Source organism: Psychrobacter sp. JCM 18901 (assembly GCF_000586435.1).
GTDB lineage: Bacteria > Pseudomonadota > Gammaproteobacteria > Pseudomonadales > Moraxellaceae > Psychrobacter.
In genome coordinates this window covers 57,293-114,963 of record NZ_BAWH01000006.1, presented here as the reverse complement: position 1 = coordinate 114,963, position 57,671 = coordinate 57,293, and the positions used below count along the sequence as shown (strand labels likewise).

Here is a 57,671-nt window from a genome sequence, read left to right as displayed (position 1 = left end):
GAATCTCTGGCTTTTCTGGAGAGAGACGCTTGTAGCCTGCTGGCGGTTCAATCTCGTAATCACCTTGATCGATGTATAGCGTCTCGGTAAATGGAATCTCACGCTCACCCATATCCACGTTAGGATGGTTTGGCTGAGTCAACCAAAGCGTCTGAGTCGCATCGTCAAAACGTGCATTAACGCTATCGGCTTTTTGTGACTCCCAACTGCTGACCGCCTCGCTAAAGTTAGTGATCGTCACTTTCAATGGCTTTAAGACTGCCATACCGCGACCAGTAGTTGTCTCTAACGATTGACGAACACTAAACTCTAGTAAACGGAAATCAACCACACTATCCGCTTTGGTCACACCCACACGCTCACAAAAATCGCGCAAGCCCTCTGGCGTATAACCACGGCGGCGCATACCAGCGACGGTCGGCATACGGGGATCGTCCCAACCGCTTACGATACCTTCATCTACCAGTTGCTTTAGCTTACGCTTACTGGTCAATGTATGATCAACGTTTAAGCGGCTAAACTCGTACTGATGCGGCGGTACGTCAAAGCCGATTTTTTCGATGACCCAATCATAGAATGGACGATGATCTTCAAACTCAAGCGTACATAACGAATGGGTAATCCCTTCTAACGCATCGGAGAGTGGATGAGCAAAGTCATACATCGGATAGATGCACCATTTATCACCAGTCTGATGATGCGCTTGATGCATCACGCGATAGATAACAGGATCACGTAGGTTCATATTTGGGCTAGCCATATCAATCTTGGCGCGCAAAGTAGCCTTTCCTTCAGCGTATTTACCGTCTTTCATATCGTTGAAAAGCGCTAGGTTTTCTTCAACACTGGCATCACGATATGGTGAAAGTGTTCCCGCTTCATTAAATGAACCACGGTTTTCTTTGATTTGCTCAGGGGTTTGCAAATCAACATAAGCGTCGCCTTGCTCAATCAACTGAACTGCCCATGCATGCAACTGATCGAAATAACCTGAGGCATGATGCGCCTCGCCTGCCCACTCAAAACCTAACCACTGCACATCGTTCTTAATATTGTCGATGTAATCTTGCTTTTCAGCGGTTGGGTTGGTGTCATCAAACGTAGGTTGCACACACCGCCAAACTCTTTGGCCACACCAAAGTTTAAGCAGATAGATTTCACATGGCCTAAATGCAGGTAGCCATTTGGCTCAGGCGGAAAGCGCGTTACAATTTGCTGATATTTTTGCGCATTGACATCGTCACGAATGATATTACGAATAAAATCGTTTTTTTGGTTCATCTTTTTGTGCATTGTTGCTTGAGTGATCACTCATCGGGCATTGCTCCTAACGCAAATTGTCAGTTCATGGTGCGTGCCATCACGCATCACGAAACGTTTAAACTAAGGTGTTAAAATAAAGCGAGAATATTAAAACTTAGATAGTGCGACCGCATTATCAAAATTTGTCAAAAATGGGTAAAGTTGCGTTATTCTATCAGGTTTCGCAAACGCATTAACAGCCTGATACATGACACGGGATAAAAAAGCCGTTAGACTACCCGTAACTTTTTAACCACCACTCACAATAGTGCTATTTAAGGCGCTGCAATCAAAAAGGAATATCCCATGGTAGACATGCCACCAGTAGTAGAACTTGAAACCAATATGGGTGCGATCGTTATCGAACTCAACGAAGAAAAAGCACCAAAAACCGTAGAAAACTTTTTAAACTACGTAAAATCTGGTCATTATGACGGTACAATTTTCCATCGCATCATTGATGGTTTCATGATTCAAGGCGGCGGAATGGACGCTGAGATGAATGAAAAACCAACCAATGCGCCTATCGAAAACGAAGCGGACAACGGTCTAAAAAAATGACAAAGGTACTATCGCAATGGCGCGTACCCAAGATCCTCATTCAGCGACTAGCCAGTTCTTCATCAACGTAAAAGACAACGACTTCCTAAACCACTCTGGCAAAAACATGCAAGGTTGGGGTTACACCGTATTTGGTAAAGTAACAAGCGGTATGGACGTTATCGAAAAAAATGCGCAGCGTACCAACTGGTCGTTTCGGCATGCATGCTGATGTGCCAAAAGAGCCAGTTGTTATCAACTCAGCAACCATCATCACTCAGTAATAGTCATTCAATAGCAGCTATTCAGTAATAGTTACTTAGCGATAGCTGTGAATGAGCGAGCACTTTCTAGTAGAATTTACTAAGTAATGCTCGTCATACGATAAGTCACGAGGACCAAGATAAATGCAAAGTTTTGATCACTTAATCACGACCCGCCCTCATCAAGTGCGGCAAGTATTGATTAGCGATTTGCATTTATCGCCTCAGGAGCCTGCCTTAGTGCAGGCTTTTTTTTGGCGCTATTAGATGACTGTCTCGCCCTGCCTGCGCTCAAACGCCTTTTTATATTGGGTGATTGGTTTGAGGTGTGGCTGGGTGATGATACGTATTTGTCCCTATCGAAAGAGAAGGAGTCAGAAGATGAGCAGAAAAAAACATTGGCTAACTCCGCTCATAGCTAAACTCAAGCAGCTACGTATCAATGGCTGTGAAATATTGGTCATGCATGGCAATCGTGACTTCTTGTTGGGTCAGCCGTTTTGTAATCTGTTCGGTGGTGAGCTAATCAGCGAGCCATATACTTTGCCTATTGGTCAGCAGAATTACCGCTTAGAACACGGTGATGCGCTCTGTACTGATGATAAAAAAATATCAGTTCTTTCGTAGAATTATGCGCAACCGTTTAACTCAGTGGTATCTGCTCAATAAGTCATTAGAAAAACGCTTGGCAATTGCAGACAACATGCGTAAAAGAAGCCAACAGAATAATGCGAACAAAGCTGCGCATATCATGGACGTGAATGATAAAGCCGTACGTCAAGCCATCACTACTAGCGATGCCTTATTACATGGACATACTCATCGTCCAGACATTCATCAGGCGACTGCTGATAAAAAGCGCTACGTGCTTGGCGATTGGCGATTGTTAGATAAAGCTACGCGCCAGCCGAAAGTCAGTGCTGTGATTGGTGCAGTGACAGATGACGGTTTTAGTAGTAACGATTTAAGCAGTAATGATGCTGAGTTGGATTGTTTGAGTTTATAATGCTTGTTTGACTTGATCGTTGAACCTAGCTTAAAAACAAAAAGGGGTCTGTTGAAATATCAACAGACCCTTTTTATGTTTACTACAATTCTTTGCCTACACTTTTAAGTAGCTTATCTTTTGCTTGCTTTTTAAGGTATTAACTTAAAGAAATGCTGACGGTAGTGTTTTAACTCACGGATAGAATCACGAATATCGTCTAGGGCTAAGTGACTGCCACCTTTTTCGAAATTCTTTAAGATATCAGGCCGCCAGCGGAAACAAAGCTCTTTAATTGACGACACATCAAGATTGCGATAATGGAAAAACCGCTCAAGCTCTGGCATTTGGCGCGCCATAAAGCGACGATCTTGGCAAATAGAGTTACCACACATTGGCGACTTACCACTATCAACCCATTTGTTTAGGAACTTGATGGTCTCCGCTTCGGCTTCTGCCAATGTCACCGTACTACGACGTACACGATCGACCAATCCTGATTGACCGTGTTGCTTGGTATTCCAGTCATCCATTTTGTTTAAGACTTGATCCGATACCTTGATCGCAAATACAGGCCCTTCAGCAAGTACATTCAAATCTTCGTCAGTAACGACAGTAGCAATCTCGATAATCTCATCGTTTAAGGTATCAAGTCCGGTCATTTCTAAATCAATCCACACCAGCCCTTTTTTGCCTTGATTTTTGATTTTAATCTTATTGGGATGGTCACCGGTAGTCATACAATATCCTATGGTCATTAAATTTTGGGACAGTTTTAAACATAATTTAAAAAAAACGTATTGCGGTTGAATACTCATATTCAAGCAGGTTTTTCATGCACTGATTGATTCAAAAAAACCTAGCAATCAGCCAAAATATTACAAAACCACTGTCTGCCGCAGACGCTTTAGGCTGTATGTTAGCAAATTTTCACGCTACACTTAGCAATATTTTTATAATAGGTCAAAAACCCATGGCATTAATCCGGCAACGCAAACTGACTAAACAACAGATTCGTCGCATCGACAAGCAGCAACTGTCCAATCAAGATAGTATTGATGACAGTTTGATGGATGGCGTGGTCATGGCGCATTACGGTAAGCAACTAGAAGTACAAGTCACTAGCCTGCCAGCTGTCATACCTGAGCAGCCAGAGATTGCCCCTGATGATCCTGAGCCGTTTTGGCAAACGCTTGAATTGAATGATATCTGGCGCTGTCATGTGCGTACCAATCTACCGATGCTAGCTGCTGGCGATCAAGTACGCTGGAATGCCGATTCTAATACTGGCTTTGGACGTATCGAAGCGGTCAAACCACGTACATCGCTGGTTTCTCGTCCTGACCGCTATCATAAGCTCAAACCTGTTGCCGCCAATGTCGATATTTTGGCGATTGTTTTTGCGCCATTGCCTGCCGCCGCACCAACGCTGATCGATCGCTATCTTGTGGTATGCCATCATGCAGGTGTCAAACCACTATTGGTACTCAACAAAGCCGATTTATTGGCAGAAGAGAACGGCGTGGATACCAATGAGTTATTGGCGCAGTATGCCGCGCTTGGTTATGAAAGCGTTCTGACTTCGGTCGATTGCCCTGAAAATATCGCCGAGAGCGATGAGCAAGAAGGCCTTGATGAACTAAAACGCTATATAGATAAAAAGCTGGTCATCTTCGCGGGTCAATCTGGCGTCGGCAAAAGCAGCTTAATCAATGCCCTTCTGCCTGACTCTGGACAGAGCGTCAATATCATCTCACAAAACTCTAAGCTCGGTCAGCACACCACGACGACCAGTAGACTGCTGCCATTCAATCCAGAAGACCTCACCCAAGGCGGTATCGTTGATACACCAGGAATTCGTGAATATGGCATTTGGCACCTCACCCCTGATGATATTATTTCAGGCTTTGTTGAGCTAGCACCATTGGCCGGTGACTGCCAATTCCGTGACTGTCGCCATACTCACAACAGCAAAGGCTGCGCACTATGGCAAGCAGTAGCTGATGGTGAAGTATTGCAGCGCCGTGTTGAAAACCTCGTCACGCTACGAGAAGAGGCAGATACTAAGCCTTATTAATATTTGGCTTGTTAGTGTCCGTCTTAATTAAACACGGTCTTGTGAGTAGATATTTTTATTAGGCTAAGAAGATCCATAGATAAGTACAATAACCGCCCAATTATTGCCCATGTCATCGCCCGTTTACTATAGATGGCCTTATCGGTATAATAGCGCCTTGTTCACTATCATTGGGCTGTCTTCTCAGCTTAATAGAACACTTATTTTTTTGGAGGTATGGTTTGGATCGTGCGCTGGAATTTGTGGGCAACCACCCGTTTTTATTTGGTATATTAGCCGTACTTGCTATACTGTTTTTTTACGATTGAAAACAAACGTAGCGGTAGAAAAATATCGCCAAACACGCTTGGCATGATGGTCAATTCTCAAAACGCGCAACTTATCGATATTCGCGCTAAAAAGAAGTTTGAATCAGGCTATATTCAAGGCAGCCGCAACATACCGTTCACTGACCTCAAAGACCGTTTAGAAGAGATTCGCGCGATTGAGCAGCCAGTGATTATCATCTGTGACATGGGCGTCCAAGCAGGCGCTGCGATTCAGATGATTGGTAAAGATAGTGTCTATCGCTTAGAGGGCGGTATTGGCGGCTGGCAAGGCGCTGGCATGCCATTGGTTGGTATAAAAGACGCCAAAGCAAAGGCTAAAGGTAAAACAAAACCAAGTCTAAGCAAGTAATAGACCTGTATGGGCGCTTAAGTGAAGCGTTTATACACATCGCTTACCTGATGTTTATGCGACCTGACTAACATTATCAGCTCTATAAAAAGACACCTTTTTATCAGGTGTCTTTTTTTTGTGGTTTATTTTTTTATATTCTATTTATCATGTTTTATAGCACTAAAGGACGTTTTGAGCAAAAACGGCTTGAATTTGTCATGCCCATCCCCACTTTAGTAATGAGCATCACCGAATGCATTTGTACTTTACTCGTTGATAACAGACTATACCAACGCTTAGACTATGATAATTTATCATGCTCTTTATAATACGTTTGTTATCTCATAAATTTATAAATAAGGATTTATCATGACTGTATCTGTGAAAGTTTACACTACCCCTATCTGCCCATACTGCTCAAACGCCAAACAACTACTAAAAACCAAAGGCGTTGATTATGAAGAAATCGGCATGCACGATATGAGCAGTGAAGAGCGCCAAGCGTTGATGAAAAAAACCAATAACTACCGTACTGTGCCGCAAATCTTCGTTGGTGAAACCTTTGTTGGTGGTTTTGATGAGCTCAACCAAATGAACCAGCAAGGCAAACTTGACGAGCTATTGGCAGGTTAATCTGCTACCTTTCCTTACTGTCTGTCTTTTTTTATGTAAAGATAGACATTGTCAGGTTTTAATAGAGCAGTAAGAAGTAATGATAAAAATATCGAGACAATACCAAAAAATAGTCTCGATTTATATTACAATGAACTTTTATTAAAATGACGATTTGCCCAATCATTTGATTTAATTTTAGAGGATTTACCATGGCTGAAGAACAAGCACAACCACAATTGGCACTAGAACGCATCTACGTAAAAGACATGTCACTTGAAGTCCCAGGCGCTAGCGTATTCACCAAAGAGTGGAACCCAGAGCTTGATATCAATTTGTCTAGCAACGCTGAAAAACTAGATGACGATCATTATCAAATCATCCTAACTGTGAGCGTTACTGCCAAAAATGCGGAAGAAGCAGCATTTATCGCTGAAGTGCATCAAGCAGGTATCTTCTTACTAAAAGACATTCCAGAAGATCAAATCGGTCAAATCCTAGGCGCATACTGCCCTAATGTGTTGTTCCCATATGCTCGTGAAGTCATCAGTGATATCGTGACGCGTGGTAGCTTCCCACAATTGCTACTAGCACCTGTGAACTTTGATCAAGCGTATGCACAGAGCCAGCAGCAAGCACAAGTTGATGCTCAAGGTAATGCTTAAGCATTAATTAGAATATATGAGCTCTACCAGTCGTATATTTGATAAAGGGCCGTTTACTTATAATGAGTAAGCGGTCTTTTTGTGGGTATGTTTTATGAGGTATAAATTTATCAGCCATAAAAAAACCCTGCTATTAAACAGGGTCTTCAACGACTACATCGACTGGCTAAATCAATTAGCTAACCTCGATAATTAGCCTTTTAGTGCAGACAAAATTTGCTGCTTAACGTCATCGATACCTTGCGTACCATCAAACTTGTCATAGTTAGGCGCATCATCGCCTTCTTTAGCTTTGTCTTGGTAAAAACCAACCAATGCTGACGTTTGCTCATGATAAGTAGATAGACGGTCACGGATAGTCGCTTCTTGGTCATCTTCACGCTGGATAAGCGCTTCACCAGTGACGTCATCGATGCCTTCAACCTTTGGTGGATTGTGATCGACATGATAAACACGACCTGAACCTGGATGCTGACGACGGCCAGACAAACGGCTCACGATTTCATCATCAGGTACACTGATTTCGATAACATGATCGATAGCAACATCAGCGTCTGCAAGTGCTTGCGCTTGAGGAATAGTGCGCGGGAAACCATCTAGGATACAACCATTCACACAATCAGGCTTAGCGATACGCTCTTTCACTAGGTTGATAATGAGGTCATCAGAAACCAAACCACCAGCATTCATGATATCTTTGGCTTTTTTTGCCAAGCTCGCTACCTTCTTTAATTGCTGCACGTAGCATGTCGCCAGTTGAGATCTGTGGAATATCATATTCTTTAGAAATAAACTGGGCTTGGGTACCTTTACCGGCGCCTGGTGGTCCTAGTAAAATAATACGCATCATTACACGACTCTCCTTAATAGATAGGATTTTGGGATTAATAAAACTTTGGGATTAATTGTTTGCAAAGCTACCTTACCTTGTGGCCCTGCAAAGCTCAAGTATTTTCATTATTGATGTGATAAGTTGGCATGACTTATCTGTTCATACATGGTCAATTCAAGATAAAAAGTAGCAGCATTGACTGCGTTTGGAGCGCCCATTTATATATCTGGGTTACCTTTATATCTCTTTCAATCAAGTCAATCATAACACTGCTGCTCGCGTCCGTACTAAGCAACAGCGTCTGTATAATAAATACCATTAGCGTCCAGTATTTATATTACTACTATGGCTATGGAACTTGCTGATTGATTTCCACGTTGACCTGATTTTGTTCTGCGCTGATAACCACGGGATTGCCTGAGAGGTCGCCTGACTCTGCGGTAGCATTGCCACTATGACTGATACGAGCGATGACCGCTAGCTGTACTTTATCAGAACGAGCCGATCCTAAGGTACGCTCTGGCATCATAGCATCAAGATCACTTAGGCTAATAACCGCTTCGCCCTGTTTGATATTACTGATTGGTAGACGCTTAGCCGCAAATGGTGGCCCACCTTTCACGTCACGTATCGCCACAAACAGTGTATCGTCAGCTTTTACCAATGGTAACAGACTAGCATTTATTTTGACTGTTACTTCGACGCCTTCAGAGGCTTGCTGCTGCTGCATCACCACATTAGCACTAAGCTCGTCTAGACTTGATAGCGCTTGCATATGATCGCCTGGTTTGGCCGCGATACTGTCACGCAGACGTTTAATCCAGCCTTGCGCTTGATCGAAGTTACTAGCACGTGCCTCACCCATCGCCATAAGCATCTGTGCACCCTCATGCTCTGGGTTTGTGGCCAGTATGTTTTCTAACACTCGGCGGCTATTGGCATCTAACTGACCCTTATTAGCAAAGAAACTAATCTGTGCATAAGTGGTCGCAATCTCTTCGTTATCAGGTGATAGACGATAAGCGCGCGACAATGCCTCTAATGCCGAATCAGTCGCCTCTAATGACAAGAACAGCTCTGATAGGCGCATCCAGCGATTGTAGTCACTGGCATGACGATAGACGTTAGTCTGCATGGCACTGATGAGCTGATTACCATCTTCAATTGCCCAAGCAGGTGGCTGATCGATTCTACCTGTCAGTAAGTCATCTGCACTTGACCGACTTTGTCCTCAGCAGCCCACAGCTCAAAGACAGGTGTGCGATCACCGACCATCAGATATGCCATAGCAGTTAATACAGGTACCCAAACCATAATAATCAATCGGCTTTTGATACCTGGCGTGACCATCGGTGACACTTCACGCTGAGCATCCAAAAGCTGACGTTCAAGCTCAAGCTTCTGGTTTTGATAGTGATGGTCATCAATGATACCACTGTCTTTATCTGTTTTCAGCTCTGCTAGTCGCTCACGAAACACAGCAACGTTGATATCCAGCAGTTGATTGTCCACAGGCTTACTATGCGAACGAGGTGCTCTTAACCACGGCTTAATGGTGATAATGCCCAATAGTAGAGCGACAAGTAAACTTAGCGCAATAAATAAGCCAACAGTAGAAAATATGGTCATTTTTTTGCCCCCAAGGCTTGTAGTGTCGTCTTTGTCATCGTTATTGACTCGTGACAATAAGCGATCAAGTTCTGCTTTTTCAGCGGCAGACAACGCTTTGACATGGTTGTCTACTGCTACACCACTCTCGCCGCTGGCGACAAGCTGACGGCGTTTACTTTGCCAAAACCAACCGACCAATAAAACGATCAATAATAATGGTGGGAAAAACCATAAAATCCATGTTGAAGGACGTACTGGCGGCTTATAACTGATAAAATCACCATAACGCTCTTGCATATAGGCTCGAATCTCGCCATCACTACGACCATCTTTTATCAAGTCATAGGTTTTTTGCTTTAAGTCTTGCGCAATTGGCGCATCAGACCCTGCCAAATTTTGGTTTTGACATTTCGGGCAGCGCAGCTCTTCGATGAGACCGCGGTACTGGGCTTCTTGTTGCACAGAATCAAAATCGTAGACATCAATGGCAGCAAAGCTTGCCATACTCAATAGACAAGCGATAAACAAGCTTGCTAACTTTATGGTCGCATTTCTTATTTGGTAGGCTATCATTTGCACGCCTCCGCAACTTGGCTAGGATCTGGACTGACCCCATTATTACTAGCGTCATTGAGTACCATTAAGCAAGGCGTAATACGACTTTGCCAATTGCTCTCATTGATCTCACCGATGATATGCTGACGAATAATCCCATCACCATCGACGATGAAAGTCTCAGGCGCACCAGTCAGACCTAAGTCAAGAGCGAACTGTCCTGACAAGTCTTGAATAGACATAGAGAACGGGTCACCACCGCGATTCAGATACCCTAACGCATCACCAATATCATCTTTGTAGTTTACGCCCACCAAGTTAACACCGCGCTCTTCTAGTTTCATCAAAAAAGGATGCTCAATGATACAAGTTGGACACCAAGAGCCCCAAATATTCATGAGGAATGGCTTATCTGGCAAGTTGTCATTGGTCATGATACGACTGGTATCTGATAACAATGGCAACTCAAAGGCAGGTACTGGACGCTCAAGCGCCGTATTGGTCACGATATCAGTCGGTTTGCCCAGACGCATATAGAGCATAGCGACCAAACCAATAAAGATAACCAGCGGAATCAAAAACCCAATTTTTAGTTTTTTTCTTAGTTTTTACTTTATTGCTGCTTGCAACTTTAGAGTCTTTGACAGCCTCTTGCTGAGCTTTTCTATCAGCTTCATTGTTTGAGGTAGTCATATTAACGCTCCCCTATCTTTGTAGCTGACGTATCCAAATCTGCAACCGTCGCAAAGCCTGATTTTTTTGGCCGCGATTTGCGCAGGTGTTTTGGTTTTTTTTGATACGGTAACGATTGTCTAGCATACTGAGCAATGCGCCAAACGCCATGATAAGCGCACCCAACCATATCCAGCGGATAAGCGGTTTGACATAGATACGGAAAGCCCATTCATTGCTATCTTCAGCAATCGGCTCACCAAGTGCTACGTACACATCACGCATCAGATTGGCATCAATTGCAGCTTCTGTCATCGGCATCATACTGATAATATAGTTACGCTTTTCAGGATATAATGTGGTCACTTCTTGACCGTCTCTGCTGACTGTTACTTCTGCTTGGGTGGCGTCAAAGTTACTGCCTTTTACTTCACTAAAACCTTTTACCGTAAAGTCATAGCCTTGCACATTGACACTGTCGTTGGGCCCTAATGCCACATCGCGCTCAATGCTCAACGTAGTGGTAAATGCCACGCCGATAACTGCAATGATAACGCCAATATGAGCGGTTTGCTGACCCCAGTAGCTTAGACGCAACTGACGTAAGCCGTTTAAACGACTTGGTGCATTTTTGGTCTTATCTTTGAAATCGACAACCATCCATAACAATACCCAGAAGCTCACGGCCAGTGTGACACCGATATTTAGCATAGCTGATGGACTGGTAAAATAGGTGATAATGGCAGCCAATACCAAACTGCTCACCGCGATAACCATACCAGCACCCAATAACGGGCGGCTGTCTTGTTTCCAGCGGATATTAGAGCCCATACCCATCGCTACCAGTAGCAGCCATGTCAACGGCACAAATAGGGCGTTGAAGTATGGAGGGCCGACAGATACCTGACCTAAATTAAAGGCATCAGCAATAATAGGATAGAGCGTCCCAAGTAGTACCACTAAGGTTGAAATTAGAATAATAACGTTGTTAATTACCAAAAATGATTCACGTGAGATAAGTCGATACTGACTCTCGACCGTCAAACGCCAACCACGTACAGCAAACATCAGCAGACCACCACCGACGATGATACCGAGGATGACTAAAATCACTAGACCACGCGTTGGATCAGCGGCAAATGAATGCACTGAGGTGATGACACCTGAACGTACTAAGAACGTACCAAGCAAGCTAAGCGCAAAAGCAAAGATTGCGAGCATGATTGTCCATGCTTTAAATACACCGCGTTTTTCGGTGACAGCAAGTGAGTGCAGTAGCGCCGTTCCTGCCAACCATGGCATCAATGAGGCGTTCTCTACTGGATCCCAAAACCACCAACCGCCCCAGCCAAGCTCATAATAAGCCCACCACGAGCCAAGCGCGATACCAACTGTTAAGAAACCCCAAGCAGCCAATGCCCATGGACGCGACCAACGTGTCCATACCGCATCCAAACGCCCTTCCCACAGTGCTGCCATACAAAACGCAAATGGCACAACCATACCCACGTAACCCATATAAAGCATCGGTGGGTGAATAATCAAACCAAAATCTTGCAATACAGGGTTTAGATCCGCACCATCAACAGGCAGATTGGGTAATGTGCGATCAAATGGTGATGAGGTAAAGATAAGCATCGCTAACATCATCATCTGCACGCCTGCCAATATCACCAGCACTCGCGCACGCATAGACAACGGCAGTCCACGACTGAAGTAAGAGACCAGTGCACACCAAGTGGCCATGATGGTCATCCACAGTAGCAGCGAGCCTTCATGCCCGCCCCATGTCGCCGACAGCTTGTAGTACCAAGGCAGCAATGTATTGGAATGCTGAGTGACATAGACGAGACTAAAGTCGTTGTAATAAAAGCCTGCCATCAGCGCAGCAAATGAGGTAATCATTGCCGCAAATTGCGCCCATGCCAGACTTGGCGCCAAACGCTGCCAAGCGACGTGGTCACGCATGACGCCAATGGTTGGTAGTACCACCTGCAAAATCGCCAGTATAAAAGCGGCCAGCAAGGCAAAATAACCCAATTCTGTGATTAACATACGGTCTAACCTTGTTTACCTTGGATACAATTAAGGGTTCACCGATGGCATTGCTAGCCACTGGCAAACGCTAATAGTCCTTTATGCGGTCATAGTTTACGGTTAAAAACTGAGGTTTCAATTGCTGTAGAAGCACATAAAACCCGCTACTATCATTGTGACGTATCAATATGAATGATTGATACAAAATGCTTATCTATTGTTAACTTTACATTTTCTAGTTATTCAAAGCTTATTCAATACAGCCGTTCATGACTAATTAAAAATACTTATTGATGCATTACTGCATCGAGGGGAAAAATACTAACACTAAATGCAACCAACCTGCTAGAAAACCGGTCAAACCGCCCAAAACAATCAACGTCATCTCATCCTCACGGAAAGCTGGACGCAATAGATTCTGAAACTCATTTGGCGTAAGCGCACGTATTCTATCGCGAAACAGACCAAATATCTTACTGGCTCGGCTTTCATTTAGCTCAGGATCTCGCAGTGGCACCATCGTTGCGACAATAGATTTGTCGATAATGGTATTTTTAAGTTGTCCATAATCACGGCGACCCAATCCCACACGTAATGTCGTGCTAATCACTGGTGACTCTAGCACCGTATATAGATGCGATTTCATCAAATCACGCGTTTGCGCTGAGCGGTCACCATACATCATCTCATTCATGATGTTTTCCAGAGTGACCAAATCCTTTACCACAATTTCAGCAAAAACCTCAGAAACTTCCTCTTGGCGTTTCATAAAGCCGCCTTGCAAGCGATACTTTGCGATATGCGGTATAACGGGTTTGATAAATGGAAAGCGACTCTGCACCGAAAACAGCTTTAAATAAGGTATAAAATGTGGCTCCACTGGATTAAACACCATCCAAATGGCAATCCAATTGGTGAGAAAACCCCAAATCGCGGCAAAGAACGGTACGGTCCAATGCTGCGGCACTACCAAAAATATAAACATCTGGATAATACCAAATACCAGACCAATCAAAGCACTGATGTGCCAGATAAAGTCGATCTCTTTTTGTCCGACCTTTAGAAACATATTGACCATCAGGCGACGATCGTTTTCCATCGTGTTAACAATCATTTTGCGCATATCGACCAAGTCTTCGACATGATAAGTCAAATCTGTCACCAGCGACTGCATAATACTAGGTAGCTCTTTATGGGCTTGCGCATAGACACGGCGCTTTAGGGCGTAAGGCAGATTGCCCCACAATGCTGGCGAGTGATCCAGCATAATCTCATCAATCAATGGCTCAAGGTTTTTGTCCACCGTATCGGTGACAAATATCGCCATTTGCTCAGGCTCCATCGCCTTAAAAAAACTCATCAAGCGAACCGAGTTTTGAGAGCGTCTGGTCAACGATAACCCCTGATATCTTGCCCGCTTTGCGCGGAACAATACCTTGCCAACCGATACCTGGCAGCCCAAAAAATGGGAAGTTTGGAATACGAATACCCCAGAACTTAACCGGATAGAACAGCATCTTGAGCGCCATCCACACATGTACCCAAGTGACGAATGCCGTCACTGGTGGGATGGTCAGCATGGCAAAAAAACTCTGGATGTTCAGCTATCGTCTGCCATAATGAATTTACGTCCATGACTTATCTAGTCCCTGACAGGTTGATTGTCGTTGCTAATATTGTCGCTACTGATAACGAGACTTTAGCAAAATGAGAACGTTTCAAAAGACGCTCCGCCCATAATAACTACTATAAAATAAATCGTCTGATTTTAGCATACTTGCCATTTATTAGCACATATAGACCAGCGGCAAGTTGTGACTAAAGATGACATGGTTCGTATCGTCTGTTAACCAATAAAAAAACTAAATATAAGCCAGTGCTTAGTCAGTAGATAATCAAGACAAAATATATGACTGAGTACTGCGCCTGCTCATTTGTTCTGTTATAATTTGTAGTGCAATAACAAAGACTACCTGCGTATAAATGACTGCATAACGATTTCACCCCATACCCTTCTATGTGATTGAAACCATTTGCATTATCTTTTAGACTCACCGCACTTTGGTTCACCAACCTGCCCTCTTATTTTTCTTTTATTGACTCACTGACCGTTTGGGCTCTGATCTTCTATGAATAAACCGATAACTCCCAATACTGAACAGGTCAACAGTACCTTTACCAATCGTATTATCATCTTTGGGATTATAATATTGATTGGTTTGGGCGGTTTGATAACACGTTATGGGTATTTGCAAGTTTACGCTCATGATCAATACACAACGCAAGCCGATAACAACCGTATCAAACTGATATCTGCGCCGCCTAGTCGTGGGTATATCTATGATCGTAACGGAGTAATACTGGCAGACAATCAGCCAGTCTTTACAGCGATGCTCAGCCTGATGAGGTCGAAAATCCTGAGCGCACGTTGCATCTACTCGCGCCGATTTTTGATTTAACCGATACAGATATCACTGATATCTTGGCGCGTCTAAGTAAAAATAAAAACGACCCTGTGACGATTAAGATTGATTTAACAGAAGCACAGTTGGCTCAGTTTAGTGAGCGTAAGCCGTTCTTTCGCGGGGTCTCTATCCAAAGCAAGCTTACGCGCTCTTATCCTTATGATGAGCTGTTTGCCCATGTCATCGGCTATGTCGGACGTATCAATGACAAAGAGTCAAAGCGTATTGATAAAGACCGTTACGCTGGTACTGACTTGATTGGTAAAATCGGTATCGAAGACTACTACGAAGATATTTTGCTTGGTCAACCGGGTTATCAATCGGTAGAGACAGACGCACATGGGAATATCTTACGTCAACTGGATACCAAGCCGCCAATAGCGGGTAACGATATTACGTTGAGCTTGGATTATGGTTTGCAAACCATCGCCCAACAGCAACTCGATGGACGCCGCGGTGCAATCGTCGCGATAGATCCCAAAAACGGTGATGTATTGGCATTTGTTAGTAATCCAAGCTACGACCCTAACCCTTTCATATCGGGTATTTCTTTCAAAGACTACGACGATCTACGCGAAGATTTAGATCAGCCACTGTATAACCGCGCACTTCAAGGTACCTACCCACCTGGCTCTACTATCAAGCCATTTGAGGGTCTAGGCGGTATTCATTATGGTCTACGCGATTGGAACAGCACCATCTATGACCCTGGTTATTTTAGCTTACCTGGTGATACGCATCGATTCCGCGACTGGAAACGTGGCGGTCATGGCACGGTAGATCTAAAAAATCCATCGCGATGTCGGTCGATACTTATTATTATAAGTTGGCCTATGAGATGGGCATTCAGCGTCTGCACGATTGGATGGTACGCTTTGGTTTTGGTGAGGATACTGGCATTGATTTGCCTAATGAAAAATCAGGCATCATGCCATCACCAAAGTGGAAGAAAGACACTTACGATAAAGATTGGCTACCGGGCGAAACGATCTCGGTTAGTATTGGACAAGGATATTTCTTGGCAACACCGCTACAGATTGCCAACGCTACAGCCATGACAGCCAGTAAAGGTCAGCATATCACCCCGCACTTATTAAAGAGCAGTGACGGCGCCGCAGACGTCAAAATCATCACTAAGCCAGATGGTAAAATCGACTATAACGGTAAGCCGTCTGACTGGTTGCGCATGCATGATGCGATGGAAAGCGTGGTAGAAAACGGTACAGGACGCGGTATCTATACCCCGCGCTATCGTATCGCTGGTAAAACAGGTACTGCACAGGTGAAGTCTATCGCGCAGGGCAAACGCTATGACAAGTCGGCAATCGATAAGCGTCACTGGGATCATGCTTGGTTTAATGGTTTTGCCCCAGTAGAAGACCCGCAGATTGCCCTCGCAGTATTGGTTGAAAATGGCGGTGGTGGTAGTGCTGTTGCCGCACCTATCGGCCGTGCTCTATTTGATTACTGGGTATTACAACGTAAAACAGATCCTGTGCTGCCACCTTCTGCTGATGAGCTAAAAGTTATTAAACGCCAAAAGGCTTTTGAAAAAGCGATGCGTGATGCCATTCGTGATAAAGAAGCAAAAGCATTAGAAGAGAAAGAAGCCGCGGAAGCTGAAGCGACAGCAGCGACGTCTGAGTAACTAGACGTTTAAGTAGTTAATAGTATAAAAAGCAAAACCTAGCAAAGAATTGGTAAGCGAGACACGATAATGAAAAAAGCCTCAAATGGACGCGCACCAAAGAATAACCGTAAGGCGAAAAGTGCGTCGGCGGGTGATGTGCGCATCATTGGTGGTCAGTTTAAGCGCCGTATTGTAAGTTTTATCGATGCAGATGGCCTGCGTCCGACCCCGGATCGTTTGCGGGAGACTTTATTTAACTGGCTACTCGCTGACATTCATGATGCCCATGTACTCGATAGCTGTGCTGGTAGTGGCGTACTAGGGTTTGAAGCGCTATCTCGCGGCGCTGCCCACACGACATTTATCGAAATCAATCCAGCACAAAGTAACATGCTACGTCAGAGTGCTGAGCAATTACGCCTTGAGACTGCTGCTTATCAAATCATCACTGGCACTGCTGAGCAAGTATTACGTCAAGAGCAGCTGACTGCACGCCCTTTTGATATCGTATTTATTGATCCGCCTTATGCTCAGGATTTATGGCAGCCTATTTTGACGGCGCTTATTACCAATGCATTAATCAATACTGAAACATTAATTTATTTAGAAGCTGATAAAGATTTGTCAGCACAGCTTAAGCAGTTGGAAGCGTCGCTAAATGAGAATTTGGACTCTCAATCAAGCGTTACTCAGCAACCAATCGCTTTTGAATGTCTGAAACAAACCAAAGTCGGACAAGTTGTCGCTGGACTTTATCGTCTATCATCGTCATAATTGTCGGGTTAATGAAAGCCGTTAACGTATTTTACAAATGTTTAGAACCGCTAAAAACTGGCCGACGCTGCAGTTTAATGTATATAAGGCGAAAATAAACCCCAATGCAGCTTGCAAGCGTAGGCGCTACTGCTTATAATGTGCAGTCTGTTTTTTGAGAGCCCCGTTCCCAGCTAAACTCTCAACGAATTCTAATTTTAAGGTTTTATCATGAAAACACTTAGTGCAAAACCAGCTGAAGTGACCCATGACTGGTATGTCGTAGATGCTGACGGCAAAACCCTTGGTCGCTTAGCCACTCAAATCGCAACTCGCTTACGTGGCAAGCACAAGCCTTCTTTTACTCCGCACGTTGATACTGGTGACTTTATTGTTGTCATCAATGCTGACAAAATCACGGTAACGGGTAAAAAAAGCACAAGACAAAAAGTACTATCGTCACAGTGGCTACCCAGGTGGTATTAAAGAAACCAACTTCAATAAGTTGCTTGCACATAAGCCTGAAGATGTTCTACACAAAGCAGTTAAGGGTATGCTTCCAAAGGGCCCTCTTGGCTATGCGATGATCAAGAAGCTGAAACTTTATGCGGGTACTGATCATCCACATACTGCACAGCAACCTAAAGAACTAGACATCTAAGGATATACTTATGGAACGCAATTACGGAACTGGTCGCCGCAAGACGTCTACTGCTCGTGTATTTTTATCAAAAGGTACTGGTAGTATCGTTGTTAACGGTAAGCCACTTGACGAATACTTCAGCCGTGAAACTTCACGCATGGTTGTACGTCAGCCATTAGAACTACTAGACTCTGTTAACGCATATGACTTATATGTAACTGTTGCAGGCGGTGGTATTAGTGGTCAAGCTGGCGCAATCCGCCACGGCATCACACGTGCATTAATCGAAGCTGACGAAACTTTAAAACCTGCTCTAAAAGCAGCTGGTTTTGTTACTCGTGATTCACGTCAAGTTGAACGTAAGAAACTGGGTCTACGTAAAGCACGTAAACGTCCACAGTTCTCAAAACGTTAATCAAAACTATCTCTTATATTTTTGCTGCTGTTGTCTTTTTCTCAGAGCTTCAGTAGCAAAGTTAAATAAGAGTCTGGTTTTGCAAAACCTTATAAGCTGGTCACAGCTTATAGGGTTTTTTATGCCTACTGATACGGCAATAATTAACATGAGTATCTTGTTTCAACGCTGCAAAGTAGAGCGTCTGTAGAAATTCTAACTTGCAAAGCGTTTAACGCTACCCCATCATATCAGTAACTTTTTATTATTTGCCATGATGCCTCAAACCGTGCTGCAGAAGGATATTATGAAAGCGCCAGAACAATTCGACCTAGCAAGCCATCTGCCAATAGCAGCGTGCCGTCTAGCATAAAGCAGTCGCTAAGTCGCCTGCGATACCGGCTGGCACACCGACAATTACCCAAAATCATAAGCGTACAGCGCAAGCAGATAACAAGCCATTTCAGTGGCAGTTTTTATCACCAAAGAATTGGGGCATTTGGTTATTGTTTTTGATAATGCTACCGATGATATATCTGCCGTTACGTTGGCAGTTTTGGCTAGGTCGTAAGCTTGGTATATTGATTTATAAAGCTGCTGGCTCACGTAGACGCGATACATTAATCAACCTGAAGTTGGCATTTCCAGAGAAGCCTGAAGCTGAACGTGAATTAATGGCCAAGCAAGTCTTTGTCAATCAAGGCATTGGCGTGTTTGAAACGTTATGCGCTTGGTTCAGGCCAGATATATTTACTAGAACTGTATCCATATCAGGGTTACAGCATATTGTTAATGCGCAAAATGAGCAGCGGCCAGTTATCCTGCTCGGTGCGCATTATACGATGCTAGATTTGGGTGGCCTATTATGTGCGCAGTTTTTCCCTGTAGACTGTATGTATCGTACACAGAACAACCCTTTATTAGACTGGTTTATTTATAATGGTCGTACCAATATTTTTGGTAAGCAAATCTCTAGTCGTGATATGCGTAGCTTGGTTACCTCTATTAAAGCGGGACATGTCATCTGGTACTCTCCTGACCAAGACTATGGTCTCAAACAAGGTGTCATGGCACCATTCTTCGGTGTGCCCGCCGCGACTATCACTGCATCGCGTCGCATGGCAAAACTGGGTAGCAAAGCACAGCCACCAGCTGTCATGGCATTGCATACTTATCGGCAAACGCCTGACAACTTGCCGCGTGGTAAACGTCCCCATTATCATTTAACAATTACGCCAGAATTAGACAACTATCCAAGTAAAGATGAAGTCGCTGATGCCACTCGGGTCAATGAAGTTTTAGAAGGCTCATTCGTATTGATCCTACACAGTGGATGTGGTTCCATCGCCGTTTTAAACATGGGTCAAACGGTCGTACTGATATCTATAAGTAAGCCTTTATTCCCAAAAATACTGGTGAAGTTTGCTATACTTTGCGGCTAATATTTTGCATTTTAGCTATGCACTGATAATAATTTGATAAACAAAATAACGGATTTTCCATGAGCAATAACAGTACTCCTGACAACCAAGCTTCTGATACTTCAACTGAAGCCAAGCGCATTCTGACTGGTATCAAACCGACTGGTATTCCGCACTTAGGTAACTATGTTGGCGCGATTCGTCCAGCGATTGAGTCTATTCAAAATAGTGATCATGAAGCGTTTTTCTTTTTAGCAGACTACCATGCATCATCGGCTGCTATGACCCTGCTATCATTCATGAGTCGACTAGAGCCATTGCTGCCACGTGGATTGCTTGTGGTCTAGACCCTGAGCGTGTGACGTTCTACCGTCAGTCAGACGTGCCTGAAATTCCAGAACTTGCTTGGATTTTGAACTGCTCATGTGCCAAAGGTTTGATGAACCGCGCTCATGCCTATAAAGCAGCCGTTGATATCAATACAGAGAAAGCCGATGTCGATCCTGATCAAGGTGTCACCATGGGTCTGTTTGGTTATCCCGTGCTAATGGCGGCTGATATCTTGATGTTTAATGCGACCCACGTGCCTGTTGGTCGTGACCAAGTACAGCATATCGAGATGGCGCGTGATATCGCAGGTACTTTTAACCATCGTTATAAGTCGCTTTTCACGCTACCGTCCGCAGTCGTTGATAACGATATACCGCTGCTTACTGGCTTGATGGCCGTAAGATGAGTAAGAGCTATAGCAATACGATTCCCCTATTTGGTGAACCAAACCCACAAGTTAGTCCTGAAAAACAAATGCATAAAGCCATCATGAAAATTGTGACCAACTCACAGCTACCTGATGAACCAAAAGATCCTGATGACTCAGCTATCTTTGAGATTTATAAAGCATTTGCGACCGCTGAAGAGATTGCTGATATGCGTGCGCGTTATGCCGCTGGTATTGGCTGGGGTGACGCTAAGCAAGCTTTGTTTGATAAGATTAATGACGAAATCGCGCCATTCCGTGCACGTTACGAAAAGCTGATGGCCAATCCAAAAGAGCTAGAAGAAATCTTGCAGATGGGTGCGGATAAAGCCCGTCGTCATAGTCGTAAGCAACTAGACAAAGCTCGTCGTGCTATTGGCATCCGTCCGCTTGCTAAGCTTAAATAATCGTTGCTGGAATAGTCGTTTCACTGGCGCAATTTGTTATCAAAGCGGGTGCTAAACGTGCAAACTGAACCAAACACCAAACAGGCGGCTTTGTCTAAAGCCGCCTTATCTGCTATGGCTGATTCAACCTCCGAACTTACAGACAATCAGAGCGAGCTTGATGAGTCAATCAACCATGATATGTCGCTACGTATCTATCAGACGCCTGTGCAGCATTTGCCAGAAGATCTGTATGTACCACCGCAAGCCTTTGCTATTTGGTTAGAGCAATTTGCTGGTCCATTGGATTTTCTATTGTACTTGGTCAAAAAGAACAACGTCGATTTGACCCAAATGCCCATTTTGCCCATCACTGAGCAGTACTTAGCTATATCAGTGAACTAGATACCGAACACTTTGAGTTAGCAGGTGATTATCTGCTAATGGCATCAACGCTCATCGCTATCAAAACCGAGTTGCTATTGCCTGCCCCTGATACTCCAACCGACGAGCGTGACCCAAAAGCAGAGCTAATCGAGCGCCTTGAAGAATACGCGCAAATCAAAGTAGTCAGTCAGCGCTTAGACAATCTAGTACGTCTAGAGCGCGATGTGTTTTTGGCAATGGTTAGTATGCCTGATCAAGACGTTATGAATGCGGAACTGCCAAGCTACTCACCTAACTTGCTGATTGATAGCTTATTTAAAATGCAGCTACAGCCCGACTATCAAATGCACACGATCAAAGTTGATGCGGTACCCCTTGCCGATCGTATTGCCAGTATTAGCAGACAATTAAGTATAGATGGGGCGCGCTCCTTTTATGAGCTACTAGACAAGGCACAAGGTAAAATAGGCGTGGTCGTGAGTTTTGTCGCCGTACTTGAGCTTATAAAGCGGCAGTTAGTTGGTGTGGTCAATATTGAGACAGATAGCGGTATCGTCAACTCTGTTTCCAATAATTCTGATCAGACTAATATGAATAATGAATCCACAAATCTCACATTACAGTGGTTAGCCTAGTAGCCTCTAAGACTATCTCCTAGCCCATTCTCTATGAAAAAAAACATTGAAATAAGAGCATACTTTAGATGGTAGATATTGAATGCCCAAAGCAACATGACGAGACCCGAGACCCAATAACTATGACTACATCTCCATCAGCTGAAGCACAGCATGATTCTTTGGAAGAGATGAGTAAACGTATCGAGGTGCTGCTGCATGCATCGGAGGCACCGCTGACCGCTCACGCATTAAAGAAACATTTGTCATTATCTACTAAAGAATTAAAGCAGACTTTGGAAGTGCTGCAACAACGCTTAGATACAGGTGTGCTTAGGCTACATGAGACCGCCAGCGGTTATCGTTTACAGATATCTGATGACTATAGCAGTCTAATTCAGCGTATTTTTCCGCAGCGTCAGGAACGCCTGAGCCAAGCTTTACTTGAAACCCTAAGTGTCATTGCATACAAGCAACCTGTGACGCGTAGTGATATCGAGCATGTGCGCGGAGTGACATTATCGAGTAATATACTGCGCCAGTTGTTTGATAAAGAATGGATTGTGGAGAAAGGCTTTAAAGATACTCTAGGCCGTCCTGCGTTACTCCATACTACTGCGCAGTTTTTAGATGCGTTTGGATTAAGCCATCTGGATGAACTGCCACCTATGCCTGATATGGAAGCCATACGAGCCATCTCTTAAATTTTCTGCTAAACAAAATATAGTTACTCACATAAAAAGGACAGACCACATAGGGTCTGTCCTTTTTATTGCGTTGCTGATTTCGAACTGATATCAAAACCTAGCAATACGTCTGCTAATTACTGATTAATCACATCAACACCCTTTGGCGGTGTAAATTTAAACTGACTGCTACCAATACTTGGGTTCATCTTAATACCGCTGAACTTGATAGAAGTTGTTTGTCCCAAAGTGTCATTCAATACCATCATGACAGGTTTGCCACCACTAAAACTTATTGAAAGACTTTTAAAACTTGCGCTGTCTGACTTAGGATAGAGCACATAATAGTTTTTGTTGTCATATGGCTGAGTGATTTTAAAGTTTTGATCAATTTTGCTTGGATCACCTGACAGTAGTAACGCTGGTGTATTCCCTACTTGGCTGTCGACATTCTGCTTAGTCGCTTGCTCTAGATCCTTGTCATAAACCCACATAGAATTACCATTAGCAACGATCAACTGCTCTGATGGTGACTTGGTTTCCCAACGGAAGTTATTTGGACGTTGGACACTCATGGAGCCTTTAAACGTACCACTACTCGCGCCTTTGGTCGTTTGGCTAAAATTAGCCGTCATACTCTTGGTATTGGTCAACAATTTGTTCAGACGTTTAGCAGCTGTTAGATTATCAGCAGGAGCTGCGGTAGCCGTTTGAGTCAATGCCATCATTGGCGCTGCGATACCTAGCGATGTCATTAATACACCTGCTAAAGCCCCACTCATCATTTTTTGTTTGGTTGATTTTTTCGTAGATAAGTTCATCATAAATCCTCTCTAAAAAAGCATAATCGCTTTAAAGTTGTCGCTAAAAATAAAATGTTCCATTGAAATTTTTGTTTTCTATAAATACTAATTTTACCAAGCTAAAGCTGGTAACCATCAGCAATGGCAACAGTGTGCCAGTTTTTTTATTACGCGCCTAGTCATGATTTGCAATCTTTACTACGGCTGCCATACACACTTGTAACCAAGACAGTTACACGGTAAAAGTTTGCATTTATAATTATTAGCTACAGTAATTATGCTAATAGTGGCTTTAAAGATATCGCTTAGAATTATTATTAATTTATATCACCCCACAAACGTAAAAAGCCCCTACTACCATAAGGCAGTAAGGGCTTTTTTTAATTATCTGATCATTCTATCCAAAGAATAAAACGATCTAAATAGATAATTATGCGTTTTCAACCGTAACATAACGACGGTTAAATTTACCTTTGGTCGCAAACTTTACAACACCGTCATTCAGTGCAAATAAAGTATGGTCACGACCCATGCCAACGCCTTCGCCTGCGTGGAATTCTGTACCACGCTGACGAACGATGATGTTACCAGCTGTGATAGCTTGGCCACCAAAGATTTTTACGCCTAGCATTTTTGGGTTTGAATCACGACCGTTACGGCTCGAACCGGCAGCTTTTTTTATGTGCCATGAGAAAATCTCCTTGTTAATTTGACTTATCGCTGATGCGATAACTCTTAAGCATTTAGTGCGCTATTTAGCAATAATTGCTAAATGGATAATTAGGCATTAATCGCTTTGATTTTTAACAAGGTATACCATTGGCGGTGACCTTGTTCTTTGTGATAATGCTTACGACGGTTGTGCTTGATGATACGGATTTTTTTCGCCGCGACCATGCTCAACAACTTCAACTTCTACGCTAGCACCGTCAACAACAGGCTGACCGATTTTGACGTTATCGCCGTCAACAACCATCAACACGTCTTCAAATTTGATTGTTTCGCCTTTTTCTGCTTTTAGTAGTTCAACTTTAAGCAATTCATCGACGACTACACGGTGCTGTTTACCACCAGTTTTGATTACTGCGTACATTGTATGACTCCGTTTAACCCGTGTGCCGTGGCTGATGTTATACCAACGCTTTTACGACGAACACGACAGGGAAAAATTAAAGGCAAGATTTTACGGCTTTTTGCTCATAAAAGCAAGCCGCGCCTCTCGTTTTTGCAAGGTAGTTACACTAATGACCATCTCTCATTTGGCTATAACTGCTGCTCATCAAGGAAAGTCGATAAACGACAATGCGAATATAAACATGAGAAATAGTAATGATAAGTGATAGATTAAGCCCAACAGCGGCCATTATAACTTATGCAATCAGTTACTTACAGCCCTTTATGAATCATTTATGTGACCAATAAGCTTAAAGTGAGCTAGAGAATATATCTGTAAAACATAAGAAATTTCTTATCGTTTTTATTCTATTCAATAGGCATAGTAAGCCTATATATCATACGCCTGACCTACTTGTGCTATATACTTTAACCAACAATTTAAGCAGATAGCTATGCTATCATAAGCGAAATAATACCTTACCTATAGATAGATAAAGTCAAGGTTATACCAACTCTCTTTACTCTTATTAATATGACTATTTATTATGACTAGTACCTCTTTAAATAATACCGTGCCTGCCCCTCAATCGACGCCTAGCTATGCTGATATTCAAAGTATTGTAGCCAATGACTTTGAGGTGATGGACAAGCAAGTGTTTGGCAGTTTGAACTCAAAAGTACAACTCGTCATGAGCGTCTCGCAACACGTGATAAATGCTGGTGGCAAGCGTATGCGTCCGTTGATTACATTGCTTTGCGCACGTATGTTTGATGACAATCCTTCAGAAAAGGCCATGCATCTAGCAGCTATCACTGAAATGCTACATACCGCTACCCTAGTCCACGACGATGTCATCGATGAGTCAGGGCAACGCCGTGGAAAACCGACGGCAAATGCAACGTGGGACAACGCCACTGCCGTGTTGGTCGGTGACTATTTGATTGCTCGCGCGTTCAATCTGTTGGTTGGTTTTCAGAGCTTGCCATTGTTACAAGTGTTCTCTGATGGGACCTGTGATATTGCTGAAGGCGAAGTGTTACAGCTACAGCACCAACATAACCCTGCCGCGACAGAGGAAGATTACTTACGCATTATCGATGGCAAAACTTCACGCCTGTTCATGATGGCGACCCAAGGTGCTGCTATCTTGCAAGACAAGACAGCATATATGACGGCATTGGGCGATTTCGGACAGCATTTTGGTAATGCGTTCCAAATTACCGATGATGTGCTCGACTATAGTGGCGACAGTGAAGTGATGGGCAAAAACTTAGGCGATGATCTTGCTGAAGGCAAACCTACCCTACCGACTATCAAAGCACTCGAGCTACTCAAAGACAGCGACACTGAAGGCTATGAGCAGTTACGTATTGCCGTTCAGACAGGTAAGACACCAAATGCTGAACAGCTTATTGAATTGGTACGTAGTTCTGGCTCATTGGCTTATTGTAAGCAGCGCGCTCTAGAAGAAACTAAACTGGCACAAGATGCACTGAGTACGCTACCAGACAACCGTTATCGTACAGGCTTATATCAATTGACTGAACTCGCTAGCGCCCGATTAGTATAATTAACGCTGAGTCGTCTGTGTTATTAACTGATTAAGACGACTCTTTTTTTTGACAGAATTTTTTTAGCATGGCTTTTTAGCAAACTCCTTCAGCAATTGATGAATAAGAAGCTCATAAATTAAGAAGTACCTTTTCAAAAACTAGCATGTCAGCCAAATCGTTACCTTTCTTTAAGTTTCATACATTCTTGCAGTACTATAATCGTATAAGGCTTTTTGGACAGTCGGTCAAAGTTTGATGACGTTTGTTAGAGAGATACTGATAGTTATTTTTTATGACTGTAATTAGGGGTTGCTAAAATTGTCATTTTGTTGACAAAGTCGATTTTCTATCGTTTAAAAACCCTAGTTACTATAGGGTTTTAGATTTATAACAAAAGTTTACAATATATTTTGATACTAGGTTGTGCATGGTTCTATTAGCTGTTAATAGAGACGACGCTTACTATGACGGTAATCTATTAATTCGTAAACTGTAATATTACCGCTTTTCGATCCAGCTCGTATTGCAAACTACTTGACTGTGGGGTTACCCCAATAGTTTATAATGACTCGTTAAATTTATTAATCAATTCTGTGGTTTGCTTAAACAATTAATGCTAAATAATCCTTTCGATACTTAATCCATATCGATGTCAGATTTCCTATTAGTTATATTTCACTGACGGAATAATCTGAAACTGGAATAAATAATGCTAGCTTAGGCTATTTATTCTCTTTATTCAGCATTAGCAAGTTATTTAGTATTAGCAAGACCCTTATATTCAGTACGCCAAACTTATTGATCGATTTTTATACTGTCACTATTTATATATATTGCCGAGGACATTGATGAAGCACTCTTATCTTGCGCTTGTAATAGCATCTGTACTATCTGGAGCTGTACTGGTTGGCTGTGACAACAACGAGGACGCCGCTGGTGAGCAAGCCGCACAGCAGCAAATGCCGCCTGCGGTTGTCAACGTTCAGACAGTCACTCTCGATACCGTCCCTCAAGTACAAACTTTTTCTGGTCGTACTGCAGCTTATCAAACTGCTGACGTCCGCCCACAGGTCAACGGTGTGATTGACGAAGTACTATTCCGTGAAGGAAGCAACGTCAAGAAAGGTCAGCCACTGTATCGCATCAACACCGATAACTATGCCTCATCTGTAACGAGTGGCCAAGCTGCCGTACAGCAATCACAGGCTAACTATCAAACTGCTGTGGCAAACAATGCCAATGCAAAAGCTGAGCTAGTCAGTCGTCAAGCGTCATTAGCACAAGCACAAAATGACTTACAACGTCTGCAAGGTCTGGTCAGTATTGATGCCATCTCAAAGCAGCAGTACGATCAAGCACAAACAGCCGTACGTACAGCACAAGCAGCAGTACAAAGTGCCGCCGCCGCTGTCGGTCAAACTCAAGCAGGTATTGAGAGTGCAAAAGCAGGCATTCAGACTGCAAAAGCAGGTTTAGAAGCCAGTACCTTAGATCTAAACCGTACAATCGTACGCGCACCGCTAACTGGTCGTACTGATCGCTCTAGCGTCACTGCTGGTACTCTGGTCAGTGCTGGTCAAGCAGATCCCTTGGTAACTATTTCACGCTTAGACCCTATCTACGTTGATATCAGCCAGTCTTCTTCTGAGTTGCTCAAGCTTCGTCAGCAGATCGCAGATGGTACTGCTCAGCCGGGTATGAACTCAGTCGAATTGGTGCTAGAAGATGGTTCTGTCTATCCAGTACGCGGTAAGCTTGCACTGTCTGAAGCCAAAGTTGATGAGTCAACAGGCGCTGTCACCTTGCGTGCTATTTTTCCAAACAGCAATAACATCCTGCTACCAGGTATGTATGTCTCGGCACGTTTGACGCAGAGCGTTATTACCAACGCGGCTCTTGTCCCGCAAAGTGCGGTCACTCGTACGCCTAAGAGTGAGACGCAAGTCTATATCGTTGACGAAAATAATAAAATCCAAGTACGTCCGGTCACCATTAATGGTACTTACGATGGACAATGGGTTGTCACTGATGGCTTGAAAGCAGGTGACAAAGTGGTTGTGATTGGTGGTGCTAAGGTCAAGCCTGACCAAGAAGTGGTCGCTAAACCATTAGAAAGTGCAAATCCAGCACCAGCTGCACAAAGTGCGCCTAATACCAAAACGCCGCAGCAAGCCGCAAAAACGATGGATAAAAAGCCAGCTGGCGACGAGACTTCTACCAAAAAACCAACAGAAGCCGCTGCCAACTAATTCCATTCAAGACAGGAAGACTTAGGGATATACTATGTCACGTTTTTTTATTAATCGCCCTATTTTTGCATGGGTGCTGGCTGTTTTGGTCATGCTCATCGGGGTGATATCCGTTCTTAATCTACCGATCGAACAGTATCCACGTATTGCACCGCCGACTATTTCGGTCAGTGCAAGCTATCCTGGTGCTAATGCACAAACCGTCGAAAACTCAGTGGTACAGATCATTGAGCAACGTATGAAAGGCCTCGATGGTCTGATGTATATGTCGTCATCGAGCTCGTCAAATGGTAGCGCTTCAGTGACGCTTACCTTTGAAAACGGCACAGATCCTGACACAGCTCAAGTACAAGTACAGAACAAACTGCAAGCCGCGATGAGCTCGCTACCTGAATCGGTGCAGCGTCAAGGTGTCAACGTCAATAAATCGTCTAGCAGCTTTTTGATGGTGCAAGCATTTATTTCTGAAGATGGCACCATGGATCGGGCAGATATTGCCGATTATATTAACTCTAATGTCGTCGATTCGATCAGTCGTGTAGAGGGTGTGGGTGAAGTTCAAGTCTTTGGCTCTACCTATGCGATGCGTGTATGGCTTGACCCTTCACGCCTACGTAGCTACAACATGATACCTTCAGATGTCGTCAATGCGATACGAGCGCAGAACGCGCAAGTATCTGCCGGTCAGTTAGGTCAAGCCCCTGCTGATACCGACCAACAGGTTATCAATGCTACGGTCACGGTGCAAAGCTATCTTCAAACGCCTGAAGAATTCCGAAACATTCTACTAAAAACAGATACCTCAGGCGCACAAGTGCGCTTAGGCGATGTGGCAGATGTCGAGATTGGCAGTGAAAACTATAGCGTTGTGTCTTTATACAATGGTCAAGAAGCAGCCGGTTTAGGTATTTCACTCGCTGGTGGCGCAAACGCCCTTGAGACTCGTGAAGCCGTCGGCGCACGTATGGCTGAGCTGGAAAAAAACTTCCCAATTGGTCTAGCCTCAGTCGTTCCGTATGACACCACACCATTTGTACGCTTGTCTATCGAACAAGTCGTTATGACCCTCATTGAAGCGATTGTGTTGGTATTTATCGTTATGTTCATTTTCTTACAGAACTGGCGTGCCACCATTATCCCGACCCTTGCCGTACCTGTCGTACTCTTGGGTACCTTTGCAGTGTTGTATATTGCAGGCTTTAGTATCAACGTCTTGACCATGTTTGCTATGGTATTGTCCATCGGTCTACTGGTCGATGATGCGATCGTCGTCGTAGAGAACGTCGAGCGAATACTAGAAGAAGATCCTCACATCTCTATCAAAGATGCAACTATCCAGTCAATGGGTGAAATCAGTAAAATCGTTATTGGTATTGCGCTTATCTTGTCTGCAGTATTCGTACCGATGGCCTTCTTTGGTGGCTCAACAGGTGTGATTTATCGTCAGTTCTCTATCACGCTGATTACCAGCATGGTGCTCTCTGCCATGGTCGCGCTTGTATTTACCCCTGCCTATGTGTGACATTGCTGAAACGTGGCAAAAGTCATGAAAAAGGCAGTACCGAAAAGCAAAAAGGCTTCTTTGGTTGGTTCAACCGCGGCTTCTTTAAGCTAAGCCGCTCTTATGAAAACTTCGTCGGCAAAAGTATTCGTTTCAAATGGCTATATATGATTGGTTATGCAGCCATTATCGGTATCATGGCGGTCGTATTCTTACGTATTCCAGGCTCGTTTTTACCAGAAGAAGATCAAGGCATTATGTTTACCTTGGTTCAGCTTCCTGCGGGCTCTACATTAGATGAGACGCAAGACGTACTGGATAAAGTTAGAAACTATTATGATACTCAAGAGACCGACAACATTGCCTCTGTCTTTACCGTTGCAGGCTTTAGTTTTGCAGGTCAAGGTCAAAATATGGGTCTGGCGTTTGTACGCTTATCAGACTGGGAGGAACGCTCGGGCGATGAAAACACCGCTCAAGCTGTCGCTGGTCGAGCAATGGGGTACTTCTTTACTCAGCTGAACGAAGCACAAGTATTTGCCATCGTCCCACCCGCGATTACCGAGCTTGGTAATGCCAGTGGTTTTGACTTAATGATTCAGGACAGTGGTAACCTCGGACATGACGGGCTACTTGAAGCCCGAAATATGCTCTTAGGTATGGCGGCACAGAACGATCAAGTAGCTGGCGTCCGTCCTAACGGGCAAGAAGATTCGCCACAACTTAAAGTAAATATCAATCAAGAACAAGCGGCGGCTTATGGCCTGTCACTAAGCAATATCAATAGCGTTATCTCAACAGCGTGGGGCTCAAGCTACGTTAATGACTTTATCGATCGTGGCCGTATCAAACGTGTCTATGTACAAGGTGAAGCCAGCAGTCGTACCAACCCTGATGACATTGGCAAATGGTATGTACGAAATGACATGAACGATATGATTTCGTTTGATGCATTCTCTAGTAGCGAGTGGCAGTCAGGCTCACCGCGTCTTACTCGTTACAACAGCCTACCGTCAATGAACATCCAAGGTAGCGCCGCACCAGGTCTAAGTACTGGTGAAGCAATGAGCTCAATGGAAGCGATGATAGACAAGCTACCTGAGGGTATCAGTTACGAGTGGACAGGTATGTCATTGGAAGAGCAAAAATCAGGTGCCCAAGCGCCAATGCTCTATGCGCTTTCAATCCTAGTTGTCTTCTTATGTTTGGCAGCTTTGTACGAAAGCTGGTCGATTCCTTTCTCTGTGCTACTAGTGATTCCACTTGGGGTATTGGGTGCAGTGATATTTACCTGGCTACGTGGTTTTGCCAATGATATCTACTTGCAGGTTGGTCTACTGACTGTCGTTGGTCTATCCGCCAAAAACGCCATTTTGATTATCGAGTTTGCGAAAGAACACCAAGAGGAAGGTTACAGTCTTAGAGAGGCCGTCATGACCGCAGCACGCCAGCGTTTGCGTCCGATTATCATGACCTCACTTGCCTTTGGACTGGGTGTTGTGCCATTATTCTTGGCGAATGGGCCAGGTTCAGGCAGTCAAAACGCTATTGGTACTAGTGTTGTTGGTGGGGTAATCACAGCAACCCTCTTAGGTATCTTCTTTATCCCAATGTTCTATATCTGGGTGCGTAGTGCGTTCCCGCATAAATATGAGAACAATACACCCAATGATAAAGATGGTGGCAATGGTACGCCTAACTCGCATAACCCAACACCTTCTGAGAGTTATCAGCCTGCAAGTCTTGGAGACAATACACAATGAGTGCTCAAAAAACATCTATCACTAACTCGTCATCGGTAGCTATTACAGCTATCGATGCGCAGCCAGCACTATCTCGTTTGCGCAAAAACAGTGGCCGCCTGTTAGGGCTGACTGCATTGGCAATCAGCATGGCCGCTTGTAACACCATTCCAAAAGCGGATATGCGTCCTGTGCTAGCAGAGCCGAATTTCCCTATGCAGCAATCTTACGGTGCATTTGATAAAGAGACTGTCAGTAGTGCTGACCAAGCAAGCATTGCCAGTCAACGCTGGCAGAATTTTTATAGCGATGAGCGTCTAAAAGGTCTGATTGCTCTCGGTCTTGAAAAAAACAAAGACTTTGAGAGTGCGCGCCTAGCGATTGAAAAAGCACGTGCACAGTATCAGATTACCGATATTAATGACTTACCTGCTATTAATGGCAGTGCTGGTTACACTCGTTCAGCACAAAACGCAAAAGACAAAAATCCTAGTAGTGGCTATAATGTCGATCTAGGATTGGCAAATTATGAGCTGGATTTTTGGGGTAAAATTGCCAGCCTAAAAGACCAAGCATTGCAGAATTTCTTGGCGACGACAGCGGCGAAAGATTCTACTCAAATCAGCTTAATTAGTAATATTGCGCAAAGCTACGCCAATCTAAGCTACAGCTTGGCACAGTTAAAACTGGCTGAAGCTACAGTCGAGAGTCGTGAGCGTTCGCTATTTATCGCGGATAAACGTTTTGAAGCAGGTATTGACGCAAAACTGCCTTCATTGCAGGCTGCTGCCTCATTAGAGAGTGCCAAGCTTGCCGTATTACGTGCACAGACCAGCGTTCTCCAATCACGCAATGCATTGCAGTACTTGGTTGGTGGCGCTATTCCAAACGAGCTTATCCCAACACCTGCTGTCAGCAATATCACTAGCCAGCAGATATTTAATGCCGGTCTACCAAGTGAATTACTACGTTATCGTCCTGACGTACTACAAGCGGAATACAATCTAAAAGCGGCTGGTGCAAATATCGAAGTGGCCCGTGCCTCTTACTTCCCATCTATTAGCTTAACCAGTAGTGTGGGCGTCAGTAGCGGCAGCCTAAATGACTTGTTCAAAAATGGTGCCGTTGGCTGGTCGTTTGGACCTAGCATTAGCGTCCCTATCTTTGATGCAGGCCGTCTAGATGCCAACTATGATGTGGCTCAAATCGAACGTGAACAAACGCTTGCTAGCTATGAGAGCTCTATCCAAACGGCATTCCGCGAAGTGTCAGATGTACTTGCTACTCGTGCAACTCTTGGTGAGCAGTTAGAAGCGCAGTATCGTCTGCAAGATAATTTTGAGCAGACCTATCAGATAGCAGATGCGCGCTTTAAAGCAGGTCTGGACAATTACTTAGACGTACTTGATGCGCAGCGTTCACTGTTCTCTACTCAGCAAGGTATCCTAGATTTAGAGCTACAGAAAATCGTTAGCCAGATTGAGCTGTACCAAGCGCTTGGTGGCGGAGCGAATCTTGATGTACCGTCTGTCATTCCTGTACCGCAGCACACCAACTTGGCGCAGATTGTCACTGGAACTGCTACTAGTGCAAAAACCAAAGCGACAAATGCCATCAAAGCAGCTGGTTCAGCGCGTGTGACTACCCCGCAAGAAGCTGTCGCCATCAAGCAATCTCAAACGACAAAAACCACCACTTTTGAACCTACCGCCATCGTCGATGTGAATGATGATGGTAGAAAAGATGCAGCTGTCGGTGTGGTGACTGAAGAGACTCGCTTCAATGATGCGAGCGTTGAACAAGTGCCTGTGACACAGATTGTCGAGCCTTAAATGATGGGCTCATAATCTCGTGACGTAATCGTATCTTTACGTTGATAGTCGATAAGTATCGTCAGCCCTGCCGACTTAACTTGGTAGGGCTTTTTGCTTTTATTAACGTCTTTTGGTTATAGTAGGCTCACTTTATGCAGGCTCTCTTTATATAAGCTTTCTTTGTATAAAGCCACTTATAAAGCACAGATTTTGATAAGCTAATTCTATAAAATACCGCTTATAGCGATATTATTTTAACCATGTAACATGATAACTATTAAAACAATCATAAGGAATTATTATGAGCTATACCTTTAACCGTCAATACCCTGCTACTCGCTTACGTCGTCTGCGCTACAATGACAATGTACGCTCAATGATTCGTGAAGTAGAGCTGCACCCTAAACACTTTATTGCCCCTGTCTTTGTATTAGAAGGCGAAAACCAGCGCGAAACCATCGCTAGTATGCCGGGCGTTGAACGCTTATCGATTGATTTGCTAATCAACTATGCCAAAGAGCTGTTAGCAGAAGGTGTTACGACCATCGACCTTTTCCCTGTGATCGATAACGCTTTGAAAACACCAGATGGTAGCGCCGCTTATGACGAAAACGCCCTGACTGCACGTACGATAAAAGCGGTCAAAGACGCTGTGCCAGAGATGGTCGTTATGACTGATGTAGCGCTAGACCCTTATACCTCACATGGTCAAGATGGTCTACTTGATGACAGCGGTTACGTCATCAATGATGCAACCATCGAAGTACTGGTCAAGCAAGCGCTGGTACATGCGCGTGCCGGCGCAGATATCATCTCTCCTAGTGACATGATGGACGGCCGTATCAAGGCCATGCGTGATGCGTTTGAAGCAGAAGGTTTTGTGAATACGGCTATCATGGCTTACTCAGCCAAATATGCTTCTGCTTACTACGGCCCATTCCGTGATGCCGTCGGCAGTGCTGGCAACCTAAAAGGTGGCCATAAGAAACAGTATCAGATGGACTTTGGCAATCGTGCTGAGGCGCTACATGAAGTGGCTATGGATATCAACGAAGGCGCAGATATGGTCATGATTAAACCTGGTCAGCCGTATCTTGATTTGATTCGTGAAGTCAAAGACACCTTTGGCGTACCAACCTTTGCGTATCAAGTATCTGGCGAATATGCCATGCATATGGCTGCTATTCAGAACGGTTGGTTAAGTGATGCAGTGATTTTAGAATCTTTGATTGGCTTCCGCCGTGCTGGTGCTGATGGTATCTTGACCTACTTTGCTCTAGAAGCGGCCCGCCAGCTAAACAATGCCTAATAGTAGTTAAACTACCTTTTATAATGTAAAAGCCCCAGCTACCTATTAGTAGCTGGGGCTTTTTTATGCGGTTACTCTATTAAAATAAAACTATAGACGTGCACGATCATGTGGCTCATTAAAATCAATCACTGGGCCAGCAGGGACAATACATGTGGGATTAATATTGGCATGACTGGTGTAATAATGCTGCTTGATATGATTCATATTTACTGTCTCTGAGATACCAGGTACCTGATATAAATCACGCAGATAGCCCCAAAGATTTGGATAGTCAACGATACGACGCAGATTGCATTTAAAGTGCCCAACATAAACAGCATCAAAACGAACCAACGTCGTAAATAGTCGCCAATCTGCTTCAGTTATGGTGCTACCTGTTAGATAACGCTGATGTGCTAAGCGCGTCTCAAGTGTATCTAATGCCGCAAATAGCTCAATCACAGCCTCTTCGTAAGCCTCTTGTGTGGTAGAGAATCCTGTCTTGTACACGCCATTATTAATAGTTGAATAGACAAAGGTATTGATATCATCAATTTCTTGTAATAACTCTGCTGGCACAAAATCACCTGCTAGCGCACCAACCTCATCAAAGGCAGAGTTAAACATGCGAATAATTTCAGATGACTCATTACTCACGATTGTGTTTGTTTTTTTATCCCATAAGATAGGTACTGTGACACGGCCTGTATAGTCTGGCTTGGCCTTGGTATACAGCTCATAGGCATAGTCTGCATTGATAACTGGGTCAGCAACGACGCCTGCACCTTCTGCAAATGTCCAACCATACTCACCCATATATGGATGTACTACAGATAGCGGAATGATATCTTCTAAGCCTTTGAGCTTGCGGTAGATAAGGGTACGGTGTGCCCAAGGACAGGCTAGCGACACATATAGATGATAGCGGTCAGGTTCGGCTTTAAAGCCTCAATACCTGTAGGCCCTGCACTACCATCTACCGTTACCCAGTTTCTAAAACCAGCATCTTCACGCTGAAAGCGGCCGCCACTCTCTTTTGTCTCATACCATTTGTCTTGCCACTGCCCGTCTACCAAGAGACCCATGTTATTCTCCAACTGTTTTTAATATTTGTTTAACGTTTACTAAGCATGATTAACTTTAAGTCATTATCATCATGATGATCGCATTATTTAGAGAGACATCATACCAGTTATAAGGGTCTAATCATTAGCATCACCACTGTTATTAACAATAAAAACTAAACTGTTTAAATTTAATGTTTAGTAGATATACACAAAAATACGTCCCAATAGCTAATATCAGACTAAATACCAAATATTATGATAATAAAAGAGGTTTATGCTAAAAAAAGACTTGCAAAGTCTGAGAAACTTGCTAAAATGCTCAACCTAAATAGGCGTATAGCTCAGTTGGTTAGAGCGCTACCTTGACATGGTAGAGGTCGTTGGTTCGAATCCGATTACGCCTACCAGATTCGAAAAGCCCCAATCTTAAGATTGGGGCTTTTTTTTGTCCGTGAAATATGGGCTGTAGCGGAAAATACTTGCTTATATCGACTCATAGTCATGATTATACAATCAGATTTAAATCATTTAAAAAAGTGACGGTGACCAAATGGTGACCAAAACGTGACCGACCCTTAAAAACCATTAAAATTAAAACCCTCTTTTTGACCTCTACTTTAAGCTGTAAGCTAAAACCTATTTCTGAGTATTTTCCTCTTTATCATCTTTTATATATTCAAAAATATCCCCTACCTCTACGTCTAAATACTCACAAAGCTTATCTATAGTATCAAAATCAATTCTAGATGATTGATCGTTATATATCTTATGTAATGTCGTCTTGCTTACCCCTGTTGCTCGTACAGCATCCGCTACCTTTAGCCTTCTTTCAGCTAACAAAGTTGGGAGATGGTTAACTATCATCCTATAAACTCCAATTATAATTATAAAAAGTACTTGCATAGTTATAAATTTATGGTAAATTACAACTATGGTATTTAAAAGTACCATTATGGTTAAACTTTATATAAGGAACATATTATGTCACATACCTACCTGACTACCCAAGAGCTTTCTGAGCTCATTAAATACAACCCTCGTACTATCCGCAATGAACTCAAGGATAGTGTGCTTATCGAGGGTATTCATTACATACGTCCATTTGGTGGTCGTAAGATTTTGTACATTTGGGAAGAAATCGAAAAAGATATGCGCACTGGGATCGCCGGTAGCGTCAATGCTATGGCACTTCAATAAGGAGAAATAGAATGGCTAGTATCAGAAGTAGATACGGCAAGCTGGTTGTAGATTTTTATTACATGGGTATACGCTGTCGGGAGACGACAAACCTGACAGACACACCAGCGAATCGTAAGAAGCTTGAGAAGGTGGCTGAGAAAATGAAAGCAGAAATCATCTTAGGACTGTTCAATTACGCTAAGTACTTTCCAAAAAGTGATAAAGCGGCACAGATGGTAGCGTTAAACGATCGCAAGGAATGCATTAGTACCGATACGCCCTCTTTTGAACAGTTTGCAGAATTATGGTTCTCTGAAAAAGAAATTGAATGGCGTGATACTTATAAGCGCAAAATAAAGGAGATTATCGATATGTACTTGATTGTTAAGTTTGGGACTAAGCCCATTCATCTCATAAAAAAAGACAGATGTATTAGCCTTCCGTTCATCGCTCGCCAAAGTAACGTACGGAAAAGCTAACAAACATCTGTCAGCGGCACGCATCAATTCGATCATGGTACCTTTAGGTATGATACTAAAAGAAGCGGCTAAACGCTATCAATTTGATAATCCCTATTACGATATCAATGCGCTCAAACAGCCTAAAACAGATATTCAACCATTCACACTGAATGAGGTTTGGACGTTTATCAATGGTGTGAGAGCAGACTATCGCAATTATTATCTGGTACGTTTTTTTCACAGGGATGCGTACGAGTGAGATTGATGGGTTGACGTGGGAGAACATTGACTTTAATCGACGTGAGATTGTGATCAAACAAGCTTATGTTAAAGGCAAAATTGTTCCTCCTAAAACTCAAGAATCTTACCGTGCGATTCAAATGTCACCTTGGGTCTACGATGCTCTGAAGGAACAGCAGGCCATCACTTATAAGCGATCTGATTATGTGTTTTGCGCACATACAGGTGAACCACTTGATTATAACAACGTGAATAAGCGTGTTTGGCACCCTACTCTTAAGATTTTAGGTCTGAAGAAGCGCAATGCTTATCAGACTCGTCATACCGCAGCAACACTATGGTTAGCTGCTGGCGAAAGTCCTGAGTGGATTGCCAGTCAAATGGGGCATTCTACAACCAAGATGCTGTTCAACACTTATAGCCGTTACGTACCGAACATGACTCGACAGGATGGTAGTGCATTTGAAGCATTGGTCAATCGCAGTCAGATTGCTCAGGTATCTACCGATAAGGGGCCTCACAATGAAAATGATTGATTACGATAAACTGCATGCGACGTTTAAACCTAGTGGCTATGTCAGTAATGGCGCAGATAATATTGCTAACTATCTCATTTGTGAGCTCTGTATTCAGTCAGGTAGTGGTTTGGCTCGTTTCTTAAATGTGGATAGTTGCTTTGATAATCATATGGCGCTGCGCATATGGGTTCAGAAGCGCTTAGATGCTAATCCTGACTATGTCGTTGATGAGATGCGTGGTCAGCTACAGAGTGCGCTTTACGGACTTTTACCACACACTGGCTATGGATACTAAGGAGGATATTATGAGTATGAACTTCGTCTTTGATTTAGCTCTAGAGGGTGCAGCAAAGCGTTTGTGCCATGCATATTGGTCCTATGTATCGCCCAGTAATTATATAGCGCATTTGGAACTGCTTTGTTATGACCACAACATGGAGCTTGATGCATTATTTGCTACGCTTGCAAAATGTCAGGTTTATTTAGATGACGTACACTGTGAGTACTGTGGTCGTCCCTATCAGTTAGATGTCCCAGCAGATGTACCTTATGCAAGACGTTTAGATTTTTGGTTTTGTGACGGGTGTATCAGTTTTTCTGGTGGACAGCTTGTCCTAGGTAGGTAAATCTTAAAATAGTTAGAATCAGAAAAACAAAAAAAGCCTCAGCTTAAAGTTGGGGCTTTTTCAGTTTAGTCAGTTCAGCTATATTTTAGCTAAAAATTTTATAAGATTATACTTTACAGACCACACTAGCTTCTTTCGCCTTATCATAGACCCCGTAAGCATCTAGTCCTAAAGACTCCACATCATCAAGATATTTCTTTGTACCTTTTTCAAGTGGGCCTTTCCAGTCTGGGTCATTGAGTGGGTCTAAGATATCGACAACTTCGTCTCCTTGGTCGATAGCTGCTTGTAACTGCGTTGAATAAGTCTTATCCCACATAGCCCCTACTTTCTTGCTAAGCGCCATACCTGAATTGTCATCAATAACTTGTTTCAAGTCCTCTGGCAGACCTTCATACTTAGCTTTATTCATAGTTACCATTAAAGCAGAACTATAAAATGGCATATTAGTGTGATACTTCGTCAACTCATTTAGTTTGAAAGTCTCCATAGCTTCCCATGGAAAGCTTAATCCATCAACTACACCACGCTGTAAAGAAGTATATATATCATTGGCAGGTAGCCCCACAGGAGAAGCTCCCATACTTTCAATGATGTCACCTGCAACTGCTGAAGGCCTACGAATACGCATACCTCTCATATCCTCAGGAGTTCTGATCAATTTGTTAGTACTGTGTAAGGTTCCAGGTCCTGTGGCAAACATAAAGAGCAAGTGTGAATCTTCATACTCGTCAGCAATCGTACCATTGTCATATAAGGTTTGCAGCATACAGCCTGTTTGTGTTGATGAGTTAGATAATCCTGGAAGCTCTGCAATCTGAGATAGTGGGAATCGACACTCGTATAACCTTGGACTTGAGAGCCAATATCAATCGTTCCTTTAACAGCAGACTCATAAGCTGTATCTGCTTTGCTAATAGTGGCTGAAGGGTATACTTCAACTTTGAGACGCCCACCCGAATCAGCTTCGATTTTTTTTGCCCAAGGTTCAAAAATCTCTTTATTAATATCAGATGTTGCAGGATAGAAATGTGAGAAACGTAAAACAGTGGCTTCTTCTGAGGAAGTCGTACCATTACTGGATTGGTTTGAACAACCTAAAAGGCTCATCGCGGCTAGCACACTTATCGAAAAAAATGGGTGCTAATTTCATTATCAATTCCTTTTGATAGTAGTCATAAGTTCATTAATTTAATTTATGTTTTTATAATATTTGACAGGTAAGTTAAATACGCCATTAGCAGTAGTTATAGATAACTAGGTCAATATATACTTAACGTACACCTAAACATTCATCTGAAATTAGCAACTAAAATGATATCTGTCAAATCATTTAATGACTATTCTCTAACGTTTGTGATAATGTAATACCTTACAAACATCGGCTAGTTAAGTATGCTAAAAAAATTCAGATATTGCTTACTTTTCTGGTACCTAGAATCTTTTAATACGTTTTTTTGCAGCTCACTGCTCTTGTGAAAAATGTATTGAAAGTAAAAATGTTAATAAGGTAAGTAGTTACCTAATACGCTTGAAAAGCATTGACGCTTTATAAGAGTCTAACCGATATAAAAGCACTCTTACTTTTGCATCGTTTGTTCTCAATAAGTGAGTATATATATACAAGGAAGAACAGAATGACAGGGATTGAATTTTATACTAATGGTCATATTGTCAGCGAAGCTGACAGCATGCGCCAAAAGCTAGGTGTTTTAGCAAAACAACATTCTGCCACCTCAGCCATCATTATTACAGATGCTGGTATCTCCGAATTAGGCTATGTCGATATCGCCCAGCAATCCTTACAGGAAGCAGGTGTTAATGTCGTTGTGTTCGATAATGTCGTTCCTGACCCACCTATTGAAATTGTTGAAAGCGCTATTGAGCTTGCAAGAGACAATCAATGTGACTTGATCATTGGCTTAGGGGGCGGAAGCTCTATCGATACAGCAAAGATTGTCGCCTTGTATCCAAACGACTTTCAGTCCGTTAATGATATTTTGGATAAAGATATTAGTGGTTTCAAAAAAACTACCACTATTTGCCATACCGACCACTGCTGGTACGGGCGCAGAGTCTACCTTTGTCTCCGTGATTACCGCAAAAAAATGGCAGTAAAAAAAGCCATTTATACTCCTAAAATCCTACCTGACGTCGCCATTTTAGATGCAACACTGACACTAAAATTACCACGTCATATCACTGCAGCAACCGCGCTTGATGCCATGGTGCATTGTATTGAGGCCTATACAAGTCGTACTAAAAAGAATCCTATTTCAGATGCATTAGCCCTAAAAGGCTTACAAATGCTTTGGAATAATTTTGAAAAAGTATTAAACAAAGGTAATGATATTGATGCTCGTGCCGATATGCTGTTAGGTTCCACACTGGCAGGCATTGCCTTCGTCAATGCCTCTGTAGCCGCTGTTCACGGGCTCTCCTATCCCCTTAGTATTAACTTCCACATTCCACATGGACATGCTAATGCACTCGTCATGTGCGGTGTTTTTACATTTAACTTATCAGAAGCTGCTCCTCTATACGCAGAGCTTGCTCGTGCTGTCATGCCTACTCAAACAGCTGGAATGACAGATTTAGACGCAGCGACTTCATTTATTAGTCAACTAAAAATGTTTTTGGAAAACAGTGGTCTTAAATACCGTTTGAGTGAATTGGATATTACAAAGAACGATATTCCTGCCCTAGCAGGCATAGTCATCAATACCTATGCACGACTAATCGCAACCAATCCCAAAGATATGACTTTAGAGGAAGTCACTGCAATATATGAAGAAATAGCCTGATAATAAATATTGTTTAAATAATTTTGTCTATCAATCAAGGAAGATGATTATGTCGAAATATGAATTAGAAGTTGTCGTTGATGGCTTTCACTATTTAGAAGGGCCTCGCTGGTATCAAAATGCGCTATGGTTTGTCGATTTCTATACTCAAGGCGTTTATCGAGTTAACGACGAAGGAGTAGCAGAGAAAATCATCCATGTTGAACAGCAACCTTCCGGTTTAGGATGGTTGCCTGATGGGCGTTTGCTGGTCGTATCGATGAAAGACCGCAAAGTCTTACGACTAGAAAATGATGGTAACTTGGTCATTCACGCTGATATTTGGGAGCATTGCGGTGGTCATGCAAATGACATGGTAGTTTCAGCTAATGGCAATGCCTATGTCGGTAACTTTGGTTTTGATTTGATGGGTGGCGCTGACCATGAAAACACAGGGCTTGTATTGGTTAAGCCTGATGGAAGCTCACAGGTTGTCGCTGAAGGATTGGCATTTCCAAATGGCATAGTTATCTCTGCAGATCAAAAAACATTGATCGTTAACGAGCTATTTGGTAATAAAATTACGCAGTTTGATATCAACGAAGATGGCAGCCTTGGAGAAAAGCGTGACTTTGCCAATTTTGGAGAATTAGGCGATGAGCCAAATCTTGGTCTACGTATAGAGAATGCTAGCATATTGCCTGATGGTCTCACGCTAGATGCCGAAGGTGCTGTTTGGATCGCAGATACCTTAAATCAGCGAGCTGTACGTATAGCAAAGGGTGGCGAGATTTTAGAAACTATCGATACTGCACCTGATGGTATCTTTGCGGTTACTCTTGGAGGACAAGATGGTAAAACACTGTTCATGTGCGCGGCTCCAGATTGGGATGAGACCTCCCGTAAGGCTGAAACTAAAGGACGTATGTTAGCTGTGCAAGTGAAAGTGGGGCATGCAGGTACGCCATAATTAAAAATCTTCTCAGAACTGAACTTAAAATAACCCGCATCAGGCGGGTTATTTTAGTTGATAGCTAGCTACTTTTTGAAGGTGGCTTTTATGCTAATTACGATAAAGGTGTTATGACTCACTCATTCAAATAAAGCTCAGCCATTCCATCAAGCCTTGCTTTTACCTCTTTCCAATTCGGCATGACTTGCGTTAATAAGCGCCAAAAGTTTTCGCTATGGTTGTGTTCAGCTATATGACACAGCTCATGTAGTAACACGTAATCAATGCACTCCTTTGGGGCTTTTGCTAAATGCGGATTGAGTATTAAATTACCTTTAGTTGAGCAGCTTCCCCACTGCTTTTTCATGGTCATTAATTTTATTGAAGGGCTATTTTTAACCCAAGAAGCCTTATATATCAAGGCTTCAAGCCTCTCTCTAGAGATCGACTTAAATTTATTTTTATACCATTCATCAATAAGACGTTTAACTAAGACAGCTCGTTCTTCAGCGTCCAACTCAGAATCACTTTGAGACAATTCCACGTTAAATTTACCGCGACTAAGCTTCACAGTGCTATGCATTACATCGGCCGTTTCTATACTGGTTATCACTTTTAACACGTAACGACGACCCAAATAAAACTGGGTTTCGCCGCTGACATAACGCTTGGGCAATACATGATCTTGTTGTTTGGCAAAATCCTGTAGCTTTGCCATATCCAGCGCGCACGCTTCATCATCGCATCGTGTATCACCTCATCGGTAGCATCGTTAGGTGCTGTGGCGACCACACGCTGATCAGGATGTACTTTAATGACTACTTTTCGAGGCTTAGCCTTTTTAGCAATCAGCTTGTCGCTTTCAGGCTTATTTATCTTTTCTTTATAAGTTGCTTCTTTACGCACGACTTCATAATCAATCTTATCTTGACCATAATAAAATACGCCATTCTCAGTCATTACCTACTACCCTCTTGCTGCTCTTAGGCTACTTATCTCTTGAAAGTCCAAGACGGGTAATCTTTAGCACTTCCTCAATGAGCTGTTGCGCTTTATCGATACCCAAATCCATAAATAACATCGGCAGCAATTTGACACTAATAGCATTTTCAATTTCTGCTGGGTTAATAGAATACTCAGCCACTGCTGTCTTAACAATATTATCAATCTCAAAGGCGTAAGCAACTAGCTTGTCGTTATCTAACTCTTTATCTATCAAGAAATCAGTATCAAATAAGTGCTTAAACAGACCAAAATACGCCTGAGCATGTTTGTTTAATTTACCACTATCATCAATAAACGCATTCGGCACATCAGCGACATCGCGGTCTTTAACGGCTTGCTCAAAATCAGCAAACATCATGTACTGCTTCACTGGTGCATCGAACATGGCTTTGGCATCCGCAATCGCTTGCTTAAGCAATTTAGAAAAATACTCTTGGGCATAAGGGTCATCAGCCAAATCCTGCTCAATCATCTTGGTCACCCGACCAGTGATTTTATCCGTTTGGTTACGGGCTTCATCATCGCTTAATTCTTCAGGCTTAACATCTTTACCTAAGTTGCCAACCAAGTATGCACCTTTTGCCTCACGAACCTCAAGTCCAGCGATATGCTTATCAAGTAAGCTTCGAATATCCGCTTCATACTCATCGTAATCGATGGTTTCATCAGCATCCTCGCGCACTTGCTTACGTAGATTAACAAAGGCTTTTAGATCGGCTTTGTAGCGATCACGCTTACTATCGAATGACTTATCTTCAAAGAAAGACGCTGATTGCAAGGCAATTTTCATAGCGTTAGAAAATGTGGTTAAAGCTGTATAAAAGTCATCACGCTCTTTAAGCTTGGTATCGACTACTCTGCCATCGATTTCCTGCATTTTTGGTGCAAGCACCTGTCTTAACGCTTGCCCATCCTGCTTATTCTTCACCGAAGAGAATATTGCCCACAGTTCGCTATGCAGTCTGGGTAGCTGCTTATACTCAGTATCCATCGCGTTATATAGACCTTTAAGGTCTTCGATATCGAAGCCACCTTGTGTACGCTCGGCTAAGTCTTGGTATTTCTCAATGGTGATATCCAGCTCTTTTAAGATGCCACGATAATCAATCAGATAACCAAAACGCTTTTTCTCATGCAAGCGGTTTACCCGTGCAATCGCCTGAATGAGGTTGTGCTGCTTTAAAGGCTTATCGATATATAGCACGGTGTTTTTTGGCTCATCAAAGCCCGTTAATAGCTTATCAACGACAATCATAATGTCAGGGCCATCATCCTGACTAAAGCCTTCTATGATGGCTTTGGTATATGCCTTTTCATCACCGCCATACTCTTTGGCGACATTGGCTTGCCACCAATTCTGGACAATGTCTTTCGACTCGCCATCGACGGTATCATGCCCCTCACGGGTATCAGGTGGTGACATGGCAACCACTGAGGTCACTTTGCCAATCTTATCTAACGCCATCTTATAGCGGATAGCTGAGGCTTTAGAGTCACAAGCCAACTGGCCTTTAAGGTGCTGCTGTTTAAAGTTTTGGAAATGATCAGAGATATCATGAGCGATCAGCTCAATACGACCTTCAACCTGATAGATTTGACCTTTTTGTGAGACTTACGTTTGAGGTCAGTTTTTTTTGATCATCAGTGAGCTTTTGAGTGATACGGTCAAACCAAGCGTCGATCGCTTGGTCATTGGTATTCAATTCAGGATACGCTCTTCGTATAACAGTGGCGTGACCGTTTTGTCTTTGACCGCTTGCTGCATGGTATAAGAGTGAATGATGCTGCCGAATTTGTTTTCGGTCTTATCATCCTTAAGTAATGGCGTACCCGTAAAGGCAATAAAAGCAGCGTTTGGCAGGCTTGCGCCATACGAATGTTGTTCTCACCGTTTTGGCTACGGTGACCTTCATCGACCATGACGATGATGTTTGGACTGTCGTTATAACATTCATCATACTTAACGGCTGAACCAAACTTATTAATAATGGAGAAAATAACGCGTTCATTACCGTGCCCGATTTGCTGCGCTAGACGGCGACCAGAGGTAGCCATGGCATCGGATTTATCACGATCGGATAATACACCACCAGATGCAAAGGTTTGACTAAGCTGAGTTTCCAGATCAACACGGTCAGTGACGACAATGACTCGGCACTTCGCGAGATCCTCTAACCAAATAAGCGCTTTGGAAAAGAACACCATCGTAAAGGACTTGCCGCTACCTGTGGTATGCCAAATGACACCGCCCTCACGACTGCCCTTCTCGTCAAAGGTACTGATACGTTCAATCAAGCTTTGATGCCAAAGACTTGCTGATAACGAGCAACAATTTTGCCAGCTTTTTTATCAAACAAGGTAAACATGCGTGTCATTTCAAGCAGACGCTGTGGCTGCAAAAGACTGATGATTAAGCGGTCTTGGTCGGTGACGACTAAATCACCGCCACCAATTAATGACTGATATTCCTCTTTGATAGAGACAGGACGATCACCAAACAAGTTATCAATCTGCTCATCACTGGGCGCTTGGTTTTTTTAAACGATGAAACTCAGGCTCAAATATTTCTTCTTCCACCCATTTTGCCCAAAACTTCCTAGGTGTACCGCAAGTAGCATACAGACCGTCATTACCATTAACCGCTAGCAATAACTGGCTATAGGCAAATAGGTTTGGAATAAACTTTGGCTTTTGATTGCGAATATGCTGGGACACCGCTTGGGCATTGGTCGATTGTCCCTCTCTACTCGAATCAGGGCGCTTGGCTTCGATCACTGCTAGCGGTAGACCGTTAACGAAGCAAACTATATCAGGAATGACATTACCTGTGCCCTCAGTATTCTGTACTACCATCTCTTCGGTAACGTGAAAACTATTATTATCAATATTGTTCCAATCTATCAGAGCGACGGTCTGCGAGGTTTTCTTACCATCGATGAACTCAGTCACGGTCACGCCATAAAGCATGGCGTTATAAAGCGCCTCGTTTGCTGCCTGTAAGCCTAGATTCATCGCTGGGTTTAGCTCATGCATGATCTTATCAATGGCGCTGTCTGATAAAGGATGCGCCTTACCTTCAAACGTAAAAGTTTGCTTGGCTAAAAATGCACGCATGATTGGCAATAATACAACTTGGTCAGTGGCCTTATTTGAAACCACTTTTGAGCGCATAGCACTGCTTTGACTAGGTGGAATAAACTCATAGCCCAGCGTAGTGAGCAAGGTTAAGGCAGGAATTTTTGAGCTGAATTCTTCTGCAAAGTTAATACTAGAATCGTTTTTGAACATTCTATCAATCTCTTTTATGAATTCTCTAAGCTACCAATATTATTCATCACACCAAGTTGTAGGAATAATTGTGCAAATGAAGGGTATAAGTCATCTAGATCTTGGATGAAATCTATATATTCAAATAATAGAGCTGAAGATATCTCTTCAGCATCATTAGATTGTCTCCATAGAAATGACAAACCTATCTGGTCTTCAAGGGCGCACACAAATTTACTAATTAGAGATTTTGACATAACCATCTCCGGCTTAAAATTACCACCCGAGATATTCCAAGAACGAATTACATCGGTAAACTGTAAACTGTTAAATTCAGGTCTATTATTTTTTTGTCCATTAAAACTCACTTCTATCTCTTTGTTGAGATCAGAATTGAGGCTACAGCTTTCTTCAGATAGCTTATCAAATACGTAATCTATGATAGTTTCAACTTCATCCTTTGCTTTAAAATTTTCGACTAATTTACATATTAGTTTTTTGAATATATTTATATCTGAAAATAAAACAGACTCAATACAATATCCTTCATGGCTATACGGTTTACAATTTTTCCCACGGATAAGTTGTTTGAGTCTTGAATCAATCTCTAAAGTAGAAAAATCTCTATCGAATATAACATGCCACTCTTTGCCTTTTAATAATGAAGATAGAGTACGCTTGTTATACTCTATTTTTTGTAGGATGTTATCTTTGCCTCTTAACGGGAAAAAAAAGCAACTTCTGATAAGCAGTTTATTTCATGATTAATCTGTCTAAGCTTGCTATTTAGAGCTTTAAGATATTCCTCATCATCAGCTCCCTCTACAAACGCTATGTGTTTAGCTTGGTTTAAATTTTCAAGTGATAGTATTACACCACCCAAAGACTTCTTAATGATATCAAAGCTACTTTTATTAATTGGTCTCAAATCACCTATACTTTTATTGTCTTCACTTAAAAAGAAAACTTCATTTTCACCAGCGTTTGTAACAAACTGATCATTATGGCTAATTATGAAAAATTGATTATGATCAATACATCTTAGATGAGCTAAAAGGTTCTTTTGAAGCTTGGAATGAATGTGCGAGTCTGGCTCATCAACTAGTAGCAATTTTAGAGGAGCGTCGATAAATTCGACAGTAGCTAATATCTCTACTATTTGTAAGAAGCCGCTACCTTGCAAATGCAGGTCATAAGGTTTAGAGCCATCAACAGAAACATCTAAGCAAACGTATTCATCTTTTTCCCTTCTAGTAGGTGAAGGTAGGGAAAACTTAACAATTTTCTCAGTGATCTCAGAAATACTTTCTTCTAAACCAGTAATAGATCTTCTTTTAGATATAATTTTATTTCTTAATACTTCATGAGAAGAGCCTTTCTGTATTTTTTTCTTAATTTGAGCCTCGTTATAATAAGGTTCAAATTGATGTACGCCCGACACAGGTCTAGTTTGATAAATAAATATAGCTTCATCTAAATATCTTCCAGTGCCACAGAAATCGTTGGCAAAACTAGTGAACTCCCTTTCTTCTACAGGCTGGACACGAAAAAAAGCATTTTCTATAGAGCTTGGACAAGTTATTTTGAAGCCTAAATTCCAAACCTGTGCTTCATTATCACTATTAGTTAATGAAATAGTAATCTCTGAACATTTTCCAAGTTCAGGATGTCTTGGATCGTAAAATAAATCTTCATCCTTAGTTATGCGTAGAAAATCTAAATCTTGGTAGTTCACGTATCGGTTCGTAGACCTTTTAACTTTATAAAATCCTTTTCTTGAACTCAAAATATAGGTTTGGTAACATTTTTCCCAAAGATGAATTGCTTCAAAAATAGTAGATTTTCCAGCACTATTTTCACCAATAATAATATTGAAATTAGCATTTGGATGTATCGTAATATCTTCAAATGTTTTAAAGTTCTTCAGGCTAATTTTACATATTCTTAACTTCATACATCTTCCCCATCAACCCTCACCCTAACCTTACCCGTCAACAATACCTGCATCAACGCCTTTTTCTCTTGCTGCAAATCAGCCAATTGCTGCTCAAGCAATTCAATTTCTTTATCGGCATTGGTTAATACCGTAGCGATTTTTTTGTTGTTCAAGGAGAGCTGGAACTTTAATTTTTATAGCTTTAATAATAGTGGCACTTAAATTGGGTTGTCCACCTTGAACTAGTAGCAATGCTTTCAACATTTCAACTTCAAGTAAATAAAACAAGAATAAGTTATGGAATTTTTCTTTTGGCTCTAATGCTAAAACTGCTTGATTTACAGTTGCACTATCTAACGTATTCAAAGCTACTTTACCTGCTGTCGCGCCATACATAGCAACAAGAATACTTCCATTTTTAACTATTTTTGCAGAAGAATTTTGAAGCCCTAGTTCTGTTATATATTCGTTTACAGAATCGACAAATCTATCGTTCAGTTTTCCAGAAGTAATCCAAGGAATGCTACCGTTGTAATACTCATCCTTTGTTCTAGAAGGTGTTCCACCTGAAAAACATTTTGAAGTAGAACCTATACTAACCTCTTCCCACTCACCCTCAAACCGCTGACCCAACCCATCAAGCAACCGCTTTTTACCTATCAGCAATTGCTGCATCAACGCTTTTTTTCTGCTGCGTACTATTCTCAATTAAACGCTCGGTCGTGCTAATCGCTTTATCCCAAGTGGATAGGATTTTGGCGATTTTTTTGTTGTTCTGGGAGAGGTGGTAGAGGAAGTACTAGGTCGCTAATATCACCTAGGTTAATCCTAGGTAATAAGCTAACAATTAACCTTAGAAACTGCTTTTTTTGCCAATGAATTATTCAATATATAAGTATAGTAATATTTATCAGCAATTTGTTCATTTAAGATAATCTTTGCAATAGCTGCATTACTATTACAAATCCCTTTTTCTCCAGTGTATACAACTGCCTTACCTAGAGCTGATCCTATTTTAGAAAAGAGGATAGTATCTTTTTCAACATAAGACTTATTTAATAACTTATGGACTTCTTCGGAAATATAGTAAGTATTTGTCCAGTCAATTGAACCCTCGTTAATCATCTCTGACTTCAAAAAAGGTACGCCATCACTTAAGAACGTAATTAATTTCGTAGTAGAGAAACTTCCAAAGTCACGAATTGGCTTACCGTAAACATCTTTGAAGTTAATATAGGACCAGTCTTCTGGGATTTTACCTACTAGCTTATTAGCAAGAACAGAGTTATTGTCCATAACCCAACTCCTTTAGAAACCCTGCCATCTCAGTCTCTAAACTTTCCAATTCAGCTTTTAACTCAAGACGCTCAGCACGCACCGCATCCAAATCAATCTCCGCCTCTTCTTCAAAGGTATCGACATAGCGCGGGATATTTAGGTTAAAGTCATTCTCTTTAATCTCATCAAAACTGGCTAGATAGGCGTATTTATCGACACTTTCCCGCGCCTTATAAGTCTCAATGACTTTAGCAATATTGCTATCTGTGAGCTGGTTTTGATTTTTACCTGATTTAAACTCATTGCTGGCATCGATAAACAACACCGTGTCATCGGTTTTGTTCTTTTTAAACAGTAATATCGCCGCTGGAATACCCGTCCCAAAGAACAGCTTTTCGGGCAGACCAATCACCGTATCGAGCAGATTTTCTTCGATGAGTTGCTGACGGATTTTACCTTCACTAGAGCTACGGAAAAGCACGCCATGCGGCACGACCACGCCCATACGGCCACCTTGTTTTGATGAAGAGGCAGGTTTCAGCGTTTCAATCATATGACTGATAAAGCATAGTCGCCCTTGGTCTTGGGCGGTACACCGCGATGGAAGCGACCATAGGGGTCGCTGCTGGCATCGTCATGTCCCCATTTATCCAGTGAAAACGGCGGGTTGGCCGTCACCACATCGAACTGTAATAAGTGCTTGCCGTCTTTGTCGAGTAGCAGTGGATTACGGATGGTATCGCCCCACTCGATACGGTGGTTGTCCTCACCGTGTAGGAACATATTCATTTTGGCCAGTGCCCATGTCGAGCCAATGGCTTCTTGACCGTATAGCGCATACTTCTTAGAATTTGAGTTTTTGCGTACCATGGCCCCGCACTTAATGAGCAGCGAACCCGAACCGCAGGCAGGATCACATATTTCATCACCTTCGACAGGCTCAAGGATAGTCGCTAGCAAATTCGACACTTCAGGCGGCGTATAGAACTCGCCAGCCGTCGCCCCACTACTAGCGGCAAAATGCTTGATTAAAAACTCATAAGCATTACCAATCACATCGAGGCTACCGACACGCTCAACGCTTAGATTAAGGATGTCTTTGCCAAAGTCTTCTAATAAGTGGCGTAGTAGCTCGTTCTTTTGCTTTTCTTGACCCAGTTTATCAGTGTTAAAACTGATATCTTGGAAGACGTTTTTGAGCTTAGTACCGTTGGCTTCTTCGATAACGTGTAGCGCCTCGTCAATACGTTGACCGTTGCCCGGCTGATGACGCTGCTCATACAAGTCCCAAAAGCTTGCGCCTTCAGGTAAGACAAAACGCTGCTTGGACATCATGGCGTGGATGAGCTCAGGGTTGTCGCCAAACTGCTCAACCAGCTTGTTGTACTCATCGCGGTAAACGTCAGACAAATATTTGAGGAACAGCATGGTTAAGATAAAGTCTTTATAGGTATCGGCGCTGATGACCCCGCGAAAGGTGTCACAGGCGTTCCAGACGGCTTTATTGATGTCGTCTTGATTGATTTTGCTAATATTATTAGTGGTACTGGCAGGCATTGGTTATTCCTTAACGCGCTGGAAAATTTCTGGTTGTTATAGTGGTGTAATGATAGCAGGGTATAAGATGGTTGGCAGATGTCATTGCTGAAAAATTCGATTATATCAATTGCATAAGGGTACTAAGCAGTATCGCACAGTGGGTTAATACTAAAATCGAGGTTAACTTTCATTTGATGATAAATAAATACGGCAAACAATGTCTCAATTGCTTGCCGTATCTATTAACGATAAGAATTAGTAAAACATCTGATATTTCCACTAAAACTGGTACAAGCTAATTAGCTCTAATTAAATCTATCAGCTTCTTTTATATTGTAGCCGAACTTCTTACCAGCCTTTTCCGTTTCTCCGTCATAGTTATGACATGCTTGTAAATATAGAATAGTGTTAGGATACTCTGCGCCTGGTATCCAACTATCCTCACCCACGCCAAGGGGTAAAATGTTACCTTCAATATTGGACTTATTTGCTAAATTGGGTCTCTTGAGAGAGCAATTGACATACATCGTATAAAACTCATGACCCCATGTAGTTTTTTTGCATCCCAACCTTTGTAACCACTTACTACTTTAAGCTTCAACTGTGTATATCCTGGTTTCTGTTTCACAATCTCAGACTTCATTATTCTTGTCACGGCACATGGATCATGATAACAAGATTCTGAAATAGCACCGTTTTGTATACCTTGTGGTTGAAATTAGTATTGGCAGCATTAGTATCAAATGTAAGCAGTCCTAGAGACAGTACTATTAAGCTTATTGAAGTCTTCATTAGTTCGATTCCATTAACTTTTACTTAAGGCTGAGGGACTTGGTCTTTATCGTAGTAATAATCCGATATTTGAAAATCTCTAATTACTTGGTTAGGTTTTAACGCTACAGGTTCGGGAGAGTGATTGTCACAAGTCACATCAAGAACTGTTGCACTACAGTGGCTATATAGTGCACCCACCTTTCTATATAGCCTTCAGGGTCATCGACATTGGTGCCTAGTCTATCTTTCGTCCATGAAAAGAATACGTAAGTGGCAGGTGCAGGTAACTTTATTTTATATTGTGGCGCACTATCTGGGACGTTGACAGAGTATGTTTTTCCTGAACTTAAGCTTCTTGCATAAACAGTCATTTCTGGTGTGTAGTCAGAGGGGTAGTAAGGCTTACCATAGATTGTTGCCATTCCAGTCCTAACTGCTGCAGTATTTTCTTGAGCCACAGATACAGTTGGTAGTGCTGCAGCCGCAATATCTAACTCTTCAGATGCCTCTGCTATGAGCGCACTCATGTCTTCGTAGCTTTCATCTGATGCAGATGCAAATACTGACAACCCAAGCAATAAACTTGAAATCAATACTCTATGAATAAGTTTATGTTTTAATAGCTGCATTATAGTTATTTCCCTTAAAAAAATGGACCTTTGATTGATAGAGTATGAATATCTTGTACACGGTATAGCTCTCTTTAAAACTCAACTACAACCAATAACGGCTAAAACGATATTTCTCATTTTTATTCCACTATTTATTTTTAGAAGCAAGGCTTATGTATTTGACCTGCTACCTATCGGCTATTTTTATAATCTTTAAATAACTTTATCAACTCTTTATAGGCTACTCTTAGCGGTTGCTCTTGAAATCTATATGAAAGCCTTCCATTATTAAACTTAGCTTCATTACTCAAAATGCCTTGCGTATTTAGTGAAGTAACTTCATCAATTAAAAAGCTCTGAGTTTCCCACAACATCGCTCGTAAATAGATATGATCTTCAGTCAAAACCATGCCATTGGTACCTGTAAAGATAAAGGCATCATCAAATATTAGTAATATCTTTTCATTCGATAATTCAAATTTGTCTTCTATAGCCTTCATTGATTCAGGTGAGAATTTAGCGTTGTCTTTAATCTTGTCGTGCGTATAGACACGCTCATTATTTTTGAAGTCATCAGATGCGTTTTTCTGAATATAAGCATAAAAACTATCATCACCATATAGCTGAGATCTACCTGCCTGCATTTGGGCTTTAATCATATCTTTAGAAGCATTAATTCTCTTAGATACATTAATCCTCTTATCAGATGTATTGCTAATACGATTTTTATTTGCTATCAGACTGAGTAAAGAAACTGCTAATAACTGATGACAATTAATAACTTCTTCGTTAGCTTCGTTGTCTAGCGTATCAGCCGCTAACTCACCTTGCGCTATATTTATTCCTGTATCGTTTGGCAATTGTGATGAGTTCTGTTCTGATGTAAGCGCATCGACCTCTACTGGAGTAATATTAGTATTGTTTATACTATCAAGCTGAGCATCAATATCTATAATAGATTCTGTGGTAAAAGCATCTAGGCTCGTTGAGCTTTCTGATATAGAAGCGACCGACTTACCAAAGCTGTCAGTAATATTAAAGCCGTTTTGATCAGGCGTAATGCTACCCATATTGAAATGATTAACATCCGTGACCTTTAAGCTCGCCCCATTTTGCTTAATAAACCAACAGTATCACCTTGACTGTCTGTTATTTTTAGACTGGCGCCATCGTTTTGTATATAGAGATTTTCAAGACTACTATCACCAATTCTAATTTGATTAAGATTATTATTAATAGCAGAGCTTGTACCATCTTCATATTGTATTTGTTGACTGTTTTGAAGCTGCTGAAAGAATCCGTTAACCGTAATGGCTGAGTTGGCGGTCAACATAGCAGTCGTAGCGACTGGCTCAGAAACAGAGACTTCTGTGCCAAAAGCACCTTTATAGATAGGCTCTCTTTCATAAACGCCACATCATTTGGCATTGGTTTTGCGGCGGCGGCAGCTTCCCCTGCGACAGCCTCTCCTGAGCCTACCCCTTCTGAAAAGTCCGCACCTATGTTTAATTTCAAAAAAGGTAAGACGATTGAGATGATAAGGATAGGAGCTTCAGACATAATCTCAAGAGCTTTCTGAACGGTATAGCCACGATTATCTACAAAACTTTTTAAAATTATCGGAAAGAGAACGACAGGAATGATTACACCAACTGCTGGGGTAGATTCTACTGCTCCATTTGCCATCATCCTATAGGGAAAAAGTAGATAAACAATCCAGCCATTACCAAGCCGAAGTGCTGAAACAGATATCCAAGACGTTTTATAAAAAAAGTATAATAGCACTGGAATATATATAATTAATAGAAGAGGAATAGCCATAGCCGCTATTCCCAATAATAATAAAATACCGATAACTTGAAAATTACGAATGATAACCTTGAATAAAGCTGCCACTCCTAATAATAAAAGACCAATAATACCGATCATAGGCTGCACTGAGCCGACTAATAACAGTAAAGAGTAGATGCCTACTGCCACCCAAAACGGAGTTTGCTGAATAGCTTTTGGTATTATTTCAGAATTATCAATAGGGGTAATAAGGCTGGAAAATTCTTGAGTCACTATCTACTTCCTTGAGGAATGCTAGTCTATTGAATAGCTATTATTTTTTGGTATATTTTCAAAGCAATTTTTGTGCCAATATATTTACTTTCATAATGTGATTTTACCCATTAAATTATGGTAGTAAGAACCAACCTGTCTAGCTATCCCCTCTAGTCTCACTTATATGAGCAATCGCCAAAATTAATCATTGTAACTTGGCTATTAGTAACAGAACTTAAAAAAAGATGCTTTATGCCATCATCGATTTAGGTGTAGGATTTTAGCAGGATAATTAAACATTTATCCATTAATATCTTTACAGTATAAAAAATAAACTTGAGTAAAATTTTAATCAAAGTATCAGTTTTTCTATCCTCTCCTCTCCTAAACACCCTTAAACTCTTAATAGTAAGACTTTTAGTCTTTACTTATTATCTACTGCTGCCTAAAACATTCCTGTTCAGCATCCTATGTTGTTCTAGCATTTATATATATCGTAATTAGACCAATATTCGATATATATAAATGCTAGAACAACATAATCTTCTTAACGCTTTAAGCATACATGTCGTATGTATAACAAAGTCTTACTCTTGAGAATAAATCGCTGAGGCTATCTAATGACTATTAAGCTTTAATAGTTGATATTTGTTTATATCTCTGTTAGATTTTAACTCGATACATAATGTATCGTTTTATATATAACTGTATTTAAACAATGGCAAACCTTTCAGTGTTTGCACATCACATTATTATAGCAGTTGTATTAATCGTATTTCATTTATGCTAAGGATAGCAATTATGAACAACCATTCAATCAGTTCACTCTTATAAGCCAAACCTCTTCAGGCACCGATCAAATAGTATTAACTTAAGCTATAAAGCCCTAGTGGTGTGTTTTTAATGTATGAGTACGCTTTGATATAGACAACAAATCGAGTCGTATACATCGTTGTAAATATGCTGGGCATTAACCCTAATGCTCTATCTACGAAATGGTTAGCTATCAGTGATCCTTTACGCTATGGCGTAAAGCACTTTCATTTATTCGTTACTCACTACGACATATTCCCGTCTAAATAGCAACTACGAAGAAGATCCTAGAAATTTTTATCACATAATAACCAGACTAAATTCTGTTTATCAGAAGCATTATCCTATTCACAAAGTATAATTTTACAGCGTATTTTTCCATGGAAGGAAATTGAAATTATGAGCATTTTTGCTATTTTTTTTGTCTTTATCACTCTTAATATATTTTGCCTATAGAGGTGTCAGCGTATTAGTCTTAGCGCCCTTACTCGCTATTTTAGCTGTTGTTTTAAGTGGTAATAGTAGTCAAACCATGGGGATTTATACTGAAGTATTCATGCAGGGGCTTGGCGGATTTGCTGTGAAATATTTCCCGCTATTTATCTTAGGTGCTATTTTCGGCAAGTTGATGGAAGATTCTGGTTATGCCTATAGCATCGCTCGCAACATCGTGGATAAACTGGGAGATAAACATGCTTTGTTAGCCGTCGTCTTAGCCTGTTCAATCTTGACTTATGGAGGTGTATCAGCCTTTGTCGTTACTTTCGCAATATATCCCATTGCTGCCGCCTTATTTAAGCAGACGAACATACCTAAAAGACTAATACCTGGAGCCATTTGTATTGGCGCTCTAACCTTGACCATGACAGCATTGCCAGGTTCACCTGCCATTCATAATGTTATACCGATGCCTTATTTTGAGACCGATGCATTTGCAGCTCCTGGTTTAGGCATTATTGCCTCGATAGTTATGCTAGGCGGAGGTATGTTGTGGATGAATCGCCAAACGCGTATTGCAAGTGCAAATAATGAAGGTTATGGAAATCATACGTTAAATGAAAAAGAGCCTCATTCAGGTATCGACATACCCAATTTTTGGCTCGCATTATCGCCTATTCTCATTGTGATAATAGGCAACTATGCTTTTTCAAAAATTATAATACCGTTATGGAACAACAGTTACTTAGCTGACGAAAAATTTGGTGGCGTAGCCTTGAGCTCAGTTATTGGTATATGGGCCATTATTTTATCGTTGTTTTTAGCTTGTGTGTTTGTTATTGCTTCGAGTTTCAAAAGAATAGATAGTGTGGCAGAAAGTTTAAACAAAGGTGCTACCGGATCTTTACTGCCTATTTTTAATACAGCTTCAGAAGTAGGCTATGGCTCCGTGATTGCAACTCTTGCAGGTTTCGCTATTATTAAACAGTCTCTTATGGAAATTGCGCCTGGCAACCCCCTCATATCAGAAGCCATTATGATTAACGTTCTGGCAGGTATTACTGGATCAGCTTCAGGTGGTTTGGGTATAGCGTTGGAAATCATGGGTGCAAGCTATATGC

The 57,671-nt window shown here is 42.1% G+C and carries 40 protein-coding genes, 1 tRNA gene and 19 pseudogenes (2 of these 60 running past the window's edge); 29 read left to right on the top strand and 31 right to left on the bottom strand.

Annotated features, from left to right (window positions below; translation table 11 throughout):
* Positions 1-1,293 (bottom strand): annotated as a pseudogene (locus TT11_RS06685) (glutamine--tRNA ligase/YqeY domain fusion protein) (it extends 425 nt beyond the left edge of the window).
* Positions 1,294-1,608: 315 nt separating this feature from the next.
* Here TT11_RS06685 and TT11_RS06680 point away from each other — a divergent pair.
* The 4 genes and pseudogenes from TT11_RS06680 (at position 1,609) to TT11_RS06665 (ending at position 3,111) form a co-directional block, all read left to right on the top strand.
* Positions 1,609-2,126: pseudogene (locus tag TT11_RS06680) on the top strand (peptidylprolyl isomerase).
* Between the two features lie 233 nt (positions 2,127-2,359).
* Positions 2,360-2,527 carry a hypothetical protein gene (locus TT11_RS06675; RefSeq protein ID WP_261869674.1) on the top strand — a complete coding sequence of 56 codons (168 nt, stop codon included), beginning with the start codon at positions 2,360-2,362 and terminating at the stop codon, positions 2,525-2,527.
* Positions 2,487-2,732: a hypothetical protein gene (locus TT11_RS06670; RefSeq protein ID WP_261869673.1), complete on the top strand. Its 246-nt coding sequence runs from the start codon at positions 2,487-2,489 to the stop codon at positions 2,730-2,732. The genes TT11_RS06675 and TT11_RS06670 overlap by 41 nt, the downstream gene beginning before the upstream one ends.
* 4 nt (positions 2,733-2,736) lie before the next feature.
* Complete coding sequence (locus tag TT11_RS06665) at positions 2,737-3,111, top strand: hypothetical protein (RefSeq protein WP_261869671.1); 375 nt, start codon at positions 2,737-2,739, stop codon at positions 3,109-3,111.
* A gap of 131 nt (positions 3,112-3,242) precedes the next feature.
* On the opposite strand, the gene orn is transcribed toward TT11_RS06665, so the two are convergent.
* On the bottom strand, positions 3,243-3,830 hold the full coding sequence (gene orn, locus TT11_RS06660; RefSeq protein ID WP_057760984.1) for an oligoribonuclease: 588 nt from the start codon (positions 3,828-3,830) through the stop codon (positions 3,243-3,245).
* A 233-nt stretch (positions 3,831-4,063) separates the two neighbouring features.
* Between orn and rsgA the strand changes: the two genes are divergently transcribed.
* The 4 genes and pseudogenes from rsgA to secB all read left to right on the top strand — a co-directional run bounded on the left by rsgA (position 4,064) and on the right by secB (position 7,104).
* Complete coding sequence (gene rsgA, locus TT11_RS06655) at positions 4,064-5,167, top strand: ribosome small subunit-dependent GTPase A (protein WP_261869670.1); 1,104 nt, start codon at positions 4,064-4,066, stop codon at positions 5,165-5,167.
* A gap of 221 nt (positions 5,168-5,388) precedes the next feature.
* Positions 5,389-5,845, top strand: a pseudogene (locus TT11_RS06650) (rhodanese-like domain-containing protein).
* Positions 5,846-6,196: 351 nt separating this feature from the next.
* A complete protein-coding gene (gene grxC / locus TT11_RS06645; RefSeq protein ID WP_021813631.1) occupies positions 6,197-6,460 on the top strand; it encodes a glutaredoxin 3 in 264 nt (87 codons plus the stop codon).
* A 191-nt stretch (positions 6,461-6,651) separates the two neighbouring features.
* Positions 6,652-7,104: a protein-export chaperone SecB gene (gene secB / locus TT11_RS06640; RefSeq protein ID WP_057760989.1), complete on the top strand. Its 453-nt coding sequence runs from the start codon at positions 6,652-6,654 to the stop codon at positions 7,102-7,104.
* Between the two features lie 192 nt (positions 7,105-7,296).
* Here secB and adk read toward each other — a convergent pair.
* The 6 genes and pseudogenes from adk to TT11_RS06605 all read right to left on the bottom strand — a co-directional run bounded on the left by adk (position 7,297) and on the right by TT11_RS06605 (position 14,446).
* Positions 7,297-7,951: pseudogene (adk, locus tag TT11_RS06635) on the bottom strand (adenylate kinase).
* 334 nt (positions 7,952-8,285) lie between these two features.
* A pseudogene (ccmI, locus tag TT11_RS17155) lies at positions 8,286-9,565 on the bottom strand (c-type cytochrome biogenesis protein CcmI).
* 15 nt (positions 9,566-9,580) lie between these two features.
* Positions 9,581-10,120: pseudogene (locus TT11_RS06620) on the bottom strand (cytochrome c-type biogenesis protein); the annotation flags it as partial.
* Entirely contained in the window at positions 10,117-10,644 is a 528-nt protein-coding gene (locus tag TT11_RS06615) for a DsbE family thiol:disulfide interchange protein (RefSeq protein WP_261863728.1), read from the bottom strand. The gene TT11_RS06615 and the pseudogene TT11_RS06620, both read right to left, overlap by 4 nt.
* A 163-nt stretch (positions 10,645-10,807) precedes the next feature.
* On the bottom strand, positions 10,808-12,829 hold the full coding sequence (locus TT11_RS06610; RefSeq protein ID WP_261869666.1) for a heme lyase CcmF/NrfE family subunit: 2,022 nt from the start codon (positions 12,827-12,829) through the stop codon (positions 10,808-10,810).
* A 280-nt stretch (positions 12,830-13,109) separates the two neighbouring features.
* A pseudogene (locus tag TT11_RS06605) lies at positions 13,110-14,446 on the bottom strand (hypothetical protein).
* A gap of 494 nt (positions 14,447-14,940) precedes the next feature.
* Between TT11_RS06605 and mrdA the strand changes: the two are divergent.
* The 8 genes and pseudogenes from mrdA to scpB all read left to right on the top strand — a co-directional run bounded on the left by mrdA (position 14,941) and on the right by scpB (position 22,965).
* Positions 14,941-16,924, top strand: a pseudogene (mrdA, locus tag TT11_RS06600) (penicillin-binding protein 2).
* A 69-nt stretch (positions 16,925-16,993) separates the two neighbouring features.
* Positions 16,994-17,680, top strand: coding sequence for a 16S rRNA (guanine(966)-N(2))-methyltransferase RsmD (gene rsmD / locus TT11_RS06595; protein WP_261869665.1), 687 nt, complete (start codon positions 16,994-16,996; stop codon positions 17,678-17,680).
* Positions 17,681-17,890: 210 nt separating this feature from the next.
* Positions 17,891-18,320: pseudogene (gene rplM, locus TT11_RS06590) on the top strand (50S ribosomal protein L13).
* Positions 18,321-18,330: 10 nt separating this feature from the next.
* Complete coding sequence (rpsI, locus tag TT11_RS06585; RefSeq protein ID WP_101206364.1) at positions 18,331-18,717, top strand: 30S ribosomal protein S9; 387 nt, start codon at positions 18,331-18,333, stop codon at positions 18,715-18,717.
* A gap of 395 nt (positions 18,718-19,112) precedes the next feature.
* Positions 19,113-20,089 (top strand): annotated as a pseudogene (locus TT11_RS06580) (lipid A biosynthesis acyltransferase).
* A gap of 108 nt (positions 20,090-20,197) precedes the next feature.
* A pseudogene (gene trpS / locus TT11_RS06575) lies at positions 20,198-21,281 on the top strand (tryptophan--tRNA ligase).
* A 180-nt stretch (positions 21,282-21,461) separates the two neighbouring features.
* Positions 21,462-22,282, top strand: a pseudogene (locus TT11_RS06570) (ScpA family protein).
* Positions 22,283-22,404: 122 nt separating this feature from the next.
* The gene (gene scpB, locus TT11_RS06565; protein WP_261869663.1) at positions 22,405-22,965 is read left to right on the top strand and encodes an SMC-Scp complex subunit ScpB; all 561 of its coding nucleotides are present in this window, start codon (positions 22,405-22,407) and stop codon (positions 22,963-22,965) included.
* Between the two features lie 119 nt (positions 22,966-23,084).
* Here the strand turns inward: scpB and lolA are convergent, their stop codons facing one another.
* From lolA to rplU, 3 genes and pseudogenes are all read right to left on the bottom strand, one after another.
* Entirely contained in the window at positions 23,085-23,771 is a 687-nt protein-coding gene (gene lolA, locus TT11_RS06560) for an outer membrane lipoprotein chaperone LolA (protein WP_057761010.1), read from the bottom strand.
* A gap of 409 nt (positions 23,772-24,180) precedes the next feature.
* Positions 24,181-24,432 carry a 50S ribosomal protein L27 gene (gene rpmA, locus TT11_RS06555; protein ID WP_261863726.1) on the bottom strand — a complete coding sequence of 84 codons (252 nt, stop codon included), beginning with the start codon at positions 24,430-24,432 and terminating at the stop codon, positions 24,181-24,183.
* 98 nt (positions 24,433-24,530) lie between these two features.
* Positions 24,531-24,843: pseudogene (rplU, locus tag TT11_RS06550) on the bottom strand (50S ribosomal protein L21).
* Positions 24,844-25,411: 568 nt separating this feature from the next.
* Here rplU and TT11_RS06545 point away from each other — a divergent pair.
* From TT11_RS06545 to hemB, 5 genes and pseudogenes are all read left to right on the top strand, one after another.
* Positions 25,412-26,437 (top strand): polyprenyl synthetase family protein, encoded by a 1,026-nt coding sequence (locus TT11_RS06545; RefSeq protein ID WP_261869661.1) that lies wholly within the window; start codon positions 25,412-25,414, stop codon positions 26,435-26,437.
* A gap of 831 nt (positions 26,438-27,268) precedes the next feature.
* A complete protein-coding gene (locus TT11_RS06540) occupies positions 27,269-28,669 on the top strand; it encodes an efflux RND transporter periplasmic adaptor subunit (protein ID WP_261869660.1) in 1,401 nt (466 codons plus the stop codon).
* Positions 28,670-28,703: 34 nt separating this feature from the next.
* A pseudogene (locus TT11_RS06535) lies at positions 28,704-31,933 on the top strand (efflux RND transporter permease subunit).
* A complete protein-coding gene (locus tag TT11_RS06530) occupies positions 31,930-33,744 on the top strand; it encodes an efflux transporter outer membrane subunit (RefSeq protein WP_261869658.1) in 1,815 nt (604 codons plus the stop codon). The pseudogene TT11_RS06535 and the gene TT11_RS06530 overlap by 4 nt, the downstream one beginning before the upstream one ends.
* 283 nt (positions 33,745-34,027) lie before the next feature.
* On the top strand, positions 34,028-35,035 hold the full coding sequence (gene hemB / locus TT11_RS06525; RefSeq protein WP_101206356.1) for a porphobilinogen synthase: 1,008 nt from the start codon (positions 34,028-34,030) through the stop codon (positions 35,033-35,035).
* 90 nt (positions 35,036-35,125) lie between these two features.
* Here the strand turns inward: hemB and TT11_RS06520 are convergent.
* Positions 35,126-36,102 (bottom strand): annotated as a pseudogene (locus TT11_RS06520) (glutathione S-transferase family protein).
* A 312-nt stretch (positions 36,103-36,414) separates the two neighbouring features.
* Here TT11_RS06520 and TT11_RS06515 point away from each other — a divergent pair.
* A tRNA-Val gene (locus tag TT11_RS06515) sits at positions 36,415-36,491 on the top strand.
* Positions 36,492-36,720: 229 nt separating this feature from the next.
* Here TT11_RS06515 and TT11_RS06510 read toward each other — a convergent pair.
* Positions 36,721-36,948 (bottom strand): helix-turn-helix transcriptional regulator, encoded by a 228-nt coding sequence (locus TT11_RS06510; RefSeq protein WP_261869707.1) that lies wholly within the window; start codon positions 36,946-36,948, stop codon positions 36,721-36,723.
* Positions 36,949-37,065: 117 nt separating this feature from the next.
* Here TT11_RS06510 and TT11_RS06505 point away from each other — a divergent pair, with 117 nt between their 5' ends.
* From TT11_RS06505 to TT11_RS06490, 4 genes and pseudogenes are all read left to right on the top strand, one after another.
* Positions 37,066-37,281, top strand: a complete 216-nt coding sequence (locus TT11_RS06505) for a hypothetical protein (protein ID WP_075107543.1) — start codon at positions 37,066-37,068, stop codon at positions 37,279-37,281.
* 11 nt (positions 37,282-37,292) lie between these two features.
* A pseudogene (locus TT11_RS06500) lies at positions 37,293-38,500 on the top strand (Arm DNA-binding domain-containing protein).
* Positions 38,487-38,777: a hypothetical protein gene (locus TT11_RS06495; RefSeq protein WP_261869654.1), complete on the top strand. Its 291-nt coding sequence runs from the start codon at positions 38,487-38,489 to the stop codon at positions 38,775-38,777. The pseudogene TT11_RS06500 and the gene TT11_RS06495 overlap by 14 nt, the downstream one beginning before the upstream one ends.
* Positions 38,778-38,787: 10 nt before the next feature.
* Positions 38,788-39,108: a hypothetical protein gene (locus TT11_RS06490; RefSeq protein ID WP_261869653.1), complete on the top strand. Its 321-nt coding sequence runs from the start codon at positions 38,788-38,790 to the stop codon at positions 39,106-39,108.
* 106 nt (positions 39,109-39,214) lie between these two features.
* On the opposite strand, the pseudogene TT11_RS06485 reads toward TT11_RS06490, so the two are convergent.
* Positions 39,215-40,261 (bottom strand): annotated as a pseudogene (locus TT11_RS06485) (TRAP transporter substrate-binding protein).
* Positions 40,262-40,745: 484 nt separating this feature from the next.
* Here TT11_RS06485 and TT11_RS06480 point away from each other — a divergent pair.
* Together TT11_RS06480 and TT11_RS06475 are read left to right on the top strand one after the other, a co-directional pair.
* On the top strand, positions 40,746-41,912 hold the full coding sequence (locus TT11_RS06480) for an iron-containing alcohol dehydrogenase (protein WP_261869652.1): 1,167 nt from the start codon (positions 40,746-40,748) through the stop codon (positions 41,910-41,912).
* A 49-nt stretch (positions 41,913-41,961) separates the two neighbouring features.
* Positions 41,962-42,861: an SMP-30/gluconolactonase/LRE family protein gene (locus TT11_RS06475; protein WP_261869650.1), complete on the top strand. Its 900-nt coding sequence runs from the start codon at positions 41,962-41,964 to the stop codon at positions 42,859-42,861.
* 118 nt (positions 42,862-42,979) lie between these two features.
* On the opposite strand, the gene TT11_RS06470 is transcribed toward TT11_RS06475, so the two are convergent.
* The 17 genes and pseudogenes from TT11_RS06470 to TT11_RS06415 all read right to left on the bottom strand — a co-directional run bounded on the left by TT11_RS06470 (position 42,980) and on the right by TT11_RS06415 (position 55,317).
* The gene (locus tag TT11_RS06470; RefSeq protein ID WP_370587810.1) at positions 42,980-43,561 is read right to left on the bottom strand and encodes a M48 family metallopeptidase; all 582 of its coding nucleotides are present in this window, start codon (positions 43,559-43,561) and stop codon (positions 42,980-42,982) included.
* Entirely contained in the window at positions 43,459-43,803 is a 345-nt protein-coding gene (locus TT11_RS17150) for a hypothetical protein (RefSeq protein ID WP_370587809.1), read from the bottom strand. The genes TT11_RS06470 and TT11_RS17150 overlap by 103 nt, the downstream gene beginning before the upstream one ends.
* Before the next feature lie 28 nt (positions 43,804-43,831).
* Positions 43,832-45,352: a hypothetical protein gene (locus TT11_RS17145; RefSeq protein WP_370587808.1), complete on the bottom strand. Its 1,521-nt coding sequence runs from the start codon at positions 45,350-45,352 to the stop codon at positions 43,832-43,834.
* 76 nt (positions 45,353-45,428) lie between these two features.
* Positions 45,429-45,551: a hypothetical protein gene (locus TT11_RS17140; RefSeq protein ID WP_370587814.1), complete on the bottom strand. Its 123-nt coding sequence runs from the start codon at positions 45,549-45,551 to the stop codon at positions 45,429-45,431.
* Positions 45,548-46,143: pseudogene (locus TT11_RS17135) on the bottom strand (DEAD/DEAH box helicase family protein). Before TT11_RS17135 ends, TT11_RS17140 begins: the two are co-directional and overlap by 4 nt.
* Positions 46,140-46,349 carry a hypothetical protein gene (locus tag TT11_RS17130; RefSeq protein ID WP_370587807.1) on the bottom strand — a complete coding sequence of 70 codons (210 nt, stop codon included), beginning with the start codon at positions 46,347-46,349 and terminating at the stop codon, positions 46,140-46,142. Before TT11_RS17130 ends, TT11_RS17135 begins: the two are co-directional and overlap by 4 nt.
* A gap of 16 nt (positions 46,350-46,365) precedes the next feature.
* A complete protein-coding gene (locus tag TT11_RS17125) occupies positions 46,366-47,136 on the bottom strand; it encodes a type I restriction endonuclease (RefSeq protein WP_370587806.1) in 771 nt (256 codons plus the stop codon).
* 14 nt (positions 47,137-47,150) lie between these two features.
* Positions 47,151-47,483 carry a hypothetical protein gene (locus tag TT11_RS06460; RefSeq protein ID WP_261869648.1) on the bottom strand — a complete coding sequence of 111 codons (333 nt, stop codon included), beginning with the start codon at positions 47,481-47,483 and terminating at the stop codon, positions 47,151-47,153.
* 350 nt (positions 47,484-47,833) lie between these two features.
* On the bottom strand, positions 47,834-49,069 hold the full coding sequence (locus TT11_RS06455; protein ID WP_261869647.1) for an ATP-dependent endonuclease: 1,236 nt from the start codon (positions 49,067-49,069) through the stop codon (positions 47,834-47,836).
* The gene (locus tag TT11_RS06450) at positions 49,066-49,224 is read right to left on the bottom strand and encodes a hypothetical protein (RefSeq protein WP_261869646.1); all 159 of its coding nucleotides are present in this window, start codon (positions 49,222-49,224) and stop codon (positions 49,066-49,068) included. Before TT11_RS06450 ends, TT11_RS06455 begins: the two co-directional genes overlap by 4 nt.
* A complete protein-coding gene (locus TT11_RS06445) occupies positions 49,181-49,726 on the bottom strand; it encodes a restriction endonuclease subunit S (protein ID WP_261869644.1) in 546 nt (181 codons plus the stop codon). The genes TT11_RS06450 and TT11_RS06445 overlap by 44 nt, the downstream gene beginning before the upstream one ends.
* Before the next feature lie 165 nt (positions 49,727-49,891).
* Positions 49,892-50,347 (bottom strand): hypothetical protein, encoded by a 456-nt coding sequence (locus tag TT11_RS06440; RefSeq protein WP_261869635.1) that lies wholly within the window; start codon positions 50,345-50,347, stop codon positions 49,892-49,894.
* Positions 50,337-51,886: pseudogene (locus TT11_RS06435) on the bottom strand (type I restriction-modification system subunit M). Before TT11_RS06435 ends, TT11_RS06440 begins: the two are co-directional and overlap by 11 nt.
* A gap of 908 nt (positions 51,887-52,794) precedes the next feature.
* Entirely contained in the window at positions 52,795-53,271 is a 477-nt protein-coding gene (locus tag TT11_RS06430; RefSeq protein ID WP_261869634.1) for a hypothetical protein, read from the bottom strand.
* Between the two features lie 173 nt (positions 53,272-53,444).
* The gene (locus TT11_RS06425) at positions 53,445-54,323 is read right to left on the bottom strand and encodes a hypothetical protein (RefSeq protein ID WP_261869633.1); all 879 of its coding nucleotides are present in this window, start codon (positions 54,321-54,323) and stop codon (positions 53,445-53,447) included.
* 26 nt (positions 54,324-54,349) lie between these two features.
* Positions 54,350-54,586, bottom strand: coding sequence for a hypothetical protein (locus TT11_RS06420; protein WP_261869632.1), 237 nt, complete (start codon positions 54,584-54,586; stop codon positions 54,350-54,352).
* Positions 54,580-55,317 carry a hypothetical protein gene (locus tag TT11_RS06415; RefSeq protein WP_261869631.1) on the bottom strand — a complete coding sequence of 246 codons (738 nt, stop codon included), beginning with the start codon at positions 55,315-55,317 and terminating at the stop codon, positions 54,580-54,582. Before TT11_RS06415 ends, TT11_RS06420 begins: the two co-directional genes overlap by 7 nt.
* Positions 55,318-56,533: 1,216 nt before the next feature.
* Here TT11_RS06415 and TT11_RS06410 point away from each other — a divergent pair.
* On the top strand, positions 56,534-57,671 hold the 5' portion of the coding sequence (locus TT11_RS06410) for a GntP family permease (protein ID WP_261869629.1). The gene runs 230 nt beyond the window's last position; the window shows 1,138 of its 1,368 coding nt (coding positions 1-1,138); it begins with the start codon at positions 56,534-56,536; its stop codon lies off the right edge, out of view.

Coding starts and splice junctions, on each gene's coding strand:
- TT11_RS06490 (WP_261869653.1), top strand. CDS start 38,788: ATGAGTATGAACTTCGTCTTTGATTTAGCTCTAGAGGGTGCAGCAAAG.
- lolA (WP_057761010.1), bottom strand. CDS start 23,771: ATGATGAACTTATCTACGAAAAAATCAACCAAACAAAAAATGATGAGT.
- TT11_RS06665 (WP_261869671.1), top strand. CDS start 2,737: ATGCGCAACCGTTTAACTCAGTGGTATCTGCTCAATAAGTCATTAGAA.
- TT11_RS06615 (WP_261863728.1), bottom strand. CDS start 10,644: ATGCTCTATATGCGTCTGGGCAAACCGACTGATATCGTGACCAATACG.
- TT11_RS06420 (WP_261869632.1), bottom strand. CDS start 54,586: ATGTTGACCGCCAACTCAGCCATTACGGTTAACGGATTCTTTCAGCAG.
- scpB (WP_261869663.1), top strand. CDS start 22,405: ATGACTACATCTCCATCAGCTGAAGCACAGCATGATTCTTTGGAAGAG.
- secB (WP_057760989.1), top strand. CDS start 6,652: ATGGCTGAAGAACAAGCACAACCACAATTGGCACTAGAACGCATCTAC.
- TT11_RS17150 (WP_370587809.1), bottom strand. CDS start 43,803: ATGACTGAGAATGGCGTATTTTATTATGGTCAAGATAAGATTGATTAT.
- TT11_RS06610 (WP_261869666.1), bottom strand. CDS start 12,829: ATGTTAATCACAGAATTGGGTTATTTTGCCTTGCTGGCCGCTTTTATA.
- rsmD (WP_261869665.1), top strand. CDS start 16,994: ATGAAAAAAGCCTCAAATGGACGCGCACCAAAGAATAACCGTAAGGCG.
- rpsI (WP_101206364.1), top strand. CDS start 18,331: ATGGAACGCAATTACGGAACTGGTCGCCGCAAGACGTCTACTGCTCGT.
- TT11_RS06545 (WP_261869661.1), top strand. CDS start 25,412: ATGACTAGTACCTCTTTAAATAATACCGTGCCTGCCCCTCAATCGACG.
- TT11_RS06510 (WP_261869707.1), bottom strand. CDS start 36,948: ATGATAGTTAACCATCTCCCAACTTTGTTAGCTGAAAGAAGGCTAAAG.
- TT11_RS06495 (WP_261869654.1), top strand. CDS start 38,487: ATGAAAATGATTGATTACGATAAACTGCATGCGACGTTTAAACCTAGT.
- hemB (WP_101206356.1), top strand. CDS start 34,028: ATGAGCTATACCTTTAACCGTCAATACCCTGCTACTCGCTTACGTCGT.
- TT11_RS06440 (WP_261869635.1), bottom strand. CDS start 50,347: ATGGACAATAACTCTGTTCTTGCTAATAAGCTAGTAGGTAAAATCCCA.
- TT11_RS06475 (WP_261869650.1), top strand. CDS start 41,962: ATGTCGAAATATGAATTAGAAGTTGTCGTTGATGGCTTTCACTATTTA.
- TT11_RS06670 (WP_261869673.1), top strand. CDS start 2,487: ATGAGCAGAAAAAAACATTGGCTAACTCCGCTCATAGCTAAACTCAAG.
- TT11_RS06445 (WP_261869644.1), bottom strand. CDS start 49,726: ATGCAGCAATTGCTGATAGGTAAAAAGCGGTTGCTTGATGGGTTGGGT.
- TT11_RS17125 (WP_370587806.1), bottom strand. CDS start 47,136: ATGTTCAAAAACGATTCTAGTATTAACTTTGCAGAAGAATTCAGCTCA.
- TT11_RS06430 (WP_261869634.1), bottom strand. CDS start 53,271: ATGCAGCTATTAAAACATAAACTTATTCATAGAGTATTGATTTCAAGT.
- TT11_RS06455 (WP_261869647.1), bottom strand. CDS start 49,069: ATGAAGTTAAGAATATGTAAAATTAGCCTGAAGAACTTTAAAACATTT.
- TT11_RS06505 (WP_075107543.1), top strand. CDS start 37,066: ATGTCACATACCTACCTGACTACCCAAGAGCTTTCTGAGCTCATTAAA.
- TT11_RS06540 (WP_261869660.1), top strand. CDS start 27,269: ATGAAGCACTCTTATCTTGCGCTTGTAATAGCATCTGTACTATCTGGA.
- TT11_RS06530 (WP_261869658.1), top strand. CDS start 31,930: ATGAGTGCTCAAAAAACATCTATCACTAACTCGTCATCGGTAGCTATT.
- TT11_RS06480 (WP_261869652.1), top strand. CDS start 40,746: ATGACAGGGATTGAATTTTATACTAATGGTCATATTGTCAGCGAAGCT.
- orn (WP_057760984.1), bottom strand. CDS start 3,830: ATGACTACCGGTGACCATCCCAATAAGATTAAAATCAAAAATCAAGGC.
- TT11_RS06470 (WP_370587810.1), bottom strand. CDS start 43,561: ATGGCAAAGCTACAGGATTTTGCCAAACAACAAGATCATGTATTGCCC.
- rsgA (WP_261869670.1), top strand. CDS start 4,064: ATGGCATTAATCCGGCAACGCAAACTGACTAAACAACAGATTCGTCGC.
- grxC (WP_021813631.1), top strand. CDS start 6,197: ATGACTGTATCTGTGAAAGTTTACACTACCCCTATCTGCCCATACTGC.
- TT11_RS06425 (WP_261869633.1), bottom strand. CDS start 54,323: ATGGGTAGCATTACGCCTGATCAAAACGGCTTTAATATTACTGACAGC.